General features: G+C 40.3%; 49 protein-coding genes and 2 pseudogenes (2 of these 51 running past the window's edge). 30 read left to right on the top strand and 21 right to left on the bottom strand.

The window, feature by feature from the left end; genetic code table 11:
• On the bottom strand, positions 1 to 70 hold the start of the coding sequence (locus V7K84_RS16410) for a helix-turn-helix domain-containing protein (protein ID WP_334839526.1). The gene continues 191 nt to the left of window position 1, outside the view; 70 of the gene's 261 nt are visible here — the first part of the coding sequence; it begins with the start codon at positions 68 to 70; its stop codon lies off the left edge, out of view.
• 121 nt (positions 71 to 191) lie between these two features.
• On the opposite strand from V7K84_RS16410, the gene V7K84_RS16405 reads away from it, so the two are divergent.
• A complete protein-coding gene (locus V7K84_RS16405; RefSeq protein WP_334839525.1) occupies positions 192 to 593 on the top strand; it encodes a hypothetical protein in 402 nt (133 codons plus the stop codon).
• A gap of 74 nt (positions 594 to 667) precedes the next feature.
• Here V7K84_RS16405 and V7K84_RS16400 read toward each other — a convergent pair whose 3' ends face one another.
• From V7K84_RS16400 to V7K84_RS16385, 4 genes and pseudogenes are all read right to left on the bottom strand, one after another.
• Positions 668 to 1,222, bottom strand: a complete 555-nt coding sequence (locus V7K84_RS16400) for a TniQ family protein (RefSeq protein ID WP_334839523.1) — start codon at positions 1,220 to 1,222, stop codon at positions 668 to 670.
• A complete protein-coding gene (locus V7K84_RS16395; protein ID WP_334839521.1) occupies positions 1,176 to 2,030 on the bottom strand; it encodes an ATP-binding protein in 855 nt (284 codons plus the stop codon). The genes V7K84_RS16400 and V7K84_RS16395 overlap by 47 nt, the downstream gene beginning before the upstream one ends.
• 3 nt (positions 2,031 to 2,033) lie before the next feature.
• On the bottom strand, positions 2,034 to 3,893 hold the full coding sequence (locus V7K84_RS16390; RefSeq protein WP_334839520.1) for a transposase: 1,860 nt from the start codon (positions 3,891 to 3,893) through the stop codon (positions 2,034 to 2,036).
• A gap of 275 nt (positions 3,894 to 4,168) precedes the next feature.
• Positions 4,169 to 4,513, bottom strand: a pseudogene (locus tag V7K84_RS16385) (M48 family metallopeptidase); the annotation flags it as partial.
• A 59-nt stretch (positions 4,514 to 4,572) separates the two neighbouring features.
• On the opposite strand from V7K84_RS16385, the gene V7K84_RS16380 reads away from it, so the two are divergent.
• From V7K84_RS16380 to V7K84_RS16355, 6 genes are all read left to right on the top strand, one after another.
• A complete protein-coding gene (locus tag V7K84_RS16380; protein WP_334839519.1) occupies positions 4,573 to 4,875 on the top strand; it encodes a hypothetical protein in 303 nt (100 codons plus the stop codon).
• A 649-nt stretch (positions 4,876 to 5,524) separates the two neighbouring features.
• Positions 5,525 to 6,742, top strand: a complete 1,218-nt coding sequence (locus V7K84_RS16375; RefSeq protein ID WP_334839517.1) for an HMA2 domain-containing protein — start codon at positions 5,525 to 5,527, stop codon at positions 6,740 to 6,742.
• A 37-nt stretch (positions 6,743 to 6,779) separates the two neighbouring features.
• Positions 6,780 to 7,619 carry a hypothetical protein gene (locus V7K84_RS16370; RefSeq protein ID WP_334839515.1) on the top strand — a complete coding sequence of 280 codons (840 nt, stop codon included), beginning with the start codon at positions 6,780 to 6,782 and terminating at the stop codon, positions 7,617 to 7,619.
• 141 nt (positions 7,620 to 7,760) lie between these two features.
• Positions 7,761 to 10,013: a heavy metal translocating P-type ATPase gene (locus V7K84_RS16365; RefSeq protein ID WP_334839513.1), complete on the top strand. Its 2,253-nt coding sequence runs from the start codon at positions 7,761 to 7,763 to the stop codon at positions 10,011 to 10,013.
• Between the two features lie 70 nt (positions 10,014 to 10,083).
• The gene (locus V7K84_RS16360; protein ID WP_334839511.1) at positions 10,084 to 10,392 is read left to right on the top strand and encodes a DUF5132 domain-containing protein; all 309 of its coding nucleotides are present in this window, start codon (positions 10,084 to 10,086) and stop codon (positions 10,390 to 10,392) included.
• A gap of 288 nt (positions 10,393 to 10,680) precedes the next feature.
• A complete protein-coding gene (locus tag V7K84_RS16355; RefSeq protein WP_334839509.1) occupies positions 10,681 to 11,259 on the top strand; it encodes an HMA2 domain-containing protein in 579 nt (192 codons plus the stop codon).
• A 9-nt stretch (positions 11,260 to 11,268) separates the two neighbouring features.
• Here V7K84_RS16355 and V7K84_RS16350 read toward each other — a convergent pair whose 3' ends face one another.
• Positions 11,269 to 13,635, bottom strand: a complete 2,367-nt coding sequence (locus V7K84_RS16350) for a WD40 repeat domain-containing protein (protein WP_334839507.1) — start codon at positions 13,633 to 13,635, stop codon at positions 11,269 to 11,271.
• A gap of 669 nt (positions 13,636 to 14,304) precedes the next feature.
• On the opposite strand from V7K84_RS16350, the gene V7K84_RS16345 reads away from it, so the two are divergent.
• From V7K84_RS16345 to V7K84_RS16330, 4 genes are all read left to right on the top strand, one after another.
• Positions 14,305 to 14,949, top strand: a complete 645-nt coding sequence (locus V7K84_RS16345) for an HMA2 domain-containing protein (protein ID WP_334839505.1) — start codon at positions 14,305 to 14,307, stop codon at positions 14,947 to 14,949.
• A gap of 135 nt (positions 14,950 to 15,084) precedes the next feature.
• Positions 15,085 to 16,107 (top strand): phosphatase PAP2 family protein, encoded by a 1,023-nt coding sequence (locus V7K84_RS16340; RefSeq protein ID WP_334839503.1) that lies wholly within the window; start codon positions 15,085 to 15,087, stop codon positions 16,105 to 16,107.
• A gap of 26 nt (positions 16,108 to 16,133) precedes the next feature.
• Complete coding sequence (locus V7K84_RS16335) at positions 16,134 to 16,844, top strand: class I SAM-dependent methyltransferase (protein ID WP_334839501.1); 711 nt, start codon at positions 16,134 to 16,136, stop codon at positions 16,842 to 16,844.
• Between the two features lie 239 nt (positions 16,845 to 17,083).
• Complete coding sequence (locus V7K84_RS16330) at positions 17,084 to 17,536, top strand: Hsp20/alpha crystallin family protein (protein WP_334839499.1); 453 nt, start codon at positions 17,084 to 17,086, stop codon at positions 17,534 to 17,536.
• Positions 17,537 to 17,724: 188 nt separating this feature from the next.
• Here V7K84_RS16330 and V7K84_RS16325 read toward each other — a convergent pair whose 3' ends face one another.
• Together V7K84_RS16325 and V7K84_RS16320 are read right to left on the bottom strand one after the other, a co-directional pair.
• A complete protein-coding gene (locus V7K84_RS16325; RefSeq protein WP_334839497.1) occupies positions 17,725 to 18,972 on the bottom strand; it encodes an alpha-L-fucosidase in 1,248 nt (415 codons plus the stop codon).
• Between the two features lie 136 nt (positions 18,973 to 19,108).
• Positions 19,109 to 24,778: an alpha-2-macroglobulin family protein gene (locus V7K84_RS16320; RefSeq protein ID WP_334839495.1), complete on the bottom strand. Its 5,670-nt coding sequence runs from the start codon at positions 24,776 to 24,778 to the stop codon at positions 19,109 to 19,111.
• A 496-nt stretch (positions 24,779 to 25,274) separates the two neighbouring features.
• Here V7K84_RS16320 and pbpC point away from each other — a divergent pair, with 496 nt between their 5' ends.
• The gene (gene pbpC / locus V7K84_RS16315; protein WP_334839493.1) at positions 25,275 to 27,638 is read left to right on the top strand and encodes a penicillin-binding protein 1C; all 2,364 of its coding nucleotides are present in this window, start codon (positions 25,275 to 25,277) and stop codon (positions 27,636 to 27,638) included.
• Between the two features lie 21 nt (positions 27,639 to 27,659).
• On the opposite strand, the gene V7K84_RS16310 is transcribed toward pbpC, so the two are convergent.
• The gene (locus tag V7K84_RS16310; RefSeq protein ID WP_334839491.1) at positions 27,660 to 29,279 is read right to left on the bottom strand and encodes a sensor histidine kinase; all 1,620 of its coding nucleotides are present in this window, start codon (positions 29,277 to 29,279) and stop codon (positions 27,660 to 27,662) included.
• Positions 29,280 to 29,324: 45 nt separating this feature from the next.
• Positions 29,325 to 29,828: a hypothetical protein gene (locus tag V7K84_RS16305; RefSeq protein WP_334839489.1), complete on the bottom strand. Its 504-nt coding sequence runs from the start codon at positions 29,826 to 29,828 to the stop codon at positions 29,325 to 29,327.
• A gap of 214 nt (positions 29,829 to 30,042) precedes the next feature.
• On the opposite strand from V7K84_RS16305, the gene V7K84_RS16300 reads away from it, so the two are divergent.
• The 9 genes from V7K84_RS16300 (at position 30,043) to V7K84_RS16260 (ending at position 38,165) form a co-directional block, all read left to right on the top strand.
• Positions 30,043 to 30,225, top strand: coding sequence for a hypothetical protein (locus V7K84_RS16300; protein ID WP_334839487.1), 183 nt, complete (start codon positions 30,043 to 30,045; stop codon positions 30,223 to 30,225).
• On the top strand, positions 30,206 to 30,970 hold the full coding sequence (locus V7K84_RS16295; RefSeq protein ID WP_334839485.1) for a red chlorophyll catabolite reductase: 765 nt from the start codon (positions 30,206 to 30,208) through the stop codon (positions 30,968 to 30,970). The genes V7K84_RS16300 and V7K84_RS16295 overlap by 20 nt, the downstream gene beginning before the upstream one ends.
• Positions 30,971 to 31,014: 44 nt before the next feature.
• Complete coding sequence (locus V7K84_RS16290; protein ID WP_334839483.1) at positions 31,015 to 32,049, top strand: nitrilase-related carbon-nitrogen hydrolase; 1,035 nt, start codon at positions 31,015 to 31,017, stop codon at positions 32,047 to 32,049.
• 83 nt (positions 32,050 to 32,132) lie between these two features.
• A complete protein-coding gene (locus V7K84_RS16285; protein ID WP_334839481.1) occupies positions 32,133 to 33,551 on the top strand; it encodes an aldehyde dehydrogenase family protein in 1,419 nt (472 codons plus the stop codon).
• A gap of 227 nt (positions 33,552 to 33,778) precedes the next feature.
• Positions 33,779 to 34,225: a DUF3598 family protein gene (locus V7K84_RS16280; RefSeq protein ID WP_334701486.1), complete on the top strand. Its 447-nt coding sequence runs from the start codon at positions 33,779 to 33,781 to the stop codon at positions 34,223 to 34,225.
• A gap of 172 nt (positions 34,226 to 34,397) precedes the next feature.
• The gene (gene hisS / locus V7K84_RS16275; protein ID WP_334839480.1) at positions 34,398 to 35,786 is read left to right on the top strand and encodes a histidine--tRNA ligase; all 1,389 of its coding nucleotides are present in this window, start codon (positions 34,398 to 34,400) and stop codon (positions 35,784 to 35,786) included.
• A 515-nt stretch (positions 35,787 to 36,301) separates the two neighbouring features.
• Positions 36,302 to 36,796: a hypothetical protein gene (locus V7K84_RS16270; RefSeq protein WP_334839478.1), complete on the top strand. Its 495-nt coding sequence runs from the start codon at positions 36,302 to 36,304 to the stop codon at positions 36,794 to 36,796.
• 30 nt (positions 36,797 to 36,826) lie between these two features.
• Positions 36,827 to 37,465: a Uma2 family endonuclease gene (locus V7K84_RS16265; protein WP_334839476.1), complete on the top strand. Its 639-nt coding sequence runs from the start codon at positions 36,827 to 36,829 to the stop codon at positions 37,463 to 37,465.
• A 124-nt stretch (positions 37,466 to 37,589) separates the two neighbouring features.
• Entirely contained in the window at positions 37,590 to 38,165 is a 576-nt protein-coding gene (locus V7K84_RS16260; protein WP_334839475.1) for a TMEM175 family protein, read from the top strand.
• 12 nt (positions 38,166 to 38,177) lie between these two features.
• On the opposite strand, the gene V7K84_RS16255 is transcribed toward V7K84_RS16260, so the two are convergent.
• The 6 genes and pseudogenes from V7K84_RS16255 to V7K84_RS16230 form a co-directional block, all read right to left on the bottom strand.
• Positions 38,178 to 38,513: an MFS transporter gene (locus V7K84_RS16255; protein ID WP_334839474.1), complete on the bottom strand. Its 336-nt coding sequence runs from the start codon at positions 38,511 to 38,513 to the stop codon at positions 38,178 to 38,180.
• Positions 38,514 to 38,613: 100 nt separating this feature from the next.
• Positions 38,614 to 39,348, bottom strand: a complete 735-nt coding sequence (locus V7K84_RS16250) for a rubrerythrin family protein (RefSeq protein ID WP_334839472.1) — start codon at positions 39,346 to 39,348, stop codon at positions 38,614 to 38,616.
• A gap of 498 nt (positions 39,349 to 39,846) precedes the next feature.
• Positions 39,847 to 40,179, bottom strand: a pseudogene (locus V7K84_RS16245) (hypothetical protein); the annotation flags it as partial.
• 51 nt (positions 40,180 to 40,230) lie between these two features.
• Entirely contained in the window at positions 40,231 to 40,971 is a 741-nt protein-coding gene (locus tag V7K84_RS16240; RefSeq protein ID WP_334839471.1) for an SDR family oxidoreductase, read from the bottom strand.
• A 262-nt stretch (positions 40,972 to 41,233) separates the two neighbouring features.
• Positions 41,234 to 41,695: a hypothetical protein gene (locus tag V7K84_RS16235; protein WP_334839469.1), complete on the bottom strand. Its 462-nt coding sequence runs from the start codon at positions 41,693 to 41,695 to the stop codon at positions 41,234 to 41,236.
• Between the two features lie 500 nt (positions 41,696 to 42,195).
• On the bottom strand, positions 42,196 to 43,506 hold the full coding sequence (locus V7K84_RS16230) for an efflux RND transporter periplasmic adaptor subunit (protein WP_334839467.1): 1,311 nt from the start codon (positions 43,504 to 43,506) through the stop codon (positions 42,196 to 42,198).
• Positions 43,507 to 44,002: 496 nt separating this feature from the next.
• On the opposite strand from V7K84_RS16230, the gene psaK reads away from it, so the two are divergent.
• From psaK to V7K84_RS16195, 7 genes are all read left to right on the top strand, one after another.
• Positions 44,003 to 44,263, top strand: a complete 261-nt coding sequence (gene psaK, locus V7K84_RS16225; protein ID WP_099101704.1) for a photosystem I reaction center subunit PsaK — start codon at positions 44,003 to 44,005, stop codon at positions 44,261 to 44,263.
• A 116-nt stretch (positions 44,264 to 44,379) separates the two neighbouring features.
• The gene (locus V7K84_RS16220; protein WP_334839465.1) at positions 44,380 to 44,631 is read left to right on the top strand and encodes a hypothetical protein; all 252 of its coding nucleotides are present in this window, start codon (positions 44,380 to 44,382) and stop codon (positions 44,629 to 44,631) included.
• A 382-nt stretch (positions 44,632 to 45,013) separates the two neighbouring features.
• Positions 45,014 to 45,601 (top strand): LemA family protein, encoded by a 588-nt coding sequence (locus tag V7K84_RS16215; protein WP_334839464.1) that lies wholly within the window; start codon positions 45,014 to 45,016, stop codon positions 45,599 to 45,601.
• Positions 45,602 to 45,607: 6 nt separating this feature from the next.
• Positions 45,608 to 47,539, top strand: a complete 1,932-nt coding sequence (locus V7K84_RS16210) for a M48 family metallopeptidase (protein ID WP_334839462.1) — start codon at positions 45,608 to 45,610, stop codon at positions 47,537 to 47,539.
• Positions 47,540 to 48,054: 515 nt separating this feature from the next.
• On the top strand, positions 48,055 to 48,774 hold the full coding sequence (locus V7K84_RS16205) for a hypothetical protein (protein WP_334839460.1): 720 nt from the start codon (positions 48,055 to 48,057) through the stop codon (positions 48,772 to 48,774).
• 258 nt (positions 48,775 to 49,032) lie between these two features.
• The gene (locus V7K84_RS16200) at positions 49,033 to 49,800 is read left to right on the top strand and encodes a DUF1350 family protein (RefSeq protein WP_334839459.1); all 768 of its coding nucleotides are present in this window, start codon (positions 49,033 to 49,035) and stop codon (positions 49,798 to 49,800) included.
• Between the two features lie 346 nt (positions 49,801 to 50,146).
• Complete coding sequence (locus V7K84_RS16195) at positions 50,147 to 51,283, top strand: PP2C family protein-serine/threonine phosphatase (protein WP_334839457.1); 1,137 nt, start codon at positions 50,147 to 50,149, stop codon at positions 51,281 to 51,283.
• On the opposite strand, the gene V7K84_RS16190 is transcribed toward V7K84_RS16195, so the two are convergent.
• The 4 genes from V7K84_RS16190 to V7K84_RS16175 all read right to left on the bottom strand — a co-directional run bounded on the left by V7K84_RS16190 (position 51,284) and on the right by V7K84_RS16175 (position 54,381).
• A complete protein-coding gene (locus tag V7K84_RS16190; RefSeq protein WP_334839671.1) occupies positions 51,284 to 51,610 on the bottom strand; it encodes an STAS domain-containing protein in 327 nt (108 codons plus the stop codon).
• A 1,040-nt stretch (positions 51,611 to 52,650) separates the two neighbouring features.
• Positions 52,651 to 53,304 carry a nucleotide exchange factor GrpE gene (grpE, locus tag V7K84_RS16185; RefSeq protein WP_334839456.1) on the bottom strand — a complete coding sequence of 218 codons (654 nt, stop codon included), beginning with the start codon at positions 53,302 to 53,304 and terminating at the stop codon, positions 52,651 to 52,653.
• A gap of 189 nt (positions 53,305 to 53,493) precedes the next feature.
• Entirely contained in the window at positions 53,494 to 53,985 is a 492-nt protein-coding gene (locus V7K84_RS16180; protein WP_292739190.1) for a Dps family protein, read from the bottom strand.
• A 132-nt stretch (positions 53,986 to 54,117) separates the two neighbouring features.
• A complete protein-coding gene (locus V7K84_RS16175) occupies positions 54,118 to 54,381 on the bottom strand; it encodes a sulfiredoxin (RefSeq protein ID WP_334839454.1) in 264 nt (87 codons plus the stop codon).
• 115 nt (positions 54,382 to 54,496) lie between these two features.
• On the opposite strand from V7K84_RS16175, the gene V7K84_RS16170 reads away from it, so the two are divergent.
• Entirely contained in the window at positions 54,497 to 56,194 is a 1,698-nt protein-coding gene (locus V7K84_RS16170; RefSeq protein WP_334839453.1) for a SpoIID/LytB domain-containing protein, read from the top strand.
• 270 nt (positions 56,195 to 56,464) lie between these two features.
• Here the strand turns inward: V7K84_RS16170 and V7K84_RS16165 are convergent, their stop codons facing one another.
• The gene (locus tag V7K84_RS16165; RefSeq protein ID WP_334839451.1) at positions 56,465 to 56,764 is read right to left on the bottom strand and encodes a ferredoxin; all 300 of its coding nucleotides are present in this window, start codon (positions 56,762 to 56,764) and stop codon (positions 56,465 to 56,467) included.
• Positions 56,765 to 57,585: 821 nt separating this feature from the next.
• Here V7K84_RS16165 and V7K84_RS16160 point away from each other — a divergent pair.
• Positions 57,586 to 57,671, top strand: the start of a protein-coding gene (locus V7K84_RS16160; RefSeq protein WP_334839449.1) for a Gfo/Idh/MocA family protein. 931 nt of this gene lie beyond the right edge of the window; only the first 86 of its 1,017 coding nucleotides appear in the window; it begins with the start codon at positions 57,586 to 57,588; its stop codon lies off the right edge, out of view.

Here is a 57,671-nt window from a genome sequence, read left to right as displayed (position 1 = left end):
CCTTGTTTCTAACTCGCTTTCGCGCCATCACTTCATTTAATTTCCAACGAATCACTTTATCCAAAGGCATATCACTACATCCTCAGTTTAGTAGCTGCTAGACGTAGATTTCTCTACTTATCAGTATCTATATTTACAGGTAGATTTATAACACTCTAAGTTTTATTAATCTACACTTGACGTAATTCTACGTGTCACGTAGATTAAGTTATAGAAAAAACAAAAGCGATCGCTCTCCGGGAAGAGTCTGCGATCGCCTTTTGTGCAACCCCATTGATGAGGTCATTCACATGATTACACAAGAAGTATTTGATAACCAAAGTTTGGCACAATCCGAGTTCGAGGAATACGTTGAGGAGTTAGCTGATGCAGTAGCGCCAGAAATTGAAATCGACTCAGTGCCAGATGATCTTGGAGAAATGTACCGAGTTTGGTATGGTTCTCAGCTTCTCGGAACTTTTTATCAAAATTTTGAGGGCAAATGGGTAGCACAACCCTGTAATAGAGATCAAAGACCTTGTTGTAACACTCCTGAGTTAGCACAGATTTTCATCGTCGCTGTCAACGGTTTGTTAGTAGCAGATGTAGCCTAATAACTTTCATGCATTAATTTTCCATTACCTGGAGACGTGAACTTAATCACGTCTTTTTCTTATTTGGAGTTTTTTCAATAGCGCTTCTGACGCTTCACCATTTTTGCAAAAGGCAGGGAACAATGGGTGCATTTCCCTAGTTCCCAATCAGCAGGGATTGGAAATGGTGTCTCACAGTTAGTACATTTTGTTAATAAACCCAACTGGTGGCGATCGCACTTCATTTTCTCCTTAAACTGCCACTCAATGCGGTGACAAGGAGCTTCTGCATAGCAAGCACCACATAACCGAATTGGTCTGGGTTTCATAGTCATACCCTTTGGTGGCAGCATCTCATATAACCTCTCCACCTGCACACCAATCAGCTTACTCAAAGCTTTTAATTCCTCAAGACTCGGAAAGGGATTGAAATAAAGCTTCTCCCATCGCGTTGTGATAGCACCAAGACCAGTAATTTTTCCTAAAGAATATCCTGAAGGAAGACTGTTAGCCTTAAATCGGCGCAAGCGTCCTAGATAATGACTGATGCTTTCATTTGGGTATGGCTCAACATAGCCCAACCTTGGCAGAATGTCATAATCTTCATTTATTGCTATTTCTATTTTCTGGGGGAATGTATTTTCTGCCATACCGACTAGCGATTTTTTCTAAAATGCTTTGATCAACTTTGCCAAAGCCATGCTTGAGTGAATGTAAAACTGCCTTCGTCAGTATTTTGACTAGCAGTCCTATTCGCGCACCTGTACTTTCGGCTAGAATCTCGAATATAGTTCCCTCAGATAAATTAGAAGCTTCAGGCAGAGCTAGAATATCGAATTCAATTGTACTTAGTGTTTTCTTAAAATCATCGTATTCTAGGCGGTCAAACTCATACAGTGTTGGAAAGCTAGTCAACAAATCAAAATCGGCCAAGATTTTATCTAGCTCCTGTCCTCCAACTAAGACGACAGGAACATGACATTCGTCAAAAAGTTGTTTGAGGTCTAGCAGTGCTTCTCTTTGGAGATTTTCAGCATTGTCAATAATGACCTGTTCTATTCCAAATAATTCAAGACTACCAGCCAATCTTGGACGTAAATCTACCCGCTTACCTGTTGGTGCTGCGTGGTTAATATCCTTAAGAATTTGCGAAAATAGACGCTTGGAACTTGATGCTGACCAAGCTCTTACATACGAAAGTTTTTTCCTATCCTCTTGGCGATAGTGAAGAGACGCTCGGCTTTTCCCCACATCTCTGGGGCCAATTACTCGACCGCATTGTTTCAGTATCCGCAACTCATCTAACCATCTGAAATATTCTGAAGCACGATCGGTTGGTATGAAGCAATTATTGAATATCTCTTCAACTTCAACGACTTTAGCAAGTTGAGCATTTAAATCTAGCTCAGGAGCTAAGGCTTCAACGGAGGACTGAATAGCAAGTTGCGATCGCGCCATAAATTACCAAATTTTCTTCAAATGTTGTTTACGGTTAGGGACAAGCAGCTTGTGTCTCTCCTGCTCTTGAATGTCAGCTTGACCAGATAGTTCTGGTTGCAGCTCTGTTTTCGGAAGCTGTATTTCTTCCCTTGAAACTCTCTCTGGCAAGAGTTCCAGTTTGTCATCTCTCTTTGAAGAAACATTAGCTCTACTTTTCCTCAGTTCAACAACATTTGAGGTTTTCTTGGAAGCTGAACGTAGACGCTTTTGTTCTGAGCGTCTTTTTTCCTTTTTGTCTTCTTTACGTTCCTCTACAAGTTCCTTCCGTTTACCTAATGCTAATAAGGCATCATAGTTAAAATGCTCCTTACGAGCTTGACTTCGCTCTTTATTCAAGGCTTTCAATTCTTCTATACTCAAATCATGGGTATCCATGTTGACGGCATGAGCATAGCCCAAAAAATCTTCTAAATTATCATTAGTTTCGCAACTGTAGATATATAAAGTCAGAATATGGTCTGGATCATATCTAAGCGTTACAAATTCACCTCTATATGCATTGAGTGATTCTCCTCGATAAATCAGGTTCTCAAACTGTATAGATCCATGCGCTTGAACAACTCGTTGCGCTTCTTTCATCAAACAGATATCTAATTCTCGCTCATCCAAAGGTTCAGGTAGTTTTCTTCCCATTCCTGTAAACCAGCGCTCAAATCTTGTTTCGCGGGGATCTTTGGGATATGGTTCGTGGTTATAAATATCACAAAAGAAACTAGCTAGGATCTTGTCTATATCTTGTATTGTCAAACACGCTTCTTTCTCTGCATTTTTGGGGCGTTCCTGAACATTTGCCCCTGTATAACCAGGTAAATCTTTGAGAACTTGAGTATTAATAGTTTTAAAAATACGTTCTACAATACCGCCTTCGGGAGGGCGATCGCGTAGTTCACACTTAAATCCTAGTTTCTTACCAATGGCTTTAAGATGTTTTGAGCGAAAATCTTTTCCACCATCAGTAAAGAAATATTGAAAAGGAGTCCCGCATATTTCCCAAACTTTATTTAACTTATAATCATCAGGATAGTTTTTGGGCAAAATAGCGTGCCTTAAAGCTAAAGCCACCTCTGTAGAACCTGGTTGTTTGATCCATAAGCGGAAACCAACAATACAGCTTGAATAAGTATCCACAACAGTAGTTAGCCAAGGACGGTCAGACAATAAATTACCATCACTATCAACTATGCAAATATCCAGCTTAGTATGGTCGCATTGAATAATTTGGTTACTAAAGTCAGCCTTCAGTAGCTGTCCATCTCGTGTTACAACTGTCATCCAAGATCCCGAACCCGGATTTCTGACTTTTGTCTTCTGTTTATGTTGTGCGATCAAAGGATCTAAAATCCTATAAACAGTAGCTTGATGAGGATAATCTCCTGGTTTCAGCTTAAGGTCAACGAGCGCGTGTCGCTTTACTTCGCGAACTATAGATGCTGGTGAAATTGGATGTTTGTTTTTAATACTTTCTTCATAAATTGCTTTGATAAATTCTTGCCAGTCTTCGCTGACTCGATGTTTTCCCTTATCTGAGCGTTGTACTCCTGCTGATTCTGATAATTTGTCATCATGGTATTGCTTCAGGAGACGTTCCACCTGGCGAGTAGAAACACTAAGAGTATTTGCAACAGCCTGCTTTCTCTGAGACTTAATCGTGCGATTCGGTGATTCAGCAAGCCACTGGATCAGATTAAATGTCAGTTTATGCCTATCTAATGTTTCCAGAATAATTTGGGATGGATCTATAACAAAATTACTCTTGTCAAGAAAAATTGCATCTGGAGCTTGCGTTAATTCTTCCGTGAATTCAAATTGTTTGTCTGCCATTGGAGTGAAAAACACTCATGAATAATTAAGGTACTAATGTACCATTAATTGACTAAGGATGCGACATACAATTTGATAAATGCCTAAATCTTAACAAACGACATTTAATTTGACAATCTAGGATTTGCGACCTAGAAAATGCGAATTAGGCAAATTTATTGTCTGCGTGAGTAAATAGTTTATAATCCTTACAGGATAAAGGTTTCAGGTATTTATATGCGGTTGCGACACTACCTGCGAATTGCGACATTTAATTAGCGAATGTACATCCATTTTTATAAACTGAAAATTGCGCCGTTTTTCGCTAACCAATCTTTTCTTTCCACGCAGTCAGGTAAGATTCGCTCTAGCCTGTCCCAAAAATCTCTATTGTGGTTGGGTTGAACTAAGTGAACCATTTCATGAACTACGACATATTCAATCATCGCATTAGGAAGCAAAGCAACCCGCCAGTGGAAATAAATATCACCTTTCGGGTTACATGAACCCCAACGATTACCGAGTTCGCGCACTTGGATAGAAGTAGGTTTTGCGCCGATTCTGTTAGCGATAGATGTAGTAATTAATTCTAAATGTTGTTGAATATGACCGCGATACCACTGAGTAAATAAATCTCGACCTTGCTGTTGATGCGATCGCTAAAGTTCAAAGCGTCCTTGGTAAAGTCTAAGTGGGTTGTTTGCGCTATCTACTAATTTCAGGCGATAGCTGCGTCCTAAATAGTGGAAGCCTTCGCCAGGTTAGGTGTTATGCCAATACATCACCTCGTTATGCCAATGCATCGGCTTGTTATGCCAATGCATCGGCTTGTTATGCCAATACATCGCCTCGTTATGCCAATACATCGGCTTGTTATGCCAATACATCGCCTCGTTATGCCAATACATCGGCTTGTTATGTTAATGCATCGCCTTGTTATGCCAATGCATCGCCTCGTTATACATCCATATTTTTAAACTTGGGGACTCATCCCTTAGAGTAATTACGAACTTGTACTGAGTTTCGACACTTCTCTTCGAGACGCTCCGCGAACGACAAGCTAAGTGCATCGCTGCGCGGTAATCGAGCGAAGTCAAGATTCAACTACCGCACAGCCGTTGGTCTGACTTTGCGATTAGCAGAAATTTGCTTTTACTTCGTGGGTATTAGCACTCATTGATAGCGAGTATAAACAAAGCTAGCGTTAATGACTTTTTTATTAACTTACTCTCTGTTTAATCCATCAATTAAATAAATGTCTTTAGTTGCATCCGTCGATTCGTGCGCTCGCGCACCACAAGTTGGACTGAATCAAAAAGACAATTACTAAACCAGTTTAGAGTATAATAATTTGCTCATTCAATAAATGCTTGTCGAACAGTAAATGCAAAAATGAATGCTTCAAGCTTCAGTAAAAACCTTTCATACGTGACTGTCTCTCCGAGAATCTTCATTTTGAACCTGTGTATCAGTTAAAACTTACAGCAACACCACTACGTGATGATAATGTTGATACCTATCGCTACTTTGGCAATATAACTTTTAATAAAAAATAATCCGTAAGAAATAGATTTAACCCCAAAACTCCATGTTACATTTAACCCATTGTTAACCTATTTTTTACTTGATTGAGCTATCCGGTAATTGAGGAAATGACTAAAACTATCAGTAGTCGCGAAAAATTAAGTGCGTCGGGTAAAATATCATCTGACTTAATCTCTACACAACAAAGTAATAAAAGTAAACATATTACAACTAAAGCGATGACACAGGCAACGCAGTCACAGCCCTCAGGTGGCTTGGAAATAGTTCATGTAACTACCGGGCGCGTGCGACTCCGTACCACTGACAGTAGTCTTAACTCGATACTGGACAGCATAGCCCAAGATTTACGCTCCTTAGAAGGAGTGAGGGAAGTTACTGTGAATGAGCAGACGGGCAGTTTGGTGGTTAATTTTGATGAAGATAAACTGTCATTACCGCAAATTTTGGCGCTAAAATCCGATATTGAGATCCAACAGCCGCAAGCTTCGTTTGATTCAGCTAGCAAGACTGATCCCTTTGCAGCTTGGAAATCGCCTTCATTTTGGAAAGAGCAAGGTATTTCCTTAATTCCGATGATGACAGGCTTGGCGGTAACAGGAGGGTTGGGAATTCATGGCTGGGTATCGATTCCAGTTTATATGATTGCGGCGGATGCAACCCGTGGTGTAATTGGTTATCTTGGCTCTCAAGTTCCGACATCAGAAAAAAACGAAGGTAATAACACCAGTTCGGCAATAAAAAGCGACATATCCGAATCTACTATCCAACCAGAAAATAGCAAGGTGGCAGCACCTGCAAAGATTGACTACAGTGTAGTCCATGCAATTGGTGGGCGTATTCGCTTCAATGTACCAAAAATTGCCCAAGATCGAGCTTATGGGCGGCGACTTGAGAGAATAGTGAAAACTGATGCCCAAGTTACCAGCGTGCGTATAAATTTTGGTGCAGCATCGATCGCGATCGCTTATCAGTCTCGTGATATTCCATTATCTTATTGGGTGAGTCTGATGGAATTAGCGTTGGAGATAAACCCACCAACACTAGGGATGACAACGACGAAACAACCCCTAGAAGAAGTTAGTCAGACTCCTGAAATTACAAACGCAACAACGACAAATCATACAACTCCCGTTAGTCAGACTGCTGAAGTTACAGACGCAACAACGGCAAACCATACTACTACCGTTAGTCAGACTGCTGAAGTTACAGACGTAACAACGGCAAACCAAACAACTCCCCAGTTATCCAGTCTGTGGAGTAGCCTAAAATCGCCTGCGATGTCTTTATCCTTAGGTATGATGGCGAACTTACCCTTGGAAACCTAATATACAGTTTCAAATTGCGGAATACTGGAGGGCAATTATGACTGGTTTAAATTTAGAAACGGCAGCAAATTTAAACAAAAAAGAAGAGCAAACAGTCACAGACGAGACTAATTGCCCAGCAACGCCGTCTTCAAGGGTAGCATATAGCATTATTTGTGCATTTCCCGGACAAGTGGCGTTTTGCATACCCCAGATTAGCGAAGATCCAAAATATGTGCAACGTCTTCTCGCCTTGCTTGCTAATGAGCCTTTGGTAATCAATCAGCAAGTCAATAATAGTATGGTAGGGTCAATTGCTATTACCTATAAATCTGATGTAATGTCAGATGTTGAGATGCGATCGCATTTGGCTAATTTGATTCAGTTGGCTGGTAATAAAGAAGTGGTATCAGCATCTGCAAACCAATTCCAATCATGCTCAACTGTGGTAACAACAGAAGACAGGCAGGATAGGAAGCCAAAAATCCCAGCAGAAAAGCAGAAATCAGCAACATTCTCCTTATCCTTTGCGGATGCGTCAGTCTCTAAGACTAAAAGCAATCCGGTATCCTCGACTCATTCTGTAATTCAACAACCAAAAAAACCTGTAAAAGTAGCTTATAGCATTGCTTATGCAATTCCCCGAAGGGTGCGGTTTCGTGTGCCTCGAATTGCTTGCGATCCAAAATATGTCCAACGGTTAGAGACATTACTCAAATCAGATTCTACAGTTACAAGTGAGCGAGTTAATAGCGCTGCGAAATCAGTTGTCATTACCTATAAAACTGGGATGATGCAGAATTCTCAGAAGCGAGTGCAGAACTTTTTGTCAGCAGCAATATCTCATCTAGCCAATCTAATTGAATCTGCCAACGATCCCGCCACAGCAATAAGTTAGCTAACGAATTCAGCAAATTACAAATAACCAAACTGTTGATAGCTAATCAATCTCACAGGATTGGTGGCTAATTTGCTCTCTTTATCTCAGTAAAGAGCCTAATTTTCATCGAAGTGTAAAAATTTTGGATTAAAGAAAAGAATGGCAAAAGTAGCACTGCAACTACCATCACCCCCAAAATCTCAATTCACTGTCTTGGAAGGGAATGGAAAAGTTTCTTTAATTGACACTAATGGACGCTCTCAAGGAGAGTTGCCCAACGTTACCTACAGCGTTGTCCATACAACTCCAGGAAGAGTACGGTTTCGCTTACCTCGCTTACGCCGTGATGCAGATTATGCCAAGCGTCTGGAAGTATTGTTGTCAGCAGATGCGCTGGTGAAGAATGTCCGTGTCAAGCCTGCGGCAATGTCAGTTGCAGTTACTTATAAGTCTGATAAAGTTTCTGATGCGAAGATGCGATCGCACCTTCACGATTTGATTCAGGCTGCAAGTGAAGTAGTCGTTCTCAAAAACTCTACATCTTTATCAGAAACGGAAAAAGAGCCATCTTGGCCAGGTTTACAACTCTCCGCCGTTGCAACTACTTTAGCAGTACTAGGAGGGCCGTTAGGATTATCGATCCCGCCTTTGATAGTGGTGCTTCCCATCGCCATTGCTACACTACCGGTTCTCCAACGAGCCTGGGAAGGTATTAGGGTAGAACGAAAATTGAATATTGACTTTTTGGATTTGATGGCGATCGCTATTACTACCTTCCAAGGGCAATTTCTCACACCATCGCTGATGCTGGGTTTAATTGAAGTAGGCGAAAATATCCGCGATCGCACGGCTCGTTCTTCTGCTCAACAAACTCTAGATTTACTTAGTTCTCTAGGGCAATTTGTCTGGGTGGAACGCAATGGCGACAAACAACAAATTCCCATTCAAGATGTGCAGCGTGGGGATACAGTGATTGTTTACCCTGGCGAACAAGTGCCGATTGATGGTAGCATTTTGCGAGGTAAAGCCCTGCTAGATGAGCAGAAACTAACTGGCGAGTCGATGCCGGTGCTGAAGAAAAAGGGACAACCAGTTTTCGCCTCAACGTTGGTACGAGAAGGACGAATTTATATTCTCACAGAACGGATAGGCAACGATACCCGCGCTGGACAGAGCATTAAGTTAATGCAAGAAGCACCTGTCCATGATACCCGGATGGAGAATTATGCCACGAAATTTGCTCAAAAAGCGGTTGTGCCAACTTTGCTACTTGGTGGGGCAGTATTTGCCGCAACTCGCAACCCTTCACGGGCAGCCAGTGTTTTAACTCTAGACTTTGCTACAGGGATTCGAGTATCAGTCCCCACAACAGTTTTAGCAGCATTAACTTATGCTGCCCGACGGGGGATTCTCATCCGTAGCGGACGGGCGTTAGAACAACTAGCAGAAGTTGATACCATAGTTTTTGATAAAACCGGGACACTAACTAAGGGAGAAGTCGATGTTGTCAGTTTGGAAAGTCTCAATCCAGCAACCTCAAGATTGCGGGTGTTGGAATTGGCAGCCGCCGCCGAACAACGTTTAACTCATCCAGTCGCAGAAGCAATTGTTCGCTATGCCCAAGCAGAGCAAGTGGAAATTTTGCCGCGTAGTAAGTGGGACTATCAACTAGGTTTGGGTGTGCAAGCTCTGATTGATGAAGAGACAGTTTATGTTGGAAGCGATCGCTTTTTGCGTTCCAGTGGCATTGATACCGAAGCGTTAAATGGTCAGCAAAAATCTCCAAATTCAGCGATTTATGTAGCTAGCAACGGTCAACTTCAAGGTATTATTAAATATAGTGACCTTCTCCGTCCCGAAAGTCGGGAAGTCATCACAGCACTTTCGACAGTCGAAGGTGTAGAAATTCACATGCTAACCGGCGATAATAAGCGAACTGCTACAGCCGTTGCTGCTGAACTTGGTATTTTGCCAACGCATACTCACGCAGAAGCTTTCCCAGAACAAAAGGCAACAGTTGTCCGCCAACTGCACGAACAAGGTAAGACAGTTGCATTTGTAGGTGATGGGATCAACGATTCGCCAGCTTTAGCCTACGCCGATGTTTCCGTATCCTTTGCCAACAGTTCTGAGATAGCCCGCGAGACAGCAGACTTAGTGTTGATGCAGAATGACTTGCATGGTTTATTAGAAGCGATCGCGATCGCTCGTCAAGCCAAACAATTGATTCGGCAAAACACAGCACTTGTTGCCTTTCCTAATTTAGCAGCAATGGCGATCGCCGTTTTCTTTGGTCTTAACCCCTTAGCTGCAACAGTAGTCAACAATGGCTCAACCGTAGTTGCCGGAGTCAACGGTTTGCGTCCAATTCTTAAAAATCGTCAACATAAAGCTCTACCATCGGCAAGATGATACAACTATGCCGCCAAGAGTATCTTAAAAAGCTTTCCGAGGTTTCTTAATTAATAGGAGAAAATTGAACATGGCACCTAAAATTAGTGATTTTGTTGAAGATGCAGGCGCTCCCGGTATCATAGCCGGAATTGGTGCAGTCCTCTTAGCACCCGTTTTATTGCCCATTGTCGCTGGAGTTGGTAAACCCTTAGTCAAATCAGTCATCAAAGGCGGAATTGGTCTTTATGAAAGAAGCAAAGGAACCATTGCAGAAATGGGCGAAACCTGGGAAGACATGGTAGCCGAAGCCAGAGCAGAACTTGCTGATGAAAAAGAAACCCCCGTGTTTGAAGCCACTGCCACCAATGGCGATAATGTCGCCGATAATGGTGTCTAATTTCATCAGCCCATTAGCAAGTTAAATTCTTTGCCATAGGCGACTTCCAATTCCCCTAATAAAAGAACCCCACCCCCAACCCCTCCCCGCAGGCGGGGAGGGGAGACAAAGCACAGCTTTGGCGGGGTGGGGTTCTCCGGGTTTAATAAGTAATCAAGCGGACATTATTATTCCTCTGTGTTCTCTGCGTCCTCTGCGGTTCGTTTTCCATTAATTTTCCACTCATTCCTGTAGATAACAAACCTACAACAAAAAATCCACTATCACACAAGTAAAAAAGGTGGTTGCATGTTGACAAATGGTTATAGCACCTACAATAAAATGCCGCAAATTATAGACAAACCCTCTTTCAAAACACCACAAAAACCGATATCTACAAAAGTTGTAAGTTCGACTCCCGGAAGATTGCGATTGAGAGTAGCTCATTCCCATCGTCAACCAAAAGAAATGCAAAGCATCGCCAATGCTTTGTCAGCAAATTCTCACATTAATCAAGTTAAGACAAATGTCCATCATGGCAGTATTCTTATCAATCATGATGGTAAAGATGGCAGTCTAGAAAACGTGCTAGCAACACTTAAAGATTTAGGAATAATTTTTGCCGATGTTACCGAGGGTAACACCGAAGCATCAGCAGGAGTATCATCTGCGGTTGTTGACTTAAACCAGCGCGTTAAACAGTCAACACATGGTGCTTTTGATCTGCGGATTCTTTTCCCTGTGGGATTAGCTAGTCTTTCACTGCGGCAATTACTGAATAAAGGGTTGCAGTTAGAAGTTATTCCTTGGTATGTTTTAGCATGGTATGCTTTTGATAGCTTTATTAAGTTGCATGGAACTAGCCATAAACGATCGCCAAACGAGTAACTAAAAAGCTTAATTAATCTGCCAAACCTTGATGGTTTTATCAGAACTACCACTAGCAAGAAAATGACCATTCTGGCTAATAGCAATAGAGTTTACTGCCCCTGAGTGTTCTGTAATAGTTTGCAATAACTCTCCCGTCCGCAAATGCCAAATTTTGATGGTTTTGTCTGCGCTACCGCTAAAAAGAATTTCTCCATCAGGACTAACAGCTAAGGATCTAACCTCTTCTAAATGTCCAGTCAAGGTGTGTAGAACTTTACCTGTAGCTAAATGCCAAACTTTGATAGTTTTATCTGCGCTACCGCTAAAGAGCATTTCTCCATCAGGGCTAATGATTACTGATTTCACCTCACCTGAATGTCCGTTAATGGTGCGTAATGGATCTCCCGTGCGTGGATTCCACAACCTAATTTTGCGATCGGAACTAGCACTAGCAAGGATTGTACCATCAGGGCTGATAGCAGCAGCATAAACTGCTGATGAATGCCAAAGGGTGCAAATGCGTTGGCATAGCCCGCCGGAGGCATCGCCTTTATGCAAATTCCAAATTTTGATTTTATTACTGCCACTAGCAAGAATTTGTCCGTCAGGACTGATGGCGATGCAGTTAACCGGTTTTTGATGTCCTAACAGAGTGTGGATTAGTTTGTCAGAATTGAGTTTCCATACTTTGACATTACTTTTGGGATGTTGGGAACTACCAGCAGCGAGATAATGTCCATCAGGACTAATTGCAACAGAAGAAATTTCGCCTAAATCTTTTGTGAGGGTGCGAATAAGTTTGCCGATTTTAAGATTCCATACCTTGATGGTTTTATCTGCACACCCGCTAACTAAACTCTCAGAATCAGGACTAATCACGACAGATGTCACTTTTTCGGAATGTCCAGTTAGGGTGTGGCTGAGAACGATATGTTGTAGTGTTACTTGGTGTTTGAGGTTGGCGACGCAATTTAAAATTTCCTCAACATCAGCAAGACTCTGACTATCACCGACTGCAACAAAATATTCTCTTAACTTTTTGACATATTCTTCATCTTTGACGCTGACGGCTGATTGCATTGCCTGAAGCGGGTTTGTAGAATCCTGTAGTGATATTTGGCGTAGTTGTAACCATGTATTCACAGAATAATCAAGCTGTTCGTTTGCCCAAGAGCGTAGTTTACCGCCGTAAGCATCGCTTAAATGAGATAAACTCTGGGCTAATTGCAAAGCCAATTCTGGAATCCAGTAACAACGCTCATTTTCCAGAGCTTGGTAAACTTGTTTGTAACCAGAGGCGATAACTTCTATTGATTGTAAATCAAAAGTATCTGACAACAAACTCGGCAGCAACTCTGGTAGTAGCGGAGGTACACCATGATTAACCAGGTGGTAAGCATCTGCTACCCAACCTGCAACCAAACAGTGATAAGTAATCAAAACCTGGCAAAGGTTTTCAAAGTCTTGACGGTTGACTTGATATTGTAAAGATAACTTACTAATATCAATTCCTTTCTCATTCCATTTTTCTACCTTTTCTAAAATTGCTAAATTAACAACATTCTCTTTGCCTATGTGATTAATTTCCTCGCTTTCTTCTCCCAATGCCAGCAGTTCATCTCTAATCTTTTTCCATTCTAAGGCTCGTCTTTTAGCAGACTCTACCAGGATTTCTCGATAAGGTAAACGAGCAATTGTTTTATAATAATAATAACCTTGTCCCAAACCCCAGTAGGCAATCCGAAAATTTAAATAATCGCCATCATTTTCTGACTCTAAAATCAAAGTTGGCTCTGTCTTCAACATTCCAAACAGAGCCTTAATACTTGATTCACTGTGAAAACGCTTACTATCCCAAGCTCCTGCTAATAATTCTGTTGGTCTAACTTGATTGTGTAGAGAGTAATGCTTGTTAAGAAAATCTCGTAATCCTTCAGCCAACATTAACTCAATTTTGGAAATTGTTTCATCTCTATTATCGCCAAATTGGTCAAAATGTATCTGAGGAGGAGCGATAAAAATTTTCAGTGGAGCGCGTTCATAATTGGTGCGATCTAAAATCTGTGAAGGATATAATCTTAAAGGCCAGCTATCAAGAATTTTATTGACTTCTGGCAACTTGAGCGCAGTTTCTCGCTCTTGAGCAGCTATTCTTAATTGCGTTTGCTGATTGTCGGCTACTAATTGCTGTTGGAAAATTCTTTCTTGTTCAAAGTCTTCAACATAACTGCTTTTTTTATTTGAAGGATTTAGAACTTTGAGTATTTCGGGAATTACTTCAATCGATTCATATTTACTCAGAGCTAAATCTTTACTTCTCTTTTGTACTAGCTCTGCAACAACAGGTGCAAACTCTAGTACCAGTTGAATTAGTAAGCTTAACCCTTGCTGCATAAACAAATACCTAGAAATTAAATAAAATAAATAAGCAAGGCTTGCATGAAATCAGGGCAATACTCCCATCCACTAAATTCATACATACTCTTGATCTTACTACTTGAGAGTATAGCCTCTCAACCATAAACTATTAAATTGCTTATATGTCAATAAGTCTATGTCATGAAATACTTGTGAATAAAAATGATAATCATCTCAGAAGGGAGGGGAGAGAGCAAGGGTTTAAGTACAAAGCCAAATCTCGGTTTTACTGGCTTGAATTAAGTACGATGCTGAATCTGCGAATATATTGCTAAGTGCCTTTTACCTTCTTCAACCTTTCTCCTCTTGATTATTTCATTATTATTAACGAAGTACAGTCTTAAATAAACTTAATGAACCTGATAGTAGCGAGAGCTAGATTCACTACTGAGATAGATTTTTTAATTCAGAGAAACAGATATTACTAAAGTAAAGTCAATGCAATTCAATAAAACGCTCTGTTAGAACATCAATGGATAAGTTTATAAGTTTAGTAGAGCGCGGCGTAAATCAAGTTACCATTTTCAACAAGCAAAAGCCTTGATATACAAAACTTTTGAATGCGTGACTTTTGCGGCTCGACCGAGCTTCGCCGAACGTCCTTGCGATACTAGTTGCGTTTTTTTTTGAAATTAAAAAAGTAATATGACTTCTATAAAACGGTCTAACTCTGACAAAAGTGCCAGCCTTAATCTGCGTTTACCACCAAAAAAGGCAGCTAAAAACGTAACGAAGAAAACAGCGCCATCCCAAAAGATATTCTATAGCATTGTCCATGCAATTCCTGGGCGGATTCGTTTTCGTATTCCTCTGCTAGCCAGAGATACTGAGTATGCTAATCAACTCAAGTTAGCGATAGAATCCGATCCTAGAGTTACAAATGTCCGTGTTAACCCAAAAGCTGCATCCATCGTCATCAATTATAAAGTGGGTGTACTTTCAGATAATCAAATGCGCGGGCATCTAGTCAACCTGATTCAAACTGCCCAAGATGTGGTTGTGCCAAAAAAGGTAATGGCAAAATCAATTGTAGGAACTATCTTTGATGCTCTAATCAACCTAATTGATAGTACACGCAAGATCAACCAAGCACGTAATGTTATTGTATATCGAAGGGTTAGGATAGACGTTTGGGAACGGATACTTTCTACCTCAAGAAGCATAATTAAGAGGCTAAAATCTGCCACTATGTTTGTTTTACCTAACAAGCGATGGCGATTGCGCGGCAATGGCAAGGTGAATTCCCAGCCTTTGAAACTGAAATCTGCCAGCGAACCCGATCTTGTCTAGTTGTTAATACAGAAACTATTAAAATTATTCATGATTAAGAGTAAGTAGCCATGAAATAACTAGTAGGTTTTGCCATAACTCATGAAAATCTCTCTTCCCTAGTCTTTAGTCAAAGCATTTTATTATCAATAACAAATGGGTACTCCTCACTTTCATAAACTTCCTAATGAAAACCATTGGGTTCAAGCAATACACACTGCTGTTAAAGGAAGAGCTAGATATAAGGTAAATGGGCTTTATCATTCAGAAGCTCTTAAAAAATATCTTGAATCAAGATTATTAGAAGAGGAAATAATCTCACGAGCTAGTGCTAATAGTTACACTGGGAATGTTCTTGTTATTTTCCATCCAGATAAGAGTTTAAATACTATCGGCCTTCTCATTCAAGAAATTGTCTTAGATTATCGGCAAAAAAGCAGCAAATCACTTCCTTCTACCGCAGTCACTAAAGAAAATACTGCTTCCGTTGGGGGTAATAATCGAAACATATCTGATTCAGCCGTACTGTCTCAAATATCTATACAGCAACAATTAAACCAAACAGGTAGTCAACTTATTCCGGTATTGGGGGCTGTTGGCGCTCTTGTATGCGTCACCGGATTGTTGTACGTATATAATCTTGACGAAGCCATTTTGCTCTTGATCCAGAGGTTGCATACACCACTGCGCGATCGCATCATGCTTAGTATCACTTTTATGGGCGATCCAGTAGTAATGCTGTTATCTTCTTTGGGGCTGGCGATTAGTCCGTTATTTTATAATCGTCGTCGGCAAGCAGCTATCTTGGGCATCGCTGGAGTTGGTGCAACCTTGCTAAATTGTTTGATGAAACTATTATTTGGTAGAGCGCGTCCAGCGCTGTGGAAACATATTATTAAAGTAGGTCAACATAGTTTTCCTAGTGGCCATGCAATGGTCTCAATAGTGATTTACGGTTTTACCAGCTATCTTCTGGCAAAGCAGTTTCCTGAATGGCGCTTTTGGATTTACGGTTTGACTATACTCTTAATTGCTGCGATCGGTTTCAGTCGGCTTTATCTTGGTGTACATTGGCTAACTGATGTGACAGCTGGTTACGGGGCAGGTTTAGTGTGGTTGATTGCCTGTATTCTTAGTTTGGAGGCTACAAGGAATCCCCGTGCGATTCCTTGTGAGTGAATCTCCAGTAAGTAATGTCAGTTTTTATGTTTGAACAACAACCTGAAGATTTACAATTTTATGTTAAACAGTTAGCTACCGAAGCTGTACAAAAATCAGAACCATCGGCATGGTTTGAAGTGTTATATACCGAAGCTAAAGGTGATACAGCAAAAATTCCTTGGGCAAAGTTAACTCCTCACCCTTATCTACAAGATTGGTTGACGAATCATCAACCGTTCGTTTCTGGGCAAAAGGCGCTAGTCATTGGTTGCGGCTTGGGAGATGATGCCGAAGCTTTAGCTCATCTGGGATTTGAAGTAACTGCTTTTGATATTTCACCGACAGCGATCGCTTGGTGTCAAGAGCGATTTCCAGATTCGACTGTCAACTATGTAGTCGCAGATTTGTTAGCAATTCCCTCACAATGGCATCAAGCTTTTGATTTTGTTTTTGAATGTCGTAATATTCAAGCTTTGCCGTTGAATGTGCGTTCTGGGGTTATTTCTTCAGTTACCTCCTTTGTTGCTTCTGGTGGCACACTTTTACTGATTACTCGTGTTCGAGATACAGAAGTTGAACCCTCTGGCCCACCTTGGCCATTATCAGACTCAGAATTAGCACAGGTTGAAAATGTGGGATTACAGCAAGTAGAAAAACTTGTGTTTTTAGAATCTGAGCTTGACGTTAAGCAAGTGCGGATTGAATATCAAAGGCATAATTCTTTGACAGATTTAAATTCTACAACCAAAATCTAATTCCTTACTGCGTATGTATTTTACAGATCCTAAAAGTTATTATTCTGGTTTACCGAACAGAGAAATTAGAGTAAACCGTAATCTTTTTTTAGGTCTAATTAAGTGCGGTAATCATCATTTGATGAGGTGATGATTACCGAATTTATAGAAGTTGAAACCATACTTATTATGAATACATACAGCACAAAATCAAGTGCAAAAACGATTAAACAATAGCTGAGTTTTTCCGAGAAAGAGTTATGGTACTAGTTCGTTACAACCCCTGGCAAGAATTGAACGCTTTAGAACGTCACATCAACGGCTTATTTGGAGATACCAGAGTACCATCTGCACGGCTTGAAAAAGGCTTTGTCAGAGTTCCGGCTGCTGAGTTGCACGAAACCGATGATGCGATTCATCTCAAGCTAGAACTGCCAGGATTGGAAGCTAAAGACTTAGATATTCAAGTCACCCAAGACGCTGTTCGCATTAGCGGTGAGCGCAAGTCTGAAACTAAAACCCAAGACAAGGGTATTACCAAGAGTGAATTTTACTACGGCAAGTTCCAACGTGTAATTCCTCTATCTGGTAGGGTTCAAAATACCAATGTTACCGCAGATTATAAAGACGGGATCTTGAATTTGACACTGCCCAAGTCCGAGCAAGAAAAGAACAAAGTTGTCAAGGTTAATCTAGAACAACCTGCTGCATAAGTGCGAAACTACTCACCTCCAATAATTGATTGAGATAGCTAAAAGCCCAGTTAGAAATGACTGGGCTTTTTTGTATGCAATCTCTAATTTAAGCTACTTTAGTGGACTGTGACGCTCCTACATCGCTATCGCTCTCTTTAGCTCTAAGAATTGGAGCGATCGCTGAACTGTTAGTGAATTTACATTAATTAAGAATAAATATCAATACAAATCACTGTAACGTATGGATTAATTACTGATTCAGGTACATCAATTGTTAATTCTCCTAACGGATTAGAATTGAGGATAGAATCAATAATCGCACAGCGACTTGTGTAGGTTAATGCTGTGCCGTCAGCAAGAACAAACACCGATTTTACTTGTTTGATTGGTATACCCCTAACTGAGATTGTTTCGTAAGGTTTCATTAATAGGTGTAAATAAATGCGATTGCCCTTACGAGTTGAGGGGCCATAAAATTGCCACGGTTCTAATCCTGGGGTTGTATCAAGTATACTTTCACAGTGGCTCCCCATCCAATCTGCTATATCTTTGAGACGCTCTGACTGCTCAGGAGGGATTTGTCCATTACCCATTGGACTAACATTAAGCAAGAGGTTGCCCCCTTTGCCTGCTACTTCGCAAAGAGTGTGAATCAATTGACGAGACGATTTGAAGTTGCAATCATCTGAATTATATCCCCAACTCTCGTTAATAGTCAGACAAGTTTCCCAAGTACGATCGGGTGGGTGAGGAGGAATAAACTGCTCAGGAGTCTCAAAATCTCCACAATTCGGAAGACGATCGTTGATGAGAATATTAGGTTGTAAATCACGAATCATTTTTGCTAATTCTTGAGCCTGCCATTGCTCAGGAGTGCGTTCCCAGCTTCCGTCAAACCAAATGATGTCAATTTGACCATAATTAGTCAATAGTTCTCGTATCTGATTGAACATAAATTGGATATATCGCTCCCACTGTTGCGCTGTCGGTTGAGGTAGCTGGTCAAAGCGATAAGGTTTATCTGCTTCTGTAAAAGCTGGATAGTCTGGATGATGCCAGTCACTAAGCGAAAAATAAAGACCAATACGCAATCCTACAGAGCGCATCGCTTCGATATATTCACGTACAATATCTTTTTTATAAGGTGCAGATGCAATTGAAAAGTCTGATTCTTGCGTATGAAATAGGGCAAACCCATTATGATGTTTGGCTGTTAATATGGCATATTTCATTCCTAGACTTTTTGCTAAATCTGCCCATTCTTGAGGATTGTATTGCTGTGGATTGAAAGTATTAGCTGTGTAGTGATATTTCTCAACTGGAATATCTTTGCAAAAAGGTAGGCTGAATACACCCCCAACTAACGGCCAAGATAACTCACATCCTTGTTGGGAACTATGTCCCCAATGAATAAACATCCCCAATCGAGCTGTATCAAACCAGTTATTCATCATGGTGAAATTTGGTAATAATTCTGCTTAATAAAGGAGAAATAGCTCCCTTTGCATATTAGTACATATACAGATTTTGGTTGTTATTATTTGTTGGCTGAGGTGAAAATGCGATCGCATTGGTTATAGAACCCAGTTGTCACGACTTATCCTCAATCACCAATGTAGACTCAGCAGTACGCCCAAATTCTTCTGGCGCATATTGCAAGTGAACTTCTGCACCAGGCCAAGAAAATGTACCAGGAGTAACAGAACGGACTAAGTAATGGAGGCTATAAACTCCTGGTTCGAGGTGGTCGGCGTAGGCGATAATGCGATCGCGGTACACATTCTTAAACCCAAGTTCCCAGCTATCGGCTTTTGCTTGTAATGCAGCGGTAGCAGTTTGAAAACTCGCATCCACCGCCTCAAAACCTGATGGTAGGGGATCTTTTATCACCAGATGATCCACAGGATGATCGGCGATGATTTCTAAACCAATATCAAACACTTGTCCAGAGGCTAAAGTCAAGGGTTTATCGAAAGCATAAAGACCTGTTTTTTGCAAAACTTTCTCTTTATTTACTTGACTAATTTCTCGTGTTATGCGTAATCCGTTAAATCTGCCTGGTTGATTTCCTTGCAAGCGATAATTGTAAGCAACCAGATAGTGCAAAGTGCCATTACCTGATTTTTGCAGGGTTAAATCATTACGCCCACGAGGTAATTTATTCATGGGCACATTTAGCTGTAAGCCGGGATTTTGATAGCCATTAAAGCGATTTTCTCCTAACTTATTACCAGCTAATTCCACTGTGGCAACAAAATTAGGTGGCGTGGGTTGCAGTTGGCTATATTCTACCAAAGCTGTTAAGGCTTGAGCATTATTATAGTTGGTTTGCCATGTACCATCGCGTCGTAATGCCAGAAGACTTTGGAATAATTTATCTATAACTTCGGGTTTACTCTGTTTGGCAATAAATAAGCGTAAAGCTTGCGCTTGCGTCGTAGTAGATGAACTCATCCATCCCCAACTAGTTGGTAAACTCACAACTGCTGTGCGACCAGTTTCATAGATATTCTGTTGCAGCTTGTTCACTAATTGTTGAGATTCATCTTGCCATTCTGGGAATTGAGATAAGTATCGCGCTAGTTTAATTTGAGTTGCTACATCAAAATTATTACGCTGTTCATAAATATCTGCGAGGAAAGTATTGCGTTTGTCTCCTAATTCTGCTAAAGAAATTAAAGCATTAAGTTGCAGTTGCCTTTTACAGAGTAGTTGTTTGCAAAAGTCGTATTCTCCGGGGTTCGCCAGAACTTTTTGTAAATAGGCTCTCAGGCGAGATACCATTACAGAATCGACTAAATTAGGGAACACCTGACTAGCTTTAGCCAAAGATTCACCCGTATAGGAAGAAGCCCAAGGGTCGGATTTTTCTTGTCCGGGGAAAGCAGCAAAACCACCATCGGCTATTTGGAGTTTTTGTAATTTTTCAATTGCTTGACTCGCTTGTTGGCTAGGATTAAATTCTGCAAATGCCTGACCGTATTTTTGGGCAATAGTTTGCAGATTTGCCGCAATTATTAACTGACTCGCCGCCGGTTCTGTGAATGGTAAATCATCATCTTCTAAAACTTGTTTTGCTGGTGCTTTAATTTCTGGAATCAAAGTACTCGCCAACTGAATATCTAAACCTCCCGCATCAGGGAAGGTATTTTTATCAACATTAAGAGGAATCTTCACCTGTTTGTCAGTGACACCAGATTCAACGACTTGTTCTGTAATTTCAATTGGCTTAATTTCCAAAGGTACTTCAAAAGCATCTGTGGCTGTACCATTTAGCTGAGTTGTAAATCGAACTTTACCAGTTCCCACACTATCCGCCAGCATAGGAAAGCGATAAGCATGAGTTGCAGATTCAGCTTTGGTTTGCAAAGAAGTCGCTGTGGGGTTTTTCTCAGCAAACTTCACCATACCGCTAAGTTCGCCATTAATTGAGAGATTTCCTGTATTCCCTGTGTTGTTTGTGACGGATAAACCAGCGAGGATGCGATCGCCTGGACGGGCAAATTGTGGCAAGATGGCATTAGTTAGCAGTGGTTTGGTGCTGATAAACGTCGCCTCCCCATTCCCGAAACGCAGATTCCCATCGGTGGCGACAGCCATCACTCGCCATGTAGTTAAGTCATCCGGGAGTTTAAAAGTTATCTGTGCGTTCCCATTTGCATCGGTGATGACAGAACCATTGTAGTAAGCTAAAGCTTTAAAATCGGTGCGAGTGCGAGTATTGGCTGCACCAGTGGAGAAACCACCGCCATAACCCCAACCTTTTGGTTTAGCTACATCTTGTGTTTGTAATATGACATCTGGGCGATTATCGTTAAAGCGCGTAGAAATTGGCTGTTCTGCATAAACTGTATCTACCAAATCTGGCGGACGATAACCAGAAAGTTGTAACACCGCCTCGTTTACTACCATGACTGTAAACTGTCCTTTGGTGGGGTTTCCTTGATTGTCCTTCAGTTCTAGTTGTACCGTTTCTTCTGCGCCAGGTTCTAATGATGCTTGCACTGGTTTAACTTGCAGTTTTAAATACTTATCTTCTAAATTAACTTTAAAAGGTGTAAAACCAATCTTCACCAAGTTATCTAAACTTCCCGCTTCCACTTGGTTAATGGGTTTACCTTGTCTGACTAAGACAGCTTCAATGGCTGCATTTGGCAGCATTTCTGGCGTAACTTGAAACTGAATTTGTGGCGCGCCTCCCTGAACTTTAATAATCTGCTGATAAAGAGGTTTATCTTTAATCACAGCAAAGTATAATTCTGCATCTGGATAGGGAGATTGAATTAATACAGTAGCAGTTTCACCAGGTTTAAACTCTTTTTTATCTAATTTAACTTCTAAGACATCATCTTCCTTAGAACCCCAAAATACCGGATTTTCTCCAGTTGCCCAAATTTGCAAATCTGTGGCACTTAATTCACCTTTAACATCGCTAAAATTAACTCTAATCCGATATGAAGCAGATTCCGGCGCTGTCAAACTTACTGATTGTGGATTACTTGCAGATGTAATTTCTGCTTGTCCTACTGTTTTATATTCAACTTGATTTTTTGGAGTTCGGCTACCTTCCACCAACTGCGTGACGCTGCTGTATTTAATCTGTTGTAATTCCAGGCGCACCCGTTGACCTGTTATCGGTTTTCCTGTAGGGTCAGTAACAATCACTTCAACAGGAAAAGCCTTACCAGCATCAGCGATGAAATTACTTTTTAATCCAATAAGGCGATTACTCGGTAAGGCTGTAAAAGTTTTAGAATTTGCTACCGACATATTAGAAACATCTGCAACTTGTACATCCACCTGGTAAGTCATCGGATATGGTAAATCATTCGCCACATTCACAGTTTGACTACTTTTACCATTAGCATCTAGCTGGGCATTAGTTTGCAATACATCAGTAGATATAGTAGGGGTTTCCTCCGGCCATAACCATTGCCTACCAAAAGTAAATCCCTCCCAACCTTTAGGAACAAAATCAGCCTGCTGGCGAGTAATAAAATATTTTGCTTCTCCACCTCCTACAGGCGCACCAAACAAATAATTGCTTGTAGCATTAATATTAACTTTTTCGTCAATATATGCAAATTCTTTATCTAAGTTGAGTTCGACTTTAAAGTTGGGTGGCTTAAACTCAGCTACCCGAAATTCTCCAGAAATTTCTTGTCCATTTTTACCTTTCGCCTGGACTGTATAGTAGCCTAAGCGCTGAGTAGTTTTGATTGGCAGTTCCAGAGAAAAACTGCCAAATTCATTTGTAGTTTGCGTACCTAAGCTAGTTTTTTGCCCATCGGGATTTACCAAAGTTAATTGGTAAGCAGCATTTTTATCTTGCTGAATTGCACCATTTTGTAAATAGTTTGCAAAACCAGTCAACCAAGCTTTTTCACCTGGTTGATATAACTGTCTATCCGAGAAAATTATCCCGCGTGATTCTGGCTTTTTATCTTGCCAACCCGCATCAATACCGTAGCCATAAACACCGCTATATTCTTCAGTTCTAGCAAATGCCCAATCTTGATTTTCACGGGCAACTACTAATAACTGTGGTGATTTACTAGAGCTTTCATTGCCAGAATAACATTTTTGTAATCCTTCACCAACAATTCTAAAAATTCCATTTTCATCAGTTTTACCTGTTGCGCAAGGTACTGGTTCTGGACGAGATTTTGCTTGTAATTTTGATTGATAAATTTCAACGGCAGCCGCTTTAACTGGCGAACCATCTGTAAGATGATTGACACGAATTAACCCTGACTCAGGAAACCACTGAGTAAATACGCCCAAATTCGTCAATTCAACTAAGCCATAAGTCGTAGGTTCGCGCCACAGTTCTTTACCATTTTCTTGATATTTATTAGTGCGGGCTTGAACTCCATAAGCTAACATCCCCGTAGCAGCACTAATTTTTTCTCGCAAAGGAACAGCAATATCAACTGATTGATTTTTCTTACCCGATACCTTAAAGCTTTGCCAATCAGAAGGTTGTGATAATAAATCACTACTATTATTAAAATAAACTAAATCTGTTGGTTGAACTACTCGATAAGCGGCTTTATATTTAGATTCTGGCAGATTTCCGGTACTAATATTTAGCTGTAAATTTTTACTTGTAGGAAAAATATTCAAATCTGATGGTACCCAAATATCCCCAGCTAAATCTCCAGTGTCATATTTAAGGGTGACAGGTTTACCCAAAGTTTGCCCAAACTTATCTTTGAGATTTTCGCCGATAGTAATTGTATAAGTCTTGGCGGGTTCTAGCGCATAAGGATTGATGCCGACAATCTTATCTTCATCATTAACTTGCAGAATTCTCGAAATTTCTTTTGGTGCTGGATTAATAGTAATGTTTTCTTTAGCTGAATCTGCTAATAAAACATTATTAAATTCTAGCTGGGGACTGCCTTTAACAAATCGTCCAAATGTTCCGCCTGAATCTGGCTGCCCGTAAAAGTTAATTTTCTGAAATGCCAAAGGCGAATAAGTTGCTAACTTACTGGCAAATTGTTTCTCTGTCGCTAGATTGCCATAAGCAGGACGTATGCCTGGAGAAAATATCAGGCGATAACTGGTTGCTTTTTCTAGATTTTGCTGTGGGATGAGATTATAAATCCAATTGCGTGCTGAAGGATCAAATTTTTCTAAAGGGTCTTCTTCATTTTTTACTGGTTTTTCTTCTTTGTTTAATCCAACTTTAAAACCTGTACTTTTACTTTTACCTTCGGGAATTAACTGTAAATGTTCTTGTACAGAAGCTAAATCCAATTCTACATTGGAAGTAAACTGTAACTTCTGTTGTAAATCAATTGGTTCGATATCAGCTTTCTCAATGGGATTGACACCGGGTAAATTAGTTAATTTAATGGATTCAGTGTTGAAAGTCCAAGGCAAATCTTTGTCTAGGCGGTGATTTTTTAAATCGGCTAAACCTGCTTTGAGAGTGACTTGAAACCTTGTCGCTATTGGTAATGCTTTTTCAGCTTGGAATCCCACCATGCGCGGTGTTAAAAAGCGAAATTGACCGGGTAAAGGCGGCCAAAGGGCAAATTTTTGTAATATTTTTTGCTGTTCTGGACTATCAAGACTTTCAACTGGGATTAAAGCTTCTTTAAAACGGATGCGGATTTGATTGAGAAGTTTTGCATCTCCAATGGGACTTATTTGTTCAATCCAGTCTGGTAATTTTGGTGGTGTAAGTGAGGAAACTGCTGGTAGTTGTTCTTTACTTGAGTTGATACCAAAAAAATTACACCCTGCCATCCCTAATATAAATGTAAAGAGAAGGATAAACTGTATTGTTCTCTTCTGGTTTGAAGAACGCCTAATTTTCTTTACCGAACTGCCAATAACCCTAAGAACGCGATAGGTTATTCTATGCTGGAAACGCAGTAAAACTCTGATAATCATTTTTCTAGTAATTAAAAATAAAAAATTCGCGCACTATAGCAAATAAAACCTTACATTACCTGATGGAGTCGGAAATGCCAACCTTAATAAAGGACGCAAGATAACTAGTTACTTTTACACAACCTGCGGATGTAACGTATGTTTATTTACATAGATAACTAATCTAGTGTTATTGTTCCAAAAATGACTACAATTCTTAACTATAAAGAAGTATTTAAATTTCGCAAACATTAATTTACATCTGCTGAGTTGGTAAAAATTAATTATTAAGGATTTGAAATATTTACAGATATAGATGTAATCGCTGCGTCAAGATTAAGGTAGATTTTCTTTGACAGGGGATTCCCTGATGAAACTAATTTTACGATCGCTACTCAAACTTAAGCACACTAGTAAAGTTATCCTGGCTGTGCTGCTAATCTGTCTGGTGGTACGCTTACTCCCTTATTTTGCGCCCATTCGGGCCGCAGATATTGCCCAAAATCAGTTGGCAATGCAATTTAGCGATCGCAATGGTTTACCATTAGGAACATTGCTCACCCGCGACCAAGAGCATACATCAGTAGTACCACTAAATCAGGTTTCGCCCCAGTTTATCCATGCTATTTTAGCCGCCGAAGATGGCAGCTTTTACCATCACGGGGCGTTGGATATGAAAGCTGTTATCCGCGCCAGCAAAGAAGCCATCCACGCCAAAAGAATTGTTTCCGGTGCTTCCACAATTACTATGCAGTTGGCGCGAATGTTAGATCCAGTGCCGCGTAGCTTCTCTGGTAAACTGAGTGAAATTTGGCTATCTTGGCGGTTAGCAGCAGGGATGAACAAAGATGAAATTCTGGCTGCATATATCAATCGGCTACCAATGGGCGGAAATATATATGGTGTGGAAGCAGCTGCGCAGACTTATTTTTCCATTCCAGCTAGTGAATTGAATCTTGCTCAAGCTAGTTTGTTGGCTGCTATTCCCAATAATCCCACATATTTTAATCCTTACGAACATTGGGAACGGCTGAAGCAGCGACAAAAATATGTCCTTAATCGGATGGTACAGGAAAAGTATATTAGTGGAGCGATGGCTGCGCCAACGTCTGCGACGAACGCAACTCGAACACACACCGAAAAGGTTGTGTTTCAGTCTCGCCAAGAGGGAATTATCGCTGCACCACACTTTTTATTTTGGTTAGCCAATCAGTTTGATAAGACGCAAACAGAACAAAATTCCCCCATCCGCACGACTATAAATCGCCCTTTGCAACAGTTTGTAGAAGCACAGGTACAGCAGGTAATTTCTTCCCTAGCCGCCAACAATGTCCATGATGCAGCCGCGTTGGTGATTGATAACCACACTGGTGAAGTTTTGGCTTATGTCGGTTCACCTGATTACTTTAATGAAGCCAAACTGGGGCGCAATGATGGAGTGCAAGCACTACGTCAACCAGGTTCTACCCTCAAGCCTTTTGTTTATGAATTAGCTTTAGAAAAAGGTTTAATTCGCCCAAACAGTATTTTGGCAGATGTACCCGCCCATTATGCAATTCCCGGCGCGAGACTTTACAGCCCCACAGATTACACCGAAAGATTTCTTGGCCCTGTACGGGTACGAATCGCTTTAGCAAATTCTTTAAATGTACCTGCAATAAAGGTGTTAGAAAAAGTTGGTGTGGAAACTTTCTTAGAACGACTGCATCAACTGGGATTTGAACACCTCAATCAAACTCCAGAACATTATGGTTTAGGTTTGACTCTAGGTAGTGGCGAAGTCAGTCTTTGGGAATTAGCCCGTGCTTATCTGACCATAGCACGAGAAGGAGAGGCGATTCCTTTAGTAAGCACATTTTCCAATTCCCCAATTCAAAATCGTTCGGTTGAGCGAAGTCGAAGTCCAAAATCTCAAATCGTTCGACTGAGCGAAGTCGAAGTCCAAAATCCGGCAATTTGGCAATTAATCACCAACATACTCAGTGACAGCTATGCTCGTGCAACAGCATTTGGTGTAGACTCGGTGTTAAATTTACCCTTTCCTGTGGCTGTTAAAACTGGCACTTCTTCCAATTTTCGTGATACTTGGACTGTTGGCTTCACTACAGATTACACCGTCGCTACTTGGGTAGGCAATTTCAACGGCGAACCGATGCGACAAGTTTCAGGTGTGACGGGCGCAGCACCCTTATGGAATCGAATTATGTTACATCTGCACGAACATCAAGAACCAGCAGCTTTTCCATCTCCAAAAGGTTTAGTGCAATTACCTGTTTGTGCAATTTCTGGATTACGACCCACACCAAATTGTACCTCAGTGGTGCAGGAATATTTCTATCCTGAAGATAAAAGTAATTACGAACGCGAGCATCAATTCAATTTGCCACCAGAGTATGATGAATGGTTAGCAAAACAACAGCAATCAAATTTTACTTCTGCCAGTTTGAGAATTTTATCTCCGCATCATGGCGATTTATTTTTAGTTTATCCTGGTGAACAAACGAAGCAAAAACTCGAATTTAAGTTATCGGGAAATAAATCTGCACCAGTAGAGTGGTGGTTAAATGGCGAAAAGTTAGATGCAAACTCAGCTAATTCTTTATTTTGGAATCTGCGTCCTGGTAAGTGGACTTTGGAAGCAATAAATGGGGAAATGAGCGACAAAGTAAGTTTTCAGGTGGAGTTAGCTAATGTTAAACCTACGCGTCGAGGATTTTCTATTAGTAATAATTGAAATAGCAAAGATGGCTCTCTGTCAATGCCTAACTATTGAACGCGTCTGCTTGATAGGAATCTCAATGATAAACTCTGTACCCTTACCAGGTACAGAAATACACTTAATTTTTCCTTGATGTTTTTCCACTATAATCTCGTAACTAATAGATAATCCTAAGCCAGTACCTTTACCTATAGGTTTAGTAGTAAAGAAAGGGTCAAATAATCTATTCTGATCTTCTTTAGTTATTCCTAAACCATTATCTTTTATACTAATAATTACATACTCTTCATTTTGAACTTGAGTATGGATAATAATAGAATTAAGCTGTCTTTCAATATCTCCTTTTAAATATTCTACTTCCCGTTGATGTAAAGCATCAATAGCGTTACTGAGAATATTCATAAAGACCTGATTTAACCCTCCTGCATAACATTCAACAAGAGGCAAATTTCCATAATCTTTGATAATTGCAATTTCCTGCTGTTTATGATTTTCTTTGAAACGATACTGTAAAATTAATAGGGTGCTATTAATTCCTTCATGAATGTCAACAAATTTCATTTCTGCTTCATCAAGGCGCGAGAAGTTACGCAAAGTTAGCACAATTTCGCGAATCCGTTCAGTACCAACTGCCATTGATGATAAGATTTTCGGCATATCATCAACAATAAACTCTAAATCTATCTCATTAATTAGAGTAGTTATTTCTGATTTCTCACTAGAACATTGTTGCTGATACAGTTTAATTAAAGTTAGTAATTGCTGGCTATATTCTCTAATATGTATCAGATTACCATAAATAAAATTAACTGGATTATTGATTTCATGAGCAACACCAGCAACTAGCTGACCTAATGAAGACATTTTTTCAGTTTGAATAAGTTGTACTTGAGTGTGTTGCAATTCTTGCAGTGTATTTTGTAGCTGAACATTTTTATGTTTTAATTTTGCCGTTCTCTCCGTAACTTGCATTTCCAATCGATAATTCGTTTCTTCTAAAGCGGCTTGAGCAAATTTTTTAGCTTTTAAGTATTGCTGTAATAAATGCAATACTAAAAGCCATGCCGGAATCAACATTGCTAAACTTATAATGGACTCCGAAATTGCCCATAGGATTCTTTGATAATATTCATCAACCTTCTGCTGTAATTCCAGTGATATATTAGACTTTCTTTTCATCACCCCATCAGCATAAATTTGCTTCTGAGTTTCATATTTACGGCTAAAAAGTAGTTGTTGTGCTGTCTCTTTTTGATTCTTATTAACTAAATCAAAAGATTGATATTCCATTGTCACCAGATGCTGATTAGCAGCATCAATTTTCTTGGCATCCTCATTTTTATATGCTTTAGGAGCTAGTTTAATCGATTCTTGAATAGCAATATCAAGCTTAGGTTCAAATTGGCGATATCGTTGTTCCCAAATAGTGTTTCCTGTAGCAGCATTCATGCGGGCTGACATAGTTAGTACTTCATCAAAATAAGTAATTTCATCACTTAATATTTGAAGTTTAAATTCATTTTTAGTAATGCTATTGAAGTTATAATATGCTTCCAAGTTGAGCCAAACTTGAGGAATGAATAAGAGCAGAGTAAGTAGTACTGTTACAGTTATTAGTTGAGAGGAAGCAAATCTCAGTTTATAAAGTAGGTGCATTTTAATACTATTTTTTAGATATGTTTTAATTCGGTATTGCCGCTATTAATACTCTTGCATCAGTTTAGACTCATCAATATTGATACCGAAAAAATCTCTTAAAAATCCTATGGTTTCATTTTGGTAATTTTCAAAGTTAATTTCATTTATTTGTTTGACTTTAATCTTTCTGCCATAAATAAATCCTAACTTAAAACTCATAAAGTCTAATTTTGAAAAATTATAAGGAACTGGATAGATAAATTTAGCAAAGAATTGATAGATGAATAAATGTAGCTGATTAGTCTTTAAGTCATTGCCCATTGTAAATCCTATGACAAAGGCTTCATCTTGAGAAGAAATTCCTCTATCTAAAAGTATGTGAATATAATCATGATGGAGCAGATTAATTTTTCCAGGTAAAGCCATTATGCTATTAGGATTCTCTAACAACCAAATGACAAAAGGCATTTTCGGCTCACCATGTAACCTAAATACTAATGAATGTGCTTTTTTTAAATTCATTTGAGCGATATCTATTTGAAAAGCTTTATTTAAATCAAAATCCATATTCTGTATATTTATAATCAAACAACTAACTTATTAATATTTGTTTTTCTTCTCATTTGTCTATAATTCTCAACAAAATTATTTTTATTTTTATAATTAAGTATATAAAAAATAATTTTACATAAAATTACAGTATTATCACTGAAGCTTGTGCTAAGGGCAAAAGCATCTAAATGAAGAATCATCGACTGAGATAAATTGCTGTAACTCTGCTATGAAAAAAGATGTTGCTGCAATAGCTCGATCGCGCTTTGTTGATGGACTATTTCTCACAGTCTTGAGTTCGATGAATGCGTTGTTCGATACAAGTAACGAATTAGATACCGGAAAGTGTCAAACTAAATATAAAGTTTATAGAAAAACTGCAAACTCAAACCATGACTCAACAACCAACTGATTTAGATAATAAAGCTGTATTTGAGCAGTTGTGGAAGATTACAAAGGAACTCCGCCAAAAATTAGAGGCTCGTTTTCAGTTACATCCAGACCCTTCTGTAGAAAATTTACAGCAATACAGCAGTCTTGATGGCAATATGAAGGGTTCGCTAACCGCTTTTTCTGGGAAAGAAATTGACTGGCTAGTGCATTCGTGGTTGGGAAACCCGGAAAAATCAAACTTTGGGACTATGCGTCTCACTACTTGGTTGAAGTCCCATATTCAGGTTCCTCATTTGGCCTTCGAGTTTGGCACACTTCCAAATATTTTCTTTTATATAGATTACATTCCTCGGACTGAGCTTTTAACCGATTTGGCATCTCTAGATCGCTACTATGAGCCAGTTAATCAAATATTCTTAAAGTTACAGGAAGATTCGCGGCTCAAGGTATTTACCAGCAAAAGTGCGTATATTCGCTTATTTCAATCGCCCGTTAGTCTTTGCTACACAGGCGCACCTACTTTGGAAACTCTCGAACTAACTCGCACACTTGCACACGAAACACTCGATCGCTGGCTTACTTGGGTAGATGCAGCTGAACCGGTGCCAGAAGATGCACGCACGGCTTTAGCTGCTCGTGATTTGGCGCTCCGCCGAATCAGTGCTGAACGCGATCCAGGTAATAAATTTGCTGCACAGATGTTTGGCTCGGAATTGACAGAGAAACTTGTGCGATCGCTCTGGGGTGGCGATCGCATTCTCTAAATTAGTTATTTGTCATTGGTCATTTGTCCTTAGTCCCATACCCTATGCCCACTAATCTAGAATCATTCCGCGCTTTGGCACTGCAAGTTACCTGTCATGCAGTCAATCAAACCAGCAATCGCCACGAAGCGCGATCGCTCATGCAAAACTCCATTAACCGCCTAGCTCAACAAATTGCTGCCAGTATCGCTTTCATAGGCTTTGATTGTCGTTTAATTGTACTGCCAGAATATTTCCTGACTGGTTTCCCAATGGGAGATACTCTAGCAGGGTGGGCAGAAAAAGCCTGTATAGAAATGGCTGGTGCTGAGTATGAGGCGCTGGGTAAAATTGCCCAAAAGCATAAAATATTTTTAGCAGGTAACGCCTACGAAGTTGACCCCAACTTTCCCGGATTGTACTTTCAAACCTGCTTTATTCTTGACCCCTCTGGCTCAATCGTCTTGCGGTATCGGCGGCTAAATTCCTTATTTGCTCCCACTCCCCATGATGTTTGGGATAAATATCTTGACTGCTATGGCTTAGAAGGAGTTTTCCCCGTTGCCAAAACTGCGATCGGTAATTTGGCTGCTTTAGCATCAGAAGAAATTTTGTATCCAGAAGTAGCGCGGTGCTTGGCGATGCGAGGAGCAGAGATTTTTGTCCATTCCACTTCGGAAGTATACAACAAAAACCTCACGCCCAAAGACGCGGCAAAAATCACTCGGGCCGTCGAAAATCTGGCTTATGTAGTTTCAGCTAATACCGCAGGCATCGCTAATATTGCCATCCCCATTGCTTCAGCTGATGGTGGCTCTAAAATCATTGACCATCGCGGAATCGTATTAGCAGAAACAGGTGCAGGCGAAAGTATGGCAGCATTTGCAGAGATTGATTTACCAGCATTACGCCGCGATCGCCGCCGACCGGGGTTAAATAATTTACTTTCCCGCCAGCGATTTGAACTATACGCCGAAAGTTATCGCCAATCACACTTTTACCCCGCTAATACTATGCTGGAAGGAGAAGTAGACCGCAAACATTTCCTGCAAACACAGCAAGCCACCATTGAGCGTTTAACCCAATTGGGCATAATTTGAATTTGGGAATGGGGCATTAGGCATCGAGCATGGGGAAATAAAGAATAGATAACTCTTGACAAATGACTAATGACCAATGACAAATGACAAAAACAATAGAAGTCCGCAATCCCCGAACTGGCAAATTTGACTACGTAATTATCCCGCCACCTCCAAGGTTGGTGGTACAGCAATGTAAGCGCACGCGCCGGGCACAAGTTCGCTGGCAAGAGTTGGGCTTAGAGGGGAGAATTGAAGCCTTACAGCAGTGGAAACAGGCGATATTATCTGAACGCGATCGCCTTACAGAAGCTTTGGTAAATGATACCGGAAGATTGTCAACCTCGGTATTAGAAATAGACTCTTTCCTCTCAAGCATCGATCGCTGGTGTCGGCTAGCACCGGAATTGCTGCAAGAATCGGCAAAAAATACAGCCATTCCGTTTATTGCTTTACAACAAACATCCGCTCCTTATCCTCTAGTCGGGGTAATTAGTCCGTGGAATTTTCCGCTGTTACTGTCTACCATTGATACCATCCCGGCATTATTGGCGGGTTGTGCTGTCATTGTCAAACCCAGTGAAATCGCTCCCCGCTTCGTAGCACCACTCAAAACAGCACTCAACGCCGTTCCCGAATTGCGCGATGTTTTAACTTTTGTGGAAGGAGCAGGCGAAACTGGATCTGTTTTGATTGAAAATGTAGATTTAGTATGCTTTACAGGCAGTGTAGCCACGGGGAGAAAAGTTGCACAGGCGGCTGCAAAACAGTTTATTCCAGCTTTTTTGGAATTAGGAGGAAAAGATCCTGCGATCGTTTTAGAATCAGCCAACTTAGAATTAGCAACCTCAGCAATATTGTGGGGTTCCGTCGTCAACACCGGACAGTCATGCCTCTCAATTGAGCGAATTTATGTTGCAGACTCTATATTTGAAAAGTTTTACCATCAACTAGTAGCCAAAGCACATCGCCTTGAGCTAGCCTATCCCACAGTCGAAAGTGGAGAAATTGGCCCCATCATCGCCGAAAAACAAGCAGCCATTATTAGCGATCATCTTCTAGATGCAGTGGAAAAAGGAGCAGTAATTCACTGCGGCGGTGTAATAGAGGATTTAGGTGGGGGTTGGTGGTGTCGTCCAACAGTGCTTACCCAGGTCAATCATTCCATGAAAGTGATGACCGAAGAGACTTTTGGCCCCATTATGCCAATAATGCCTTTTTCCACAGTTGAGGAAGCGGTGTCTTTAGCCAATGATTCAATTTATGGATTAAGTGCTGCTGTATTTGCCTCGGAAACAGAAGCCTTAGAAGTTGCCCATCAAATAGATGCAGGTGCTATTAGTATCAACGATGCTGGACTCACCGCCATCATGCACGAAGGAGAGAAAAACGCCTTTAAATTCTCTGGTTTGGGAGGTTCGCGTATGGGTGCGGCAGCGCTGAAACGGTTCATGCGAAAAAAAGCTATTTTGATCAAAACTAACGCTACTAATGACCCTTGGTGGTTTAATAATGAAGTTTGAAGGAGTCAAGAGGCAGGAGACAGTGTTTCGACTACGCTCAACAAACAGAAGGTAATATTTTTAAGAGCAGTGTAATGCATCGGCTTACAATGCCATTGTCTCAGATCGCAATACCATTGTATCGACTTACAATGTTAATGCTAACATTCAGCAGTTTTTGTAGAGTAAGCACTGCTTACCTGCTCAAACGGTTGTTTTTACCTAAGGTTGTTGAGAGGGGAATTACAATGTCAAATATTCGAGAAGGAATGCCCGTGCTTGCCCGTCATGAAGGAGATTGGGTAGGAACTTATACATTAATTGATACAACAGGAAAAATCCTCGACAAGTATGAATCTCACTTAACTTGTCAATTTCCAGAAAATGGCCCTCATCCCTACTACCAAATCAATCGCTACAAATGGTCTGATGGGAAACGAGAAGAATATGAATTTCCAGGAATCTATAAAGATAATAAACTTTGGTTTGACACCGATCGCATAGACGGAAAAGCCTGGGAAGCAGATGATTCGATTGTTATTTTGTGGTTTAGTTATAAGACAAACCCAGAAATGAGCTTATATGAAATGATTTACATTAGTCCTGATAATAACAATCGTGCCCGCACTTGGCATTGGTTTAAAAACAATCAAATCTTTCAACGCACCCTAATTCAAGAAGAACGGGTAAGATAGTAATTTCTCCCCTCAAAGATAAACACTCATTATTCTCCAGTCCGCGCAGGTGGTCACTGAGCCTGTGGTTCGCGCAGCGTCTCGTAGAGAAGAAGTGCGGACTTTGTTTGTGTAGCCACGGCTTCCAGTCGTTAAGCTTTCATCTCCAATCTCAACTTAGTAAGGTACACGCATGGCCAAAGGTGACAAAATAAACTTTTCTACTCCTAGCGGGTTTCCAGAATTTCTTCCTAGCGAAAAGCGTCTAGAATTATATTTGCTAGATATCATCCGTAAAGTTTTTGAAAGCTATGGATTTACGCCCATCGAAACACCTGCTGTAGAACGTTTAGAAGTCCTGCAAGCTAAAGGGAATCAAGGCGATAATATCATTTATGGAATTAATCCTATATTGCCACCAAATCGACAAGCCGAAAGAGATAAATCGGGCGAAACAGGTTCGGAAGCAAGAGCTTTGAAGTTCGATCAAACAGTTCCTTTAGCGGCGTATATTGCCCGCCACCTGAATGAATTAACCTTTCCCTTTGCCCGTTATCAAACAGATGTAGTTTTTCGGGGAGAACGCGCGAAAGATGGGCGTTTTCGCCAGTTTCGCCAGTGTGATATTGATGTAGTTGCTCGTCGCGAACTCAGCTTGCTCTATGATGCTCAGATGCCTGCAATTATCACTGAGATATTTGAAGCAATTAATATTGGTGATTTTCTGATTCGCATCAATAACCGAAAAGTTCTTACTGGTTTCTTTAAATCATTGGGTATTGCCGAAAATCAAATAAAATCTTGTATTGGTATTGTTGATACTCTAGAAAAGATTGGTGAAAGTAAAGTAAAACAAGATTTAGAAAAAGAAGGAATTGCAGCCGAACAATCACAAAAAATTATTGAGTTTATCAAAATAGACGGTTCAGTTGATGAAGTTTTAGATAAGCTCAAGCACCTCGCCCAAAATCTGCCAGAAACCGAGCAATTGAGTTTAGGAGTTACCGAATTAGAAACGGTAATTGCTGGAGTGCGTAATCTCGGTGTTGCCGAAAACCGTTTCTGTATTGATTTATCTATTGCTCGTGGTCTTGATTACTATACCGGCACAGTTTACGAAACAACTCTATTAGGACATGAAGCTTTAGGCAGTATTTGTTCTGGCGGGAGATATGAAGAATTAGTCGGGGTATTTTTGGGTGAAAAAATGCCTGGTGTCGGTATTTCTATCGGCTTAACTCGCTTAATTAGTCGCTTGTTAAAAGCTGGTATTCTAAATACCTTAGCTACTACACCAGCCCAAGTGATGGTAATGAATATGCAAGAAGATTTAATGCCCACTTATTTAAAAGTTTCTCAACATCTGCGTCAGGCGGGAATTAATGTTATAACTAGCTTTGATAAGCGTCCCTTGGGTAAACAATTTCAATTAGCAGACAAACAAGGAATTCAATTTTGCGTAATTATTGGTTCTGAAGAAGCAGCAGCGCAAAAGTCATCGCTCAAAGATTTGAAAACAGGCGAGCAAGTAGAAGTGCTACTAGAAAATTTAGCTGAGGAAGTGAAAAAAAGGTTTACCTAAAAGTTGATTTATCAAGTAGCAACTGTCTATTGCAATGCGTTACGAGTTCCACCTAACACACCCTACTGATCGAATTTTGGATTAGGAATCGCCTTAGTACATCTGACTTGGTGTGAATTAATCTATAGCAATTATTTTTCAAACTGGTATTTATTTGGAAGTCCTTTATGAGTTTGTCTGATTTTCCTAATCTCTGGGTTCCTCTAGCACTTTTAGGTTTAATTGTTATGGCTGCTGTATTCTTCAGCCGCAGCAATTGATATTTAAAACATTACAGAAATTAAGTAAGGTAAAGTAGGAGGGCCTTGTGCTGCCTGACAGAACTCTGGTTAGTAATCAACAATCTCGTTGTAGTAATCTGTCATCCAATCCAACATTTTTTCTTCACTCTAGTAATTTAGGAGTAGGGAGTGGTCAATTGGTAAGATCAAACTACCCCCGATAAATGCAAAGGTTTACCTTCTGCTTCTGTCAGAGTAAAATCTCCATTTCGTCTGGACAGTTCAAAATAAATTATGTCAGAGCTATTTGATTTACTAACAAAATATCCTGTATTGATTGCCGTTATTGTTGGTACTATTTCAGCTTTTGTTGCTGGTGTATCAGCCTTAACCACGACCGTAATCACTATCCGCTCTCAAAGAGATAGAGAAAGACAACAATGGGTTAGGGAAAAACTACAAGAAATTTATAGTAATTGTATTAGTTCCATTGAAGCATCGTGCGCTTTTGGTCTATATAATCCAGAGGAATTACTTAATGCTACCAAGTGGTTAAATATTTTGTTGATATATCACTCAAATAAATATAATAAAGAATTTTTAAGCCTCCCTGAAGAAATTAATTTATTTTCTATTCAACAATGGAGTGCTTTATTAATAAAATATAACATTATGGGGATAGAATTACATAATAATGCGCCTAGTTCTGGCGAATTTTATATAGCAGCAAAAGGATTGCAAAGCCGTATCATTAAATTAGCATCAGTAGATAAAAGGTTACATGGTTAAAGGTTAAGTTAAGGTGGAGGTATCAGTCGTATGTTTGCTGTTGTCACACCCGATACAATCCATTTGCCCCCAGGTGCGGTAGTACGCCTACCTGGAAGTTGGCAAGATTATCAAGCACTCAATGAACAACTAGGCGATCGCTCTTCGCCTCGTATCAAGTATCGAGATGGAGAAATTCTCTTGATGGCACCACTACCAGAACATGGGCGCAAAGTAAGTGTAATTGCAGATGTAGTAAAAGTTTTGCTCGATCATCTGGGACGAGAATACGAGGCATTTACCCCAATCACAATGGAACTACCACAGGAAAGTGGTATAGAACCAGACTACTGTTTTTATATTGAAAACTGGGAAGCGATTGCAGGTAAAGATCGCATTAATTGGGGTGTCGATCCATCACCCGATTTGGTAGTGGAGATAGACATCACTAGCTACACCGATGTCAATGACTACCTACCTTATCGAGTACCAGAAGTTTGGTTGTTTAGGAAGAACCAGCTTGTAATTTACAGATTGCAAGGCGATCGCTACACTGTTGAAACCAGTAGCCGTTATTTCCCTAACATCAATGTGTCAGAAGTAGTCACAGAGTCTCTAAAAATTGCCTACGAGCGCAATACTAGCGCTGCTATTCGGGAATTACGGCGGAAATTGGCAAGTGAGAATTAAAAATTTATTTGGCTTTTGCGTTGGCGTAGCCCGCCGATAATTTTCATCAATGGCAACTACTTGGTACGATAAAGTACAGGGTGTCACAACTTAACTATCAAGCAAATAGAAAAGGAATGCGTACATGGGAAAAGGGAGATTAGAAGCATTCAGCGATGGGGTGATTGCCATCATCATCACTATCATGGTGCTAGAAATCAAAGTGCCGCATGGGTTCGATTTAGCTGCGCTACGTCCATTAATCCCGGTATTTCTGAGCTATGTGTTGAGTTTTATTTATATCGGCATCTACTGGAACAATCACCATCACCTACTACAAGCAGTCCGACAGGTTAATGGGCGTATCCTTTGGGCCAATTTGCATCTGCTGTTTTGGTTGTCGCTAATACCCTTCGTCACTGGTTGGATGGGCGAGAATCACTTTGCCGCGATGCCAGTTGCCCTTTATGGTACGGTGTTGTTGTTGGCTGCGATCGCTTACTTCATTCTTACCCGCATCCTAATTTCTTACCACGGCAAGGATTCGACTCTAGCGATCGCAGTTGGTGAAGACTTCAAAGGAAAAGTATCAGTAGTTGTCTATGCTGTGGCAATTCCACTTGCCTTAATGAACTCATGGTTTGCCTGTGCATTGTACGTTTTAGTCGCAATCATCTGGCTGATCCCCGATCGTCGGATTGAGAAGACTCTTACTTCCTAAACGAATTACAAATTACCTACAAGTGCAATACCTAAACACAAAAAATATCAAAACAGCAAAACCAGTCGCGGCATAAAACACACTACTAATTATTTTTCTGCCCAATCTATCGGCAAGAATACCAATAATTGGCCCTAAAATAAGAGATGGTAATGTAAATGCTGTAATTAACAAACCCAAATTTTTCGGTTTAATATTTAAATCTTTAGCTAACTTAGGAAAAGCAGGAGTCACGCTAGAAACTCCAATAACAGCAATTAGTACAACTGCACAAACAATCTGAAAATTTAGCTGTAGATAAACTGGTTTCTGTCGTTCAAATTGACTGTTGTCTTGTGGTGAATGCATGATAAGATCCTGTGTATAAAGAATTAATTATGAACGCGAAGCATCCCAAGAGACGCTTCGCGTTTATTTGCTAAAAAAGATTGCCTACTTGATTGTCGTCTTAAGCTGCAACTTTTTCCTCAAATGGTTTAAAGGTTTTTTTGCTAGCACCGCAAATGGGACATTCCCAGTCTTCAGGAATTTCTTCAAAAGGTGTACCAGGCGCAATTCCCGAATCAGGATCGCCAGCAACGGGATCGTAAATCATGCTGCATTGTTTACAAATCCATTTCCGAGTTTTAGGATCTTCACCAGCAACTCTGGTTGCTGTTTGTCCACCGTTTAAGACATCTAAGGCTTCAGTGTAGCGATCGGCGTGATAATTTTCGATGAATTTTAACAAGCCAAAACGGTGAGCAGCTTCTCGAAATGTATTGGCATGATCGGTAGATTCTTGAGCTTGTTTGAGAAATTCTTCAGCTGCCGGATTATTGCGTTGGCTCTGCCCGCCGTAGGCATCGCGTTGCGCATCTGCGGCAAACTTTGGATACATTGTAGTATATTCGTAAGTCTCGCCTTCAATTGCCAAAGATAAACAGCGAGATACAATTTCCCGCTTTTGTTCATCAGTTAAAGCAGCTGCATCTTCTACCACAAGTTCTGGATGTAGTAACTTAAAATGTGCAAAAGCGTGTTCAGTTTCTTGATCTGCTGTTTCTTTAAAAAGTTTCGCCAAGTCTGTAAACCCAAGTTGACGCGCCACCTCAGCGAAAAACAGATACTTACTATTTGCCATCGATTCACCACCGAAGGCAGCTTCTAAGTTTTGAAGTGTAGTAAAGTTGGACAAATCCATAATTTTTTAATGCCTGATAAGTGATATTTAGTGCAAAAGCACAAACTCTACAACCGGATAATCAGCCGTTACTTGTATAAGTTATAAATGCTTTATACAAACTTTGTCATTCCATATTTGGCAATCCGTTTTAATCGGAAGCTAGCACGGCTGTGTTCTCCTACTTGGACAATTATAAAACCGAAAAATTGTGCATCTGACAAATTATATTTTTGATTTAGAGATGACTGTGATTGCTTTAATTTGTCTGAGTTCTAAAAATGGATAATGTATCCTGTAGCGTCAGGGGCTTAACAATTCAAAATTCAAAATTCAAAATTAAAGACATTTTCAGACGGGGATTTAAACCCCGACTGAAACTGATCTGAGGCGGAGCGGCTCCGCGCTACGTGTAGACGTAGGGGTTTAAAACCCCTTGATTTACGATAAAATGTTTTTGGATCTGGATCGTTTAAATGTGCGTTAAGTTCTAAACATTCTGGTAAGTCAGGATTCGCAAAATTGCTCGACAATCTCGGAAATTTCTGGGGTTTCTAAAGCGCGGGGAGTTTCCAACGATACTTTACCTATGGGTGTGTGGAGTGAGCCAATCCCTGCGATCGCACTAGTAGTCTGTCAAATTCATTTTGACGGTTATAGAGACGCGATAAATCGCCGTCTCCACAAGCAATTTATCCGTCAACTAGTTCTTGACAGACTACTAGGAGCAACTGGAAATTCTCCACCAAGTAAAGCCGAGTGAGAAACTCTCCCAGAATGCCAAAGTTGCAAAAAAATTCTGCCCCCTTGTTCGTGTACTGCATTAGTTATCAACCGCCATCCTACCACTTGCTATCCTGGGTAAATTACCGGACAGTTAATATATCCTAAACTCGGTTTTCCTCACGCGATTCCACCGTTGACACGGATGTTTTGCCCAGTGATCCACCTAGCTTCGTCGCTAGCGAGAAACGCTACTACATCGGCGATTTCTTGCACATCTCCCAGTTTGCCAAAAGCAGCCATTTGGGCTAAACGATCTATCTGTTCTTGTGTTTTGCCTTCTCGGAATAATTCTGTATCGGTGGGGCCAGGAGAAATAACATTAACTGCGATCGCTTTTGCACCCAATTCTTTAGCTAGTACCCGCGTGATTTGTTCAACAGCACCCTTAGTTCCTACATAGGCACTATAAGTTGGCAGCATCATCACTGTAGTAGATGAGGAAAAGTTGATAATCCGTCCTCCTTCTGACATGTGTTGCGCCGCTTGCTGGCAAGTAAAATAAGTGCCTTTGACGTTAATGGCAAAAATCGCGTCGAAATCTTCTTCTGTCACTTGAGTAATTGGTTTATAGAAGGCGATTCCGGCATTATTGACCAAAATATCGAGTTTGCCAAAGCGTTCAAGTGTTTGCTCAAATAACCGTTGGATGTCGGGTACTTTGCTAATATCAGCTTGGATAGCGATCGCTTCTACTCCCAACTTTTCAATTTCTGCAACAACTTCTTGTGCTTTGCCTGCATTCCCCGCATAGTTAACGACAATAGATGCGCCGTTACCAGCTAATTTTAGTGCGATCGCTCGTCCAATTCCCCGCGATGCACCAGTGATAATTGCAACCTTCCCTGTCAAAGATGCCATAGATTAAATCGAGTTTAATTTTGGTTAACTAAAGTGATTATCTATTGTTAAAGGTACTGTACTAAGGTTAAATTTAGCGATCGCTGCTAAAACTGCCGACTTCATTCCAGCCAAAATCCCGCCAGCGAATTCAAGTAACTCTCAGGCGGGAGAAATGAAAATACTTTGCAAAAGGTGAGGATACGTGCCCAACATCTTTTATAAATTGTCTGTCTTCGTTAACCAAAAGCTTATCTGGTTTATCATATCTGCGTAGATTAAATTATTTGAAGAAGGGATTTTCTGAACCTATCTCGGATTCATTCTCAATTGGACATGTTGGCTCAGATAAGAGTGTTCCATTAAATGTATAAGTAGTGCCTTTGGAATTAATAGCATTACCACTTATTCTCCGATCTGGAACCAAGTCTCTTTTTACTTGACCGCTAAGTGCGATACTTTCTTCTGAATTTGGATTTGTTACTGCTTGCCAATTTCTCTGATCCCGACCTAGATTTGTACGGCTATAAGTAGCAGTAGCATCCATTCTACCAAAACTAAGGCTGCTACCATTGGCGTTAAATTCAAAACAAGCAGTAAAATTATCTCCCTGACTCGAATTAACATTGACATCGTAGCTTTTGCCCTCCACTCCAGCTTGTACTGGCGCAGCCAACAACATTGTCTGTCCAAGTAAACAAGTTAAAACTAAACCGCACTTAGATTGGATGATTTTCACTGACATAATTGTTTACCTCTGTTACGTAATCAAGTAATTGCTTACTTTTACTCATTGGTGACAGGTTAAGGTCATTAACCTGTCACCAATAAGTAGTGGTGATTAAATTTAATCAAAATCGAGGTTGCAAACGCAAATTTCCAGCCTGCGATGCCTTCACATAGCGTTTCATAGACAAGACTAGCTACGCCTACGCATATTTAAAAGCATCGTTCATCCTTGCCATAAAATTTAGTATAAAGCTTAATGAGATACTCAATAGCATAGATAATTTACAGCGTAATCACTATTGACAAAACGAGTTATATCTTAAAATGTCATGAATGCTTTCTTTTTAGGAGAAAAGAATAGAAGTAAGTTCAGAGTGTATTGCATAGATAGACACCTAGAGACTACTTTACAAGTTCTCCAACAAAGAGCGATCGCTATAGTAAACACTCTTGGGTGAAGATTGGTAGGAGACAAGATTGAAACTTCTTCCTGCTCCTCCTCTCTACTCCCCTTAATTAAAATTCTGGAACGATCGCAACACCATCCCTAAGATTAAGCAACCCTGAAATAATAATTTTATCTTCTGGCTGTAATCCTTCAATAACTTGGTAATTGTTACCTTTAATCTCGCCTAGCTTCACTCGTCTTTGCCGAGCTACTTGTTGAGATACACCTTGGGGAGATGTCTCTGTTTCAACTACATAAACAAAAGTGTCCCCACCGACACGAGTCATTGCTGTTGTGGGAATTAAAACTCCGGGGCGTTGATTCCAGAACACTCTAGCTCTGACTAATTGATCTGCACGTAGCTGACCGTTAGTGTTGTCAAAAAGTGCTTTAATCAATATCGTTTGTGTTTCATTGCTGGCATTGGGTGCAATAAAAAATATCCTACTTCTACCAAGCTTTTGACCTTGTGTGTTCATCACCTCTACTGGCATACCCTTACGCAATTGAGGCCCTTGCTGTAGTGGTACAGAGATATTCACTTCTAAAGGCCGATTTTGCGTGATATTAACTAATGGTGTAGAAGTATTAACTAAATCACCCACTTTCACAGGGATGTTGCCAACTGTGCCACTAAAAGGAGCGGTAATTTTGTCAGACTGGGGCTGTTGTGTTTGAGTATTTACATTAGATTGCTGCAAAGATTTTTCAGCCTGTAAGATGGCGGCTCGTTGTGCTTGAATCCTGGAATCTATTGCATCCAGACTAGTCTTAGCATTGGCCAGCCTATTAGCAAACTGATTGCTAGTCTGTCGAGACACAGCTCCTTGTTCAGCTAGGCTGACAAACTTTTCGTAGTTCTGCTGGTACAATTGCACATTTGCAACGTAGGATGGTCGTTCTGCTTCTAAAGATTTGAGTGTAGCGCGGGCATTTGCCAGTTGCACTAAAAATGCTTGAGGCACAGTATTGCTTCCACTGATACCTGCTGGTCGTGTAGGATCTACTTGGAGAATTGCTGCTCCTTCGACGATTGGATCTCCTGATTTAACAAGTATCTGGGTAACTTGACCCTGCATCCTTGGCTGGAGCGTGACTGAGCGCAGGGATTTTAGACTAGCAATAAAATCTGAACTTTCCTCAATTATGCCGCTTTGTACTGTTGATATTTTGACTCTTACCCCTTGAGGTTGAGCGTTAGCAGTTGAAGGTGCTGAATTTTGTGGAGTGAGTAAACGCCAGACTAGAGTTGCTCCGCCCCCTAACAATAGGAGCGCGGCTAAACTCAACCAAAGCCACCGCCGTTTTCCAGAAGGTGGCTCAAATGACGTTTGTGGAGCTTTTTCTCCAAAATCAGTTTGAGGCTCAGGGGATGTCATGGCTTTTGAGGAACTTAAGGAACAAATTAACTAGAATTAAATCAAAATTTCATCTGTCGATCTTGAAATTACTGATTTAGCATGAGGTTTTGCGGCAAATTATGTGTTATCCCATCCAAATATACAGTTTTGATGATTCTGTCTAAATCTACCAAAAGGTGAATCCGCTCCTTAAATTTCTGACTTCAGCTATATCCTTCAAAAAGTCAGGATCTTTTTATTCGTAACTCCTGCACAAATTGCTATGGATGCATTGAAATAATTTCATCATAATCACTGCTATGCAAGTATAAATTAAGACTATTAGGTTGCTTTTTTCGGATATTGAAATTCAAACTAGCTACCACAGTTCAGATCGCTGCGTTGAACTCATATTTTATTAAGTAGTAAGAATAACTGTTAAATATTGATGCAAAATCGGGTAATTTATTGAATTTGCTTCGGAAAGTTTCAGATTATGTTTTCAACCATTAATAAATTTCAGGAGCAAATCTAGGTGTTGACTTCAACCTTACTCGCTGCTGCAACTACACCTCTGCAATGGAGTCCTACAGTTGGACTGATTATGATTATTGCTAATATCGTTGCCATTGCCTTTGGCAAATCTAGCATCAAGTATCCCAACGCAGAACCAAAACTACCCTCAGGTAATTTCCTTGGTAATTTTGGTTTACCAGCCTTTTTAGCAAGTGCTGCCTTTGGCCATATCTTAGGTGTGGGCACTATTTTAGGGCTGCATAACCTGGGAAGAATTTAGGTTCTTACCCAAGTTAGCCTTTATTTGATGATTCTTTTGTCTCCAGCTTTGAGCCAGAGAACTAACTCTCTGGCTCTTTTTTATGAGACACTAAGTAATATCAGTATCTCAACGGCATGACAGATATAACAGATTTATCAAAAAGAATTGCCAGCAAAGGCGATAATCCGCTAATTTTGCCACCTGTCAACTTGCAGTCAGAAGAAGACGTAGAACTTGAGCGAAAACTGCGAGAACTCAAGTTTAAAGAAGAACTAAGAAAAGATTGGATTTTATTTATTGTCAGGGACGTAGTAATTTTTCCTGCCGCCATCCTTTTTATTTTTGCTGTCAGTGGTTATTCCCTATTTATGCAGATTCATGGGTGACATATCTGGCTAGAATTTTTAATCGACCACAGAGGCGCAGAGTACACAGAGAAAAGAGAGATGATAAGTAGGTAGACATAATTAAATACAATAAAATAAACTCTTAGTTTGAGTGAGCGATTTATCGCTCAGAGCAAGGATTATCAGGACTAAAGTCCTTACTACAAACTTTAATTTATTTCACTCTGCGTTCTCTGCGCCTCTGCGGTTATTTAAAAAATCCTACATCAGTAAACTTGCGTAACTAATTTTACAGACGACGAAGCCAACTTGCGACAAGTAGACTCATCTTTATATCCACATAAATTCTGCTGGATATAAGAATTACCGTGATTGGTAAATCTGCAAAAAAGTAAGTACCTGATGGAAATAATCTAAAAATATGGGGTTTTTAATATTTTCTGTTGCTTTGGTTGCCATTGTTGCTGTAATTATCATTAATAGTTACAACGATTTAGTTAAGTATCGGAACCGTTACAAAAATGCTTACTCTCAAATCGATGTTCAATTACAGCGCCGTTATGATTTAATTCCCAACTTGGTGGAAACTGCTAAAGGGTACATGAAACATGAGCGAGAAACCTTAGAAGCAGTTATTGCCGCCCGAAACTCTGCAATTAATGCTAGCAGTCGTGCCGCCCAAAATCCTGGAGATCCCCAAGCGATGCAACAGTTGGGTAATGCTGAAGGGGCGCTGACGGGTGCGTTAAGTCGGTTGATGGTACTTTCAGAATCTTATCCAGAATTGAAAGCCGATCGCGCCATGACTCAGGTAATGGAAGAATTATCTTCCACTGAAAACCGGATTGCTTTTGCCCGTCAGGCTTTTAATGACGCAGTGACACTTTACAACACCAAGAGCGAATCTTTCCCTAGCAACCTGGTGGCAAATACATTTAACTTTACTGTTGCAGAATTGCTCCCCGAAGCTACTCCAGAAATCAGAAATGCTCCACGCGTGTCTTTTTAGGTGTCTATGAATTTCTTTGAACATCAGGATCGGGCACGCCAAAATACGCAACAATTAATTGGGTTATTTTCCCTGTCGATCGCAGTCATGATTATGGCAATTTATATTGCCAGTTTATTTCTGTTTCGCATGGCTCCTCGTGTTTGGTGGCATCCAGCGTTATTTCTCTACGTAGCTGGGATTACAATAATTGCGATCGCAATCGGAAGTCTGTACAAAATTGCTTGTCTCCGCCAGGGCGGAAGCGTAATTGCCCAAGAGTTAGGAGGAAGACTCCTGCTACCAGAAATGGCCGACGAACAAGGGCGACAACTATTAAATATTGTCGAGGAAATGGCGATCGCTTCTGGTATTTCCGTTCCACAAGTTTATCTCCTCGACAGAGAAACCGGCATTAATGCCTTTGCTGCCGGATTTACGCCCAATGATGCTGTAATTGGAGTTACTCGTGGAACTTTAGAACACCTGAGTCGGGATGAACTACAAGGAGTCATCGGCCACGAATTCAGTCATATTCTCAATGGAGATATGCGGCTAAATTTGCGTTTAGTGGGACTACTGCATGGGATTTTGTTCATTTATTTAACTGGGGAATTGCTGTTGCGCCTTCGCGGTAGCTTCCGCTTCGGAAAAGAAGACAAGGGTTTACCTATCTGGGCGTTTGGTTTGGCACTAATGGCAATTGGCGGTATCGGATTACTTTGCGGACGCTTGATTAAAGCCGCCGTCTCTCGCCAACGCGAATTTCTCGCCGATGCTTCAGCCGTACAGTTCACTCGCAACCCCAACGGACTTACCGGAGTCTTTCAAAAACTCCAACAGATGGATTCACGGTTAATATCATCGGGTGCAGAAGCCTCTAGCCACATGTTTTTTGGCAATGCCCTCAACCCCTCTTTCTGGGAAGATATTTTTTCTACCCACCCACCCTTAGCAGAACGTATCCGCCGTGTTGGGGGTTTGAACGTCAGCAATTTAGCAGCAATGCCATCTCGCAATCAAATGCGTTCCCCTTCCCAAGAATCCCTAACAATGGGCTTTGCTGGTGGTTCTAACGCCACGCCATCACAGGTTGTAAACCAAGTTGGCAGCGTTACACCAGAGCATTTTGCCCATGCTCAAGCGCTGTTATCGCAGTTACCAGAATCTTTGCGTTTGGGTGCGCGAGAGCAACAAAGTGCAATGGCGATCGCTTTGGCGCTAGCGTTAGATACGGAAAATCTCCAAATTCAAGAACGTCAGATTGCTTGGTTACGAGAGGTACAACCTGCTGATTTGGTAGAGAAAACCTTGGAATTAAGTAACGAAATTAGCCAGTTAGACTCCAGAATTCGCTTGCCACTTGTGGATTTGGCAGTGCCTATATTGCGCCAAAACTCTGCCAAAGAATGCCAAAGGCTATGCAAATGCATCCACGGTTTAATTGTAGCCACCGGAAGTTTATCGCTGTGGCATTTTGTGTTGCAGTTAATACTGTGGCATCGTCTTCAACCTAGTATAAATCCTGCATCTACTACAACGGTAGAATTCACTTCCATCGAACAGATTTGGCCAGATAGTCTATTAATATTGTCCGTAATTGCCCGTGTGGGACACTCCCAACCGGATGCGTCCACTGAAGACATCGCCTATGCTTTTCGTTCTGGAGTTTTTCGACTCCCCAAAGCTGGAGAGCAAGAAAAACCAGAAAAACCACTAAGCTGTAATTTCACTGAACTCAAAAAAAGTATTGAGCGTTTGCGTCTTGCCACTCCCAAACTCAAACAAGCTATTGTTGATGCTTGCGCCCACACGGTACTATTAGATAACAAAGTTACTCCTTCAGAAGCAGATTTACTCAGAGCGATCGCCATGACGCTAGACTGCCCTATCCCACCATTTTTAAACCCTCAGCCTAGTGTTTCAAAACAGAAACAACCTTCTCCAAAGCTAAGTTAATGTAACGACTGAGACATGATTATTTATAACTCAAAAAATAAACTCCGCAAAAACGGACTTTTCCATTATTAAATGACCGTTTTCCAGAACAAGAACCTGTTGCCTTGCGATCTATTTACAGGCAATTAATTTGTTTTTTATCCTGACTATTACATAGCAATCCGATTTATTCTGTGAGAATTACAACCCGCAGATGCCCGATTTATTAAATAAGTCGAGAATCTTGTTTCTCACGAATGATTTGGGATTACTATAGTAGACAGCAGATTTAAAGTTAGTGAGATACACAACCTAAATCTGTTACCCAGGTATAAAGCGTGTTTTACTCCTGAACTCAAAATTATGAATTATGCTGTAAATAGTTATCTTGGTAAAATAGTATCATATTGTACAAAAATATTGACATTGCCTATAAGTATTAACTTGCACGAAAAAGTTTAGACAAAATGCCAGCATTCTAGAAATTTGATTGCTATATTAGATTAAATAACTATTCTGGCAAGGGTTTAAAAGCTGTGCGGGATGATTTACAGGGCTTGGAAATTAGTCAGAACGATCTGCAAAAGCTGACTAATTTACCTGTCAATGGGGAACTTTTAATCATTACAAATCCTCTCAAGAGATTAGCCAATATATATATACAAAAACTTAAAAGCTCTGAAGGCGCAACTGTAGTTTTTATTGGATTTTCTACATTCGTCTTCGTCTATATTTTATTTGATATCATTATTAAAATTTTTGTTACGTGGATAACAATTCCATCATGGATATTATTAATTGTCTTAAATCTGTGGGTTGGTGGTTTGACGCAAAGCATCTTATATTTTATCTGGAAAACTAGAAGTAAGTTTGTTAAAGCTAATATGACAAAATCTCTGCAAATACTGTTAAATGAGGTTAATAGATATAATACTGTTATTAGAGTTATAGATATCAACGATCAAATAGAAGAAGCTGGTAATCCAGAAGTGATTATAAAGGAAAGAGAGGATGTAATCGAAGCACTTCAACTCACCAAAGCTGATTTAGTTCGCGCTTTAAAGACAGAAAGAATTTTGAGAGAGAATAAGAATTTTATCCTGAGTAATACAGAACTATTTGTCAACAATTTAGCAACTTTAACAGCTATGCAAGTAACAGAGGAGGCTACTGAACATGGAAGGTTACTCAATGAAGCATTACAAATTGCATTAGATGTGCAATACGAAATGAAAAGATTACAGACTCAACGTTAAGACAATTCGTAATTCGTAATGACGCTCGATGACTCGCTAACGCTGCGCTAACGTAATTCGTAATTAAGTTTTGTAATGGTGATTTAGAAAGAGTTGGAGAAAGCGTAGGTGCTTCTGATAAATCCATAGACGCTGCTGGGTGGGTTGGTTTCCAATCTACTCGCCAGAGATTATCAATGGCTTTTTTCCATAATCTTTCCCACGGTTGCAATCCTCGGTCTAACATAAAGAATAATCGTAAAGCGATCGCTTATCCACATGGACTGGAAAGAAATTAGAGGAAACTGGGTAATCATTCCCCGAAATCCCATAGGTATCGTTCATTTTTTAGGAGGTGCATTTGTCGCCACTGCACCGCACATCACTTATCGCTGGTTACTCGAACAACTGGCAAGTAAAGGCTATGTTGTAATTGCTACGCCTTTCGTCAATACATTGGATCATACTGCGATCGCAAAATCCGTGCTGTTAAACTTTGACCGCACCCTCGAACGATTGCATGATTCTGGGGCATTACGCAAGCTTTACTTTCCCATCTACGGCGTTGGACACAGTATGGGCTGTAAACTCCACTTGCTGATTGGTAGCCTTTTTAAAGTAGAACGTGCAGGCAATATTTTAATATCCTTCAACAACTACGCCGCGAAAGAAGCTATCCCTCTAGTAGAACAATTCAATTCTACTTTTAAAATCGAGTTTACCCCCTCGCCGTTAGAAACTAACAAACTTGTCCAAGAAAGTTACAATATCCGACGCAATTTATTAATAAAATTTAGTAATGACACCATCGATCAATCGGCAGCTTTAACCAAAATCTTACAAGAACGTTTTGATGAGATGGTGACAGCGCAAACTTTACCAGGAAATCATACAACACCTTTAGGTCAAGATATTAAATGGCAAACAGGAACATCTTTTTCCCCCTTTGATGCTTTAGGACAATGGTTTAAGCAAGAAGCATACCGCGACTTAAACCAATTAAAAAGCAACATTCTTTTATGGCTAAATCCTTTAGGAGCGCCATAATATTTTATGACTGTTAAACAGTCGTAAATTCCATGAGTAAATAGAAATGAGTTATGGTGCTTCTCATTTGAGTCTAATAAAGACCAAACCCTCAACTCCTTACGCCTGTTGCTACAACGTAGGGTACTCTCTCTTAAAAAGAGAGAGGAGTCAAAGTCTATTGCATACATAGACGCGTAGCGGCTACTTTACGAGTTCTCTGTTCGCGCTACCGTCTCCCCTTGGGAGAAGGTACGATAAGCGCTATAGCATCTCTGTATTGATACTACTAGCTTATTAGCTCATATCATATTTTTATTTTCTATTTTGACAAAAAATTATTAATGAGTGTTTTCAAAAAATTTATATGTTTCAAATACTAATAATTGATGATGACCATTCAATAAAAATACTCCTGAAAAGGATGTTGGAAAAACAGGGTTATGAGGTCGTTACTGCCAGTAGCGGCGAGGAAGGAATAGAAAAGGCACTAGTTTATCGTCCAGCGCTAATTATTTGTGATTGGATCATGCCGGGGTTGACTGGACTAGAAGTTTGCCACCGCATTAAGACAGACCCCAAATTTTTCACCACATTCTTTATTTTATTAACATCCTTAGATTCCGTTGCCGATTGTGTCAAAGGTTTAGATGCTGGTGCTGATGATTTTATCTCTAAACCTATTGAGCATAATGAATTACAAGCACGCGTAAGAGCGGGATTACGCCTGCATCAGTTGAGTAGAGATTTGCAGGCTCAAAAGTTGCTTCTAGAATCAGAAATGTCAGAAGCAGCAGAATATGTGCGATCGCTGCTACCTTTTTCCATGACCGAACCCTTCAATATAAATTTCCGATTCATTCCCTCGCGACAACTCGGCGGTGACTGTTTCGATTACTATTGGCTCGATGATGACTATCTGGCAATTTATTTACTCGATACCGCCGGACATGGACTCAAAGCTACTCTTCCCTCTGTTTCAGTGTTGAATCTACTGCGTTCTCGTGCGCTCAAAGGTCTTGATTACTATCAACCTAGTGATGTATTGAAGGCTTTAAATGACACTTTTCAGATGAATTATCAAAATGACAAATACTTTACGATTTGGTACGGAGTTTACAATCGAATCAACCGCCAGTTAATTTATGCTAGCGCAGGTCATCCACCAGCAGTTTTAGTAACCGGCACATCTCCAAGAAAATCTGAAGTTCAACTATTGAAAACCCCTGGTATGCCAGTTGGCATGTTTCCAGAGGCAAAATATCTTGATGGGTTTTGCAATATTGAAAAATTCAGTACCCTTTATATTTTTAGTGATGGCGCTTATGAAATAACTAAATCAGACGGCACACTTTGGAGTTTGGATGCTTTTATTCAGCTCCTGGTTAGCTTACAAGATCCTGTTGATAACCAACTCGATCGCGTACTAAGTTATTTAATCGCTCTGAACTCCAAAGATGCTTTTGATGATGATTTATCTATTTTGCAAATGAAGTTTGATTAATTACGTATTAGAGACTAAAACCTGATTAAAGGCATCTTGACTAGGAAAGATTTCAAATACTTTATCCATATTAGTCAGTTCAAATAATATTCTGACTTGCTCATTAATTGAGCAGAGAACAAGCTTAGTATCCGCTGCACGCAAGGTTTTAAAAGCTAATACTAAAGCTCCCAAACCCGAACTATCCATAAACGTTACATCTTTAAAATCAACTAACACAATTTTTGCACCACCTTCTAGAATATCAGTGATATTTTGTCGAAAGTCTTGTGAAGTTGTGGCGTTCAAATTACCACTAAGCTTAATAACTTTTACTTGTTCTCTCATCATTATGTCACTCTGATTTGTGTAAATAATTCTCTGATTTCGCCATTATAGAACATTTAAAAATGCTTGTAAAATAAAATTTAAGATTATTTATTGAGTAATCATTAATAATTGATCGGGATAGATAAAGATTAATTATAAAATTTTGAGTCTATTTTTTTGTAATCAAAATAAATCATTAGCTTAATTCAGTATAGTTTTCTTACTAGAAATAGACCAATTATAAATAAACGAGCTAAGTAAGTTGACATGAGAAACAACTGGTATATTTAGTTTTGTAAAAATCTTATAATGACGAATTTATAAGCGGTTCGTTGATTTGATGTATTGTCATGTATGTTCATTTTTTAACGCCGACTTACTTATATCTCATGGATTTAGATATATACTTACATACAAGCTGAAGTTACTGCTTTTCAGATTATTTACTAAAAATTTTTGTAAAACTGAGATTCTCTAATAAATCTCATGATAATAACTATCATTAAACAATTCAGAATTCAACTAGTACGCCACGGCGTAAATAGAGCAACCATTTAAAATCCCTAAAGAGCTTATTCCATAATACTTTTGACTTTTGACTTTTGACTCCTTTCGGCTGCGCTACCTCGACTTCTCTACGAGACGCTACGCGAACGCTCGGCACAAGTCAAGGTAAGTCGCTCAGTGTTAACTTTTGACTTCCGCCTTGCGGTACTAGTTGCAACAACGCTTACGGCGGGATACGCCTATACATAGCTAAACCGAGTTTAGCAGTAGCTTTTCCTCCCTGAGTACTTATGATGGTAACTAGGATCTATATTTATTTATGTCCAATTACTTACATAATTGAAATAATTTACCTCTGGACTACCGCTCTAGAGCCAAAAATTTAGGTTTCAACAGCGCCAAGCAAGCTAGAACCGACACTAAGGCTTTAAAAGAAGTTTTCTGAAGGCGATCGCCTCTGCTATTTTAGTATTCCCAATATCTGTCATTTCTCGACAGACAATACAAAAAGTAAAGAGTTGTGAATTTGTTACTCCTAACTCCTCACTCTCTCAAACAGGACTCACTTTGGCTCTGTGAAGCAGCTTCTCACCTTGAAGGTAGCCAGTGTAGCGTACTTTAACTGTTTCTCCAGGTTGTGCAGTTCCCTTTATCAATTGGTGCAGTTGGGGATCGTAAGGTAATTCTGCTCCCACAGGGGCGATCGCTTCCACTCCCCACGCCTGTAAAAACTTTTCTAGGGGTTTCTGCACCAACGGTACTATTTTGATTGCTTCTAGCTGGGGATTCTCCTGCGCTGTCTTTGCTGCTGTTGGCCATTGCAATAATAAAGACTCCAGCAGTTGCAAAGTCGACTGCTGGAGTTCTTGTAGTAATATTTCTCGCTGTTGTTCTAATTGAAGCTGTGAGCGATCGTACTCTCTTCTTAAATTTGTAATTTCTTGTAACAATTCCTGAGTTGGCGCTGTTTTTTCTTGTGATAACTCTACGGTTGAAAAAGTTGTGATTAATTCATTCAATGGCATCTGTAGCACTGACGAAAGCTTAAGCAGCACATCCACCCGCATCTGCTCTAACTTTCCTTGGCGTAACCGCGAAATTTGACGCTCTGAGACGCCAGCAGCGCGACTCAGCCCTTTAAAACTAGAAATACCTACTTGCTGCATTAAATCTTGCAACTTTTGGGTGAAATTAATATTGGGCATTTGGCAAAACAGTTCCGTTAGGGGATAGCTAAGGTTTAGCCCGTTCCGAGTTCCGTTAGGGGATAGCTAAGGTTTAGCCCGTGCTGAGTAAAGAAGTGAGATTTCCAACTCAGTACTCAGCACTCCTGAAGGGAATTGGGCATTGGCGATTAAGTTTTTCTTTGCCCCCTATGCCCTATTCCCTATTCCCTATTCTTCCAGTAAACTTCTCAACATCCAAGCTGTCTTTTCGTGTACTTGCATCCGCTGAGTCAATAAATCGGCGGTAGGTTCGTCGTTAACTTCCTCTATCACGGGAAAAATAGATCGTGCAGTTCTGACTACGGCTTCTTGTCCTTCCACTAACAAGCGGATCATCTCCACAGCTTTAGGAACTCCAGGAGTTTCTGGAATCGAACTCAGTTTGGCGTATTCGCTGTAGGTTCCTGGTGCGGGATAGCCAAGCGCTCTAATTCTCTCGGCTATTAAATCCACTGCTAACGCTAATTCTGTATACTGGGTCTCAAACATCAAATGCAATGTTTGAAACATCGGCCCCGTTACATTCCAATGAAAATTATGAGTTTTCAGATACAGTGTATAAGTGTCAGCTAACAGGTGAGATAAACCATCGGCAATTTTAGCCCTACTTGCCTCGTCAATGCCGATATTTACATTTTTGACTGTTACTTTCGATGACATAATTTTCTCCTAATTAGGTTATATGTAATTGGGGATTGGAAATTGGGAATGGGGCATTGGGGATTGGCAAGAAAATTAAGCCCTTGATTCCTAGTCCCCAGTCCCCAGTCCCTAGTCCCCAATCCCCATTGTCTATGCTAAGTGCATCTTCAAAACGCTACGGGGTGCTTTACGGACTCTGGCTAAAACGGTTTCTTTGCCTAAACGCTGGCAAGCTTCATACCGATGGCAACCAGAAAAGCCATAATATTGTCCATCTACTTCTAGGACATCGATAGGTTCTTGCTGCCCAATCTCCGCAATCGATTCCATTAAGGCTTGTACTTTTTTTGGATCGTTTGTACGAGGCAATGGCCGTTTTATCTGATTTAATGGAATTTCTTGGACTCTAACCATAAAGAGTTTATCCAACTAGTTCTGTTTTTTCTCTCTAAATAAATCATAGTCATTATGACTTCGTTTTGCAACTAGTATTTAGGGCAAAATTGGTAATGGTATCATTGGAGCATTCATGCGACAAAAAAACCGCGCTACAAAGCAATTGGAAAATCAGCTCCAACGACGCATTAAGGGGCAGAAGACGCTTGAGTACTCGCTATCGCTTCCCTATCAGGTAGCCATGAAATTTTCGTTTTGGCGTTTTTCCCACACTGTGCTGACAACATTTTGTCTATTGGGACTGACTGCTGCATCAGGCCCTGAGAGCAACATCCAGGATATAGAACTGAAAATTGGGATTGTGCAGCGATTTGGCGCCGAAGCCACAGCCAAGCTACAACTGGAACCCATCAAAGGCGATCGCTTAAGGTTAAAATTTCAAACGGGCAATAAGCAGCAAATCCTGTTTACTAAGAATCCTGTAAAGCTGGAAACAGTCATGCAAGCTTTACCCCAGTTAGCAGTCGAAGAAGTAGTAGTTTTGGGCACATACCGCACTTTTGAAACTGCGGAAGATAGTGCTAATAAATGGCGTTCTCAGGGAATGGAAGTGGAAATAGCCCAGCCAGAACGCTGGCAGGTTTGGGCTAAACGAGATGTTTACAGCACTCCTTTATTGCGACGCTTGTTATTACAAAACATCCAAGCTTCTACCCAAGAAAAAGTATATCTTGATACTAAAGTCTTGAAAAAAGTGCCGCGAGTGAGTTGGGTGGTGGATGGTAATCGCTATAGCCCGAATGACTTGGAAATTAGCACTGATAAAAACTTGATTCGGGTGAATAAAAGCGAGAAACCAGAAAATGCTCGTCTTTATGCCGGCCGACTGAATTTGCAGCCAAACGCTTATGGCACATACACTCTCGTTAACCAAGTACCTTTAGAAACTTATTTGCGTGGGGTTGTGCCTTACGAAATAGGAACAGATGCACCAAAAGCAGCGCTAGAAGCTCAGGCAATTCTCGCTCGGACTTATGCCTTAAGAAATTTACGTAGGTTTGCCGCAGATAACTATCAGTTGTGTGCTGATACTCATTGCCAAGTTTATTATGGGCTGAAGGGAGCAGCTGCCAAAACAGACCAAGCGATCGCCTCAACTAGGGGTAAAGTACTAACTTATAAAAATGAACTCGTAGACGCCCTGTATTCTTCTACCACTGGTGGCGTCACTGCTTCCTTTAGCGATGTCTGGAATGGCGAAGATCGTCCCTATCTGCGCCCTGTACTGGATGCTCCGACTAATTTTTGGGACTTGTCTAAGCAGAATTTAGCAGATGAAAAGAATTTTCAGAAATTTATTAATACGCAACAAGGATTTAATGAAAGCAAGTGGGATATGTTTCGTTGGCATAAGGAAACCCCTTTAAAGGATATTATCAAGGACTTGCAAAAATTTTTACACGTGAAAAACAGTCCCCATGCCAAATTTAAGACAATTCAGGCTATGGCAGTAGTGGAGCGAAGCCAGAGTGGACGTATCCTTGAACTTGCAGTTAAAACCGATCGCAGCACCTTTATTTTGCACAAAGACGAAGTTCGCAGTGCTTTTGCAGCCCCTACAAGTACGCTTTTTTACATCGAACCCCTGAACAAAGGCAAATCTGAACTCTGGGGATACGCTTTTATTGGTGGTGGATTAGGACATGGAGTCGGCTTGAGTCAAACTGGCGCTCAAAATTTAGCAAAACTAGGTTGGTCAAGTCTAAAAATTCTCCAATTTTACTATCCTGGTACTCAGATTCAAATTCTCAACAAAGAAATTAAGCTTTGAGCTATTAGCATTCAAGTTGCATCTGTGAGCTAGGAGTCGGGAGTTAAAAAGAGGCCAAAATATAGATAGGAAACTCCATACTTAAAAAATTAAGCAGGAACACAAGATTTGCTGTGTTCCTGCCCAACATAAAATTAGACTTTTTGTCAAAGTCGCTTTTAGAGGTACACACGGAATTGCATTGCAAGGGTGTTAACTCTAGATATTCTGCTTCTATCTTGTCGAAATTAGTAACTCTTGCAAGAGGTTCAAGTTTGAGTCGCTTAACTCTTAGTAAAGGTCTTCTTCTTTGTGAGTTTCGATTGTTACGTCAGAGGTTGGGTAAGCAACACAAGTCAGTACATATCCCTTTTCTATTTGTTCATCATCTAAGAATGACTGATCGCCCTGATCGACAGTACCCTTGGTGATTTTACCTGCACAGGTCGAGCAAGCACCAGCGCGGCAAGAGTAGGGCAAGTCAAGACCAGCTTCTTCGGCAGCATCTAGAATATAGACATCATCATCAACTTCAAGTGTTTGGTTCAGACCTTCGGCTTCGTTGAGTAGTGTCACTTTATAAGTTGGCATTGAGTAATCCTCTCTTTTGTAAACGGCAGTATAAGTTATCTTAAGGCAAAGATAGCGGCTGTTCTGTGGAATTAGCCGCTGGTTTAAATTTGCTTCATTTCTGATACTACGAGAAAAATTAAACGATGTAACTGGAAATTGAACCCGATTAGTAATGAAATTTAGTTACTTAATCCCGATAAGTTTTCTTTATATTATTTTCTACCCTAGTCAGGTTGTGATTAGAAAAAATTATATGCCGGAAACGTAAGTATGAGTAAGTTTAATGTTACCGATATTTTGTAGGACTTACGTAGAAGAGATTCCCCAACTCCTTTAAAAAATAGGGCTGTTTCATTTTCTAATCTGATTTAAATGCGCCTGTTATAAATGAAGGAAACATAACAGTACACATTTCTCACAAGCTTATGAAGCGTTTGATGATGAGTAATAAGTAATGGGTAATGAGTAATAAGTAAAAGAGCAACAGGCGCAATACCAGTGCAAGAACTTGTACATTCTGACTCATTACTCCTTACTCACTACTCATTACTCCTCCATTCGAGGTGTGGTGAGAAATCCGGGAGTAGAGATGTAATTTTTCTTTTGCCATTTTTTTTGTTCATTGATTGACAAATTTCTAACATTATGGGTAAAAAAGGGGCTTTTATTTTGAAGTCTTCCTTTTTGAGTACACGTAATTCTATCTAGCTGCAAATAAAGTCTTATTTGCCCTTGAGGGGGTAGGGCGAATGTTGTAGAGTCTAGACTGGTGAACCCCATGAAGAGAGAATCTCACCACTAGAAGCGTGGGAAAATCGAGAACAGAACTAATAAGGATAATGTATAATTCAGAGGCAGCTTTGGAAAAAGCAAAAGTGCGTGTAGGTTTGGTAGGTACTGGGTATGCGGCAAAGTTTCGGGCTGA

The organism is Nostoc sp. (genome assembly GCF_036917315.1).
Taxonomy (GTDB): Bacteria; Cyanobacteriota; Cyanobacteriia; order Cyanobacteriales; family Nostocaceae; genus Nostoc.
This window is presented reverse-complemented; position numbering and strand designations above follow the sequence as displayed.

What these genes read in the sequence shown, in the direction of transcription:
- V7K84_RS16365 (WP_334839513.1), top strand. Translation starts at nt 7,761, where the DNA reads ATGGCAAAAGTAGCACTGCAACTACCATCACCCCCAAAATCTCAATTC.
- V7K84_RS16210 (WP_334839462.1), top strand. Translation starts at nt 45,608, where the DNA reads ATGAATTTCTTTGAACATCAGGATCGGGCACGCCAAAATACGCAACAA.
- V7K84_RS16390 (WP_334839520.1), bottom strand. Translation starts at nt 3,893, where the DNA reads ATGGCAGACAAACAATTTGAATTCACGGAAGAATTAACGCAAGCTCCA.
- V7K84_RS16220 (WP_334839465.1), top strand. Translation starts at nt 44,380, where the DNA reads ATGACAGATATAACAGATTTATCAAAAAGAATTGCCAGCAAAGGCGAT.
- V7K84_RS16240 (WP_334839471.1), bottom strand. Translation starts at nt 40,971, where the DNA reads ATGGCATCTTTGACAGGGAAGGTTGCAATTATCACTGGTGCATCGCGG.
- V7K84_RS16195 (WP_334839457.1), top strand. Translation starts at nt 50,147, where the DNA reads ATGTTTCAAATACTAATAATTGATGATGACCATTCAATAAAAATACTC.
- V7K84_RS16260 (WP_334839475.1), top strand. Translation starts at nt 37,590, where the DNA reads ATGGGAAAAGGGAGATTAGAAGCATTCAGCGATGGGGTGATTGCCATC.
- V7K84_RS16305 (WP_334839489.1), bottom strand. Translation starts at nt 29,828, where the DNA reads ATGGATTTTGATTTAAATAAAGCTTTTCAAATAGATATCGCTCAAATG.
- V7K84_RS16250 (WP_334839472.1), bottom strand. Translation starts at nt 39,348, where the DNA reads ATGGATTTGTCCAACTTTACTACACTTCAAAACTTAGAAGCTGCCTTC.
- V7K84_RS16190 (WP_334839671.1), bottom strand. Translation starts at nt 51,610, where the DNA reads ATGAGAGAACAAGTAAAAGTTATTAAGCTTAGTGGTAATTTGAACGCC.
- V7K84_RS16335 (WP_334839501.1), top strand. Translation starts at nt 16,134, where the DNA reads ATGTTTGAACAACAACCTGAAGATTTACAATTTTATGTTAAACAGTTA.
- V7K84_RS16265 (WP_334839476.1), top strand. Translation starts at nt 36,827, where the DNA reads ATGTTTGCTGTTGTCACACCCGATACAATCCATTTGCCCCCAGGTGCG.
- V7K84_RS16400 (WP_334839523.1), bottom strand. Translation starts at nt 1,222, where the DNA reads ATGGCAGAAAATACATTCCCCCAGAAAATAGAAATAGCAATAAATGAA.
- V7K84_RS16320 (WP_334839495.1), bottom strand. Translation starts at nt 24,778, where the DNA reads ATGGCAGGGTGTAATTTTTTTGGTATCAACTCAAGTAAAGAACAACTA.
- V7K84_RS16175 (WP_334839454.1), bottom strand. Translation starts at nt 54,381, where the DNA reads ATGGTTAGAGTCCAAGAAATTCCATTAAATCAGATAAAACGGCCATTG.
- V7K84_RS16270 (WP_334839478.1), top strand. Translation starts at nt 36,302, where the DNA reads ATGTCAGAGCTATTTGATTTACTAACAAAATATCCTGTATTGATTGCC.
- grpE (WP_334839456.1), bottom strand. Translation starts at nt 53,304, where the DNA reads ATGCCCAATATTAATTTCACCCAAAAGTTGCAAGATTTAATGCAGCAA.
- V7K84_RS16345 (WP_334839505.1), top strand. Translation starts at nt 14,305, where the DNA reads ATGACTTCTATAAAACGGTCTAACTCTGACAAAAGTGCCAGCCTTAAT.
- V7K84_RS16395 (WP_334839521.1), bottom strand. Translation starts at nt 2,030, where the DNA reads ATGGCGCGATCGCAACTTGCTATTCAGTCCTCCGTTGAAGCCTTAGCT.
- V7K84_RS16255 (WP_334839474.1), bottom strand. Translation starts at nt 38,513, where the DNA reads ATGCATTCACCACAAGACAACAGTCAATTTGAACGACAGAAACCAGTT.
- V7K84_RS16360 (WP_334839511.1), top strand. Translation starts at nt 10,084, where the DNA reads ATGGCACCTAAAATTAGTGATTTTGTTGAAGATGCAGGCGCTCCCGGT.
- V7K84_RS16370 (WP_334839515.1), top strand. Translation starts at nt 6,780, where the DNA reads ATGACTGGTTTAAATTTAGAAACGGCAGCAAATTTAAACAAAAAAGAA.
- V7K84_RS16295 (WP_334839485.1), top strand. Translation starts at nt 30,206, where the DNA reads ATGACTCAACAACCAACTGATTTAGATAATAAAGCTGTATTTGAGCAG.
- V7K84_RS16330 (WP_334839499.1), top strand. Translation starts at nt 17,084, where the DNA reads ATGGTACTAGTTCGTTACAACCCCTGGCAAGAATTGAACGCTTTAGAA.
- V7K84_RS16230 (WP_334839467.1), bottom strand. Translation starts at nt 43,506, where the DNA reads ATGACATCCCCTGAGCCTCAAACTGATTTTGGAGAAAAAGCTCCACAA.
- V7K84_RS16235 (WP_334839469.1), bottom strand. Translation starts at nt 41,695, where the DNA reads ATGTCAGTGAAAATCATCCAATCTAAGTGCGGTTTAGTTTTAACTTGT.
- V7K84_RS16375 (WP_334839517.1), top strand. Translation starts at nt 5,525, where the DNA reads ATGACTAAAACTATCAGTAGTCGCGAAAAATTAAGTGCGTCGGGTAAA.
- V7K84_RS16170 (WP_334839453.1), top strand. Translation starts at nt 54,497, where the DNA reads ATGCGACAAAAAAACCGCGCTACAAAGCAATTGGAAAATCAGCTCCAA.
- V7K84_RS16355 (WP_334839509.1), top strand. Translation starts at nt 10,681, where the DNA reads ATGTTGACAAATGGTTATAGCACCTACAATAAAATGCCGCAAATTATA.
- V7K84_RS16280 (WP_334701486.1), top strand. Translation starts at nt 33,779, where the DNA reads ATGTCAAATATTCGAGAAGGAATGCCCGTGCTTGCCCGTCATGAAGGA.
- V7K84_RS16180 (WP_292739190.1), bottom strand. Translation starts at nt 53,985, where the DNA reads ATGTCATCGAAAGTAACAGTCAAAAATGTAAATATCGGCATTGACGAG.
- V7K84_RS16200 (WP_334839459.1), top strand. Translation starts at nt 49,033, where the DNA reads ATGGACTGGAAAGAAATTAGAGGAAACTGGGTAATCATTCCCCGAAAT.
- V7K84_RS16340 (WP_334839503.1), top strand. Translation starts at nt 15,085, where the DNA reads ATGGGTACTCCTCACTTTCATAAACTTCCTAATGAAAACCATTGGGTT.
- V7K84_RS16325 (WP_334839497.1), bottom strand. Translation starts at nt 18,972, where the DNA reads ATGATGAATAACTGGTTTGATACAGCTCGATTGGGGATGTTTATTCAT.
- pbpC (WP_334839493.1), top strand. Translation starts at nt 25,275, where the DNA reads ATGAAACTAATTTTACGATCGCTACTCAAACTTAAGCACACTAGTAAA.
- V7K84_RS16285 (WP_334839481.1), top strand. Translation starts at nt 32,133, where the DNA reads ATGACAAAAACAATAGAAGTCCGCAATCCCCGAACTGGCAAATTTGAC.
- V7K84_RS16165 (WP_334839451.1), bottom strand. Translation starts at nt 56,764, where the DNA reads ATGCCAACTTATAAAGTGACACTACTCAACGAAGCCGAAGGTCTGAAC.
- V7K84_RS16310 (WP_334839491.1), bottom strand. Translation starts at nt 29,279, where the DNA reads ATGCACCTACTTTATAAACTGAGATTTGCTTCCTCTCAACTAATAACT.
- hisS (WP_334839480.1), top strand. Translation starts at nt 34,398, where the DNA reads ATGGCCAAAGGTGACAAAATAAACTTTTCTACTCCTAGCGGGTTTCCA.
- V7K84_RS16350 (WP_334839507.1), bottom strand. Translation starts at nt 13,635, where the DNA reads ATGCAGCAAGGGTTAAGCTTACTAATTCAACTGGTACTAGAGTTTGCA.
- V7K84_RS16300 (WP_334839487.1), top strand. Translation starts at nt 30,043, where the DNA reads ATGAAAAAAGATGTTGCTGCAATAGCTCGATCGCGCTTTGTTGATGGA.
- V7K84_RS16215 (WP_334839464.1), top strand. Translation starts at nt 45,014, where the DNA reads ATGGGGTTTTTAATATTTTCTGTTGCTTTGGTTGCCATTGTTGCTGTA.
- V7K84_RS16290 (WP_334839483.1), top strand. Translation starts at nt 31,015, where the DNA reads ATGCCCACTAATCTAGAATCATTCCGCGCTTTGGCACTGCAAGTTACC.